General features: G+C 71.2%; 58 protein-coding genes. 25 read left to right on the forward strand and 33 right to left on the reverse strand.

Going from position 1 to position 53,383, the window contains the following annotated elements; all coding sequences use genetic code 11:
* Nucleotides 1-38: 38 nt before the first annotated feature.
* Nucleotides 39-1,640: an AMP-binding protein gene (locus ABZ806_RS29080; protein ID WP_500220597.1), complete on the reverse strand. Its 1,602-nt coding sequence runs from the start codon at nt 1,638-1,640 to the stop codon at nt 39-41.
* Nucleotides 1,641-1,812: 172 nt separating this feature from the next.
* Between ABZ806_RS29080 and ABZ806_RS29085 the strand changes: the two genes are divergently transcribed.
* A complete protein-coding gene (locus ABZ806_RS29085) occupies nt 1,813-2,733 on the forward strand; it encodes an SDR family NAD(P)-dependent oxidoreductase (RefSeq protein WP_500220598.1) in 921 nt (306 codons plus the stop codon).
* A 55-nt stretch (nt 2,734-2,788) separates the two neighbouring features.
* Here ABZ806_RS29085 and ABZ806_RS29090 read toward each other — a convergent pair whose 3' ends face one another.
* From ABZ806_RS29090 to ABZ806_RS29100, 3 genes are read right to left on the reverse strand one after another with little or no spacing between them, the layout of a single operon-like run.
* Nucleotides 2,789-3,565, reverse strand: a complete 777-nt coding sequence (locus ABZ806_RS29090) for an SDR family oxidoreductase (RefSeq protein WP_500220599.1) — start codon at nt 3,563-3,565, stop codon at nt 2,789-2,791.
* Nucleotides 3,566-3,591: 26 nt separating this feature from the next.
* On the reverse strand, nt 3,592-4,341 hold the full coding sequence (locus ABZ806_RS29095) for an SDR family NAD(P)-dependent oxidoreductase (protein WP_500220600.1): 750 nt from the start codon (nt 4,339-4,341) through the stop codon (nt 3,592-3,594).
* A gap of 48 nt (nt 4,342-4,389) precedes the next feature.
* The gene (locus ABZ806_RS29100) at nt 4,390-5,025 is read right to left on the reverse strand and encodes a TetR family transcriptional regulator (protein WP_500220601.1); all 636 of its coding nucleotides are present in this window, start codon (nt 5,023-5,025) and stop codon (nt 4,390-4,392) included.
* Between the two features lie 166 nt (nt 5,026-5,191).
* Between ABZ806_RS29100 and ABZ806_RS29105 the strand changes: the two genes are divergently transcribed.
* Nucleotides 5,192-6,694: an FAD-dependent oxidoreductase gene (locus ABZ806_RS29105; protein ID WP_500220602.1), complete on the forward strand. Its 1,503-nt coding sequence runs from the start codon at nt 5,192-5,194 to the stop codon at nt 6,692-6,694.
* A gap of 5 nt (nt 6,695-6,699) precedes the next feature.
* Nucleotides 6,700-7,881, forward strand: a complete 1,182-nt coding sequence (locus ABZ806_RS29110; protein WP_500220653.1) for an alpha/beta hydrolase family protein — start codon at nt 6,700-6,702, stop codon at nt 7,879-7,881.
* Nucleotides 7,882-7,970: 89 nt separating this feature from the next.
* Here ABZ806_RS29110 and ABZ806_RS29115 read toward each other — a convergent pair whose 3' ends face one another.
* Nucleotides 7,971-9,542, reverse strand: a complete 1,572-nt coding sequence (locus ABZ806_RS29115; protein ID WP_500220603.1) for an MFS transporter — start codon at nt 9,540-9,542, stop codon at nt 7,971-7,973.
* A gap of 116 nt (nt 9,543-9,658) precedes the next feature.
* Here ABZ806_RS29115 and ABZ806_RS29120 point away from each other — a divergent pair, with 116 nt between their 5' ends.
* Nucleotides 9,659-10,408 carry a TetR/AcrR family transcriptional regulator gene (locus ABZ806_RS29120; protein WP_500220604.1) on the forward strand — a complete coding sequence of 250 codons (750 nt, stop codon included), beginning with the start codon at nt 9,659-9,661 and terminating at the stop codon, nt 10,406-10,408.
* Between the two features lie 56 nt (nt 10,409-10,464).
* Here the strand turns inward: ABZ806_RS29120 and ABZ806_RS29125 are convergent, their stop codons facing one another.
* Nucleotides 10,465-11,034, reverse strand: a complete 570-nt coding sequence (locus ABZ806_RS29125) for a dihydrofolate reductase family protein (RefSeq protein ID WP_500220605.1) — start codon at nt 11,032-11,034, stop codon at nt 10,465-10,467.
* 148 nt (nt 11,035-11,182) lie between these two features.
* On the opposite strand from ABZ806_RS29125, the gene ABZ806_RS29130 reads away from it, so the two are divergent.
* On the forward strand, nt 11,183-12,211 hold the full coding sequence (locus ABZ806_RS29130; RefSeq protein WP_500220654.1) for a sigma-70 family RNA polymerase sigma factor: 1,029 nt from the start codon (nt 11,183-11,185) through the stop codon (nt 12,209-12,211).
* Nucleotides 12,212-12,251: 40 nt separating this feature from the next.
* Here the strand turns inward: ABZ806_RS29130 and ABZ806_RS29135 are convergent, their stop codons facing one another.
* Nucleotides 12,252-13,124, reverse strand: coding sequence for a helix-turn-helix transcriptional regulator (locus ABZ806_RS29135; protein WP_500220606.1), 873 nt, complete (start codon nt 13,122-13,124; stop codon nt 12,252-12,254).
* 149 nt (nt 13,125-13,273) lie between these two features.
* Between ABZ806_RS29135 and ABZ806_RS29140 the strand changes: the two genes are divergently transcribed.
* On the forward strand, nt 13,274-14,035 hold the full coding sequence (locus tag ABZ806_RS29140; RefSeq protein WP_500220607.1) for an SDR family oxidoreductase: 762 nt from the start codon (nt 13,274-13,276) through the stop codon (nt 14,033-14,035).
* Nucleotides 14,036-14,049: 14 nt separating this feature from the next.
* Here the strand turns inward: ABZ806_RS29140 and hsaA are convergent, their stop codons facing one another.
* The gene (hsaA, locus tag ABZ806_RS29145) at nt 14,050-15,216 is read right to left on the reverse strand and encodes a 3-hydroxy-9,10-secoandrosta-1,3,5(10)-triene-9,17-dione monooxygenase oxygenase subunit (protein ID WP_500220608.1); all 1,167 of its coding nucleotides are present in this window, start codon (nt 15,214-15,216) and stop codon (nt 14,050-14,052) included.
* 149 nt (nt 15,217-15,365) lie between these two features.
* On the opposite strand from hsaA, the gene ABZ806_RS29150 reads away from it, so the two are divergent.
* From ABZ806_RS29150 to ABZ806_RS29180, 7 genes are all read left to right on the forward strand, one after another.
* Nucleotides 15,366-16,532: a 3-ketosteroid-9-alpha-monooxygenase, oxygenase component gene (locus ABZ806_RS29150; protein WP_500220609.1), complete on the forward strand. Its 1,167-nt coding sequence runs from the start codon at nt 15,366-15,368 to the stop codon at nt 16,530-16,532.
* Nucleotides 16,529-16,768 (forward strand): ferredoxin, encoded by a 240-nt coding sequence (locus tag ABZ806_RS29155; RefSeq protein WP_500220610.1) that lies wholly within the window; start codon nt 16,529-16,531, stop codon nt 16,766-16,768. Before ABZ806_RS29150 ends, ABZ806_RS29155 begins: the two co-directional genes overlap by 4 nt.
* A complete protein-coding gene (locus ABZ806_RS29160; protein ID WP_500220611.1) occupies nt 16,761-17,567 on the forward strand; it encodes an SDR family NAD(P)-dependent oxidoreductase in 807 nt (268 codons plus the stop codon). The genes ABZ806_RS29155 and ABZ806_RS29160 overlap by 8 nt, the downstream gene beginning before the upstream one ends.
* Nucleotides 17,564-18,352 carry an SDR family NAD(P)-dependent oxidoreductase gene (locus ABZ806_RS29165; RefSeq protein ID WP_500220612.1) on the forward strand — a complete coding sequence of 263 codons (789 nt, stop codon included), beginning with the start codon at nt 17,564-17,566 and terminating at the stop codon, nt 18,350-18,352. The genes ABZ806_RS29160 and ABZ806_RS29165 overlap by 4 nt, the downstream gene beginning before the upstream one ends.
* 179 nt (nt 18,353-18,531) lie before the next feature.
* A complete protein-coding gene (locus ABZ806_RS29170; RefSeq protein WP_500220613.1) occupies nt 18,532-19,071 on the forward strand; it encodes an RNA polymerase sigma factor in 540 nt (179 codons plus the stop codon).
* Complete coding sequence (locus ABZ806_RS29175; protein WP_500220614.1) at nt 19,068-19,967, forward strand: hypothetical protein; 900 nt, start codon at nt 19,068-19,070, stop codon at nt 19,965-19,967. The genes ABZ806_RS29170 and ABZ806_RS29175 overlap by 4 nt, the downstream gene beginning before the upstream one ends.
* 104 nt (nt 19,968-20,071) lie before the next feature.
* On the forward strand, nt 20,072-20,983 hold the full coding sequence (locus ABZ806_RS29180; RefSeq protein WP_500220615.1) for an NADP-dependent oxidoreductase: 912 nt from the start codon (nt 20,072-20,074) through the stop codon (nt 20,981-20,983).
* A 227-nt stretch (nt 20,984-21,210) separates the two neighbouring features.
* Here the strand turns inward: ABZ806_RS29180 and ABZ806_RS29185 are convergent, their stop codons facing one another.
* The 6 genes from ABZ806_RS29185 to ABZ806_RS29210 form a co-directional block, all read right to left on the reverse strand.
* Complete coding sequence (locus ABZ806_RS29185; RefSeq protein ID WP_500220616.1) at nt 21,211-21,423, reverse strand: hypothetical protein; 213 nt, start codon at nt 21,421-21,423, stop codon at nt 21,211-21,213.
* A gap of 2 nt (nt 21,424-21,425) precedes the next feature.
* The gene (locus tag ABZ806_RS29190) at nt 21,426-21,959 is read right to left on the reverse strand and encodes an SMI1/KNR4 family protein (protein ID WP_500220617.1); all 534 of its coding nucleotides are present in this window, start codon (nt 21,957-21,959) and stop codon (nt 21,426-21,428) included.
* A 127-nt stretch (nt 21,960-22,086) separates the two neighbouring features.
* Nucleotides 22,087-23,712 (reverse strand): serine/threonine-protein kinase, encoded by a 1,626-nt coding sequence (locus tag ABZ806_RS29195; RefSeq protein WP_500220618.1) that lies wholly within the window; start codon nt 23,710-23,712, stop codon nt 22,087-22,089.
* A 198-nt stretch (nt 23,713-23,910) separates the two neighbouring features.
* Nucleotides 23,911-24,492: a carboxymuconolactone decarboxylase family protein gene (locus tag ABZ806_RS29200; protein ID WP_500220619.1), complete on the reverse strand. Its 582-nt coding sequence runs from the start codon at nt 24,490-24,492 to the stop codon at nt 23,911-23,913.
* Entirely contained in the window at nt 24,482-24,817 is a 336-nt protein-coding gene (locus ABZ806_RS29205) for a carboxymuconolactone decarboxylase family protein (protein ID WP_500220620.1), read from the reverse strand. Before ABZ806_RS29205 ends, ABZ806_RS29200 begins: the two co-directional genes overlap by 11 nt.
* A 342-nt stretch (nt 24,818-25,159) precedes the next feature.
* Nucleotides 25,160-25,708, reverse strand: a complete 549-nt coding sequence (locus ABZ806_RS29210; RefSeq protein WP_500220621.1) for a GNAT family N-acetyltransferase — start codon at nt 25,706-25,708, stop codon at nt 25,160-25,162.
* Between the two features lie 17 nt (nt 25,709-25,725).
* Here ABZ806_RS29210 and ABZ806_RS29215 point away from each other — a divergent pair, with 17 nt between their 5' ends.
* Nucleotides 25,726-26,325, forward strand: a complete 600-nt coding sequence (locus tag ABZ806_RS29215; RefSeq protein WP_500220622.1) for a MarR family winged helix-turn-helix transcriptional regulator — start codon at nt 25,726-25,728, stop codon at nt 26,323-26,325.
* Nucleotides 26,326-26,431: 106 nt separating this feature from the next.
* Here ABZ806_RS29215 and ABZ806_RS29220 read toward each other — a convergent pair whose 3' ends face one another.
* The 4 genes from ABZ806_RS29220 to ABZ806_RS29235 all read right to left on the reverse strand — a co-directional run bounded on the left by ABZ806_RS29220 (nt 26,432) and on the right by ABZ806_RS29235 (nt 29,779).
* On the reverse strand, nt 26,432-27,412 hold the full coding sequence (locus tag ABZ806_RS29220; protein ID WP_500220623.1) for a zinc-binding dehydrogenase: 981 nt from the start codon (nt 27,410-27,412) through the stop codon (nt 26,432-26,434).
* 5 nt (nt 27,413-27,417) lie between these two features.
* Nucleotides 27,418-28,293 (reverse strand): haloalkane dehalogenase, encoded by an 876-nt coding sequence (locus ABZ806_RS29225; RefSeq protein WP_500220624.1) that lies wholly within the window; start codon nt 28,291-28,293, stop codon nt 27,418-27,420.
* Between the two features lie 199 nt (nt 28,294-28,492).
* Nucleotides 28,493-28,942 carry a hypothetical protein gene (locus ABZ806_RS29230; RefSeq protein ID WP_500220625.1) on the reverse strand — a complete coding sequence of 150 codons (450 nt, stop codon included), beginning with the start codon at nt 28,940-28,942 and terminating at the stop codon, nt 28,493-28,495.
* A gap of 75 nt (nt 28,943-29,017) precedes the next feature.
* Complete coding sequence (locus ABZ806_RS29235; protein ID WP_500220626.1) at nt 29,018-29,779, reverse strand: phosphotransferase family protein; 762 nt, start codon at nt 29,777-29,779, stop codon at nt 29,018-29,020.
* A gap of 589 nt (nt 29,780-30,368) precedes the next feature.
* On the opposite strand from ABZ806_RS29235, the gene ABZ806_RS29240 reads away from it, so the two are divergent.
* Nucleotides 30,369-30,920 carry a hypothetical protein gene (locus ABZ806_RS29240; RefSeq protein ID WP_500220627.1) on the forward strand — a complete coding sequence of 184 codons (552 nt, stop codon included), beginning with the start codon at nt 30,369-30,371 and terminating at the stop codon, nt 30,918-30,920.
* A 715-nt stretch (nt 30,921-31,635) separates the two neighbouring features.
* A complete protein-coding gene (locus ABZ806_RS29245; RefSeq protein ID WP_500220628.1) occupies nt 31,636-32,313 on the forward strand; it encodes a hypothetical protein in 678 nt (225 codons plus the stop codon).
* A 24-nt stretch (nt 32,314-32,337) separates the two neighbouring features.
* On the opposite strand, the gene ABZ806_RS29250 is transcribed toward ABZ806_RS29245, so the two are convergent.
* Together ABZ806_RS29250 and ABZ806_RS29255 are read right to left on the reverse strand one after the other, a co-directional pair.
* Nucleotides 32,338-32,544: a DUF397 domain-containing protein gene (locus tag ABZ806_RS29250; RefSeq protein ID WP_500220629.1), complete on the reverse strand. Its 207-nt coding sequence runs from the start codon at nt 32,542-32,544 to the stop codon at nt 32,338-32,340.
* Nucleotides 32,541-33,404 carry a helix-turn-helix domain-containing protein gene (locus ABZ806_RS29255; protein ID WP_500220630.1) on the reverse strand — a complete coding sequence of 288 codons (864 nt, stop codon included), beginning with the start codon at nt 33,402-33,404 and terminating at the stop codon, nt 32,541-32,543. Before ABZ806_RS29255 ends, ABZ806_RS29250 begins: the two co-directional genes overlap by 4 nt.
* A 251-nt stretch (nt 33,405-33,655) precedes the next feature.
* Between ABZ806_RS29255 and ABZ806_RS29260 the strand changes: the two genes are divergently transcribed.
* Genes ABZ806_RS29260 through ABZ806_RS29270 form a run of 3 tightly spaced genes read left to right on the forward strand, consistent with a single transcriptional unit; the run spans nt 33,656 to nt 34,763 of the window.
* Nucleotides 33,656-33,973, forward strand: coding sequence for a hypothetical protein (locus ABZ806_RS29260; protein ID WP_500220631.1), 318 nt, complete (start codon nt 33,656-33,658; stop codon nt 33,971-33,973).
* Entirely contained in the window at nt 33,970-34,386 is a 417-nt protein-coding gene (locus ABZ806_RS29265) for an ATP-binding protein (protein ID WP_500220632.1), read from the forward strand. The genes ABZ806_RS29260 and ABZ806_RS29265 overlap by 4 nt, the downstream gene beginning before the upstream one ends.
* A complete protein-coding gene (locus ABZ806_RS29270) occupies nt 34,383-34,763 on the forward strand; it encodes a hypothetical protein (RefSeq protein WP_500220633.1) in 381 nt (126 codons plus the stop codon). The genes ABZ806_RS29265 and ABZ806_RS29270 overlap by 4 nt, the downstream gene beginning before the upstream one ends.
* A gap of 137 nt (nt 34,764-34,900) precedes the next feature.
* On the opposite strand, the gene ABZ806_RS29275 is transcribed toward ABZ806_RS29270, so the two are convergent.
* From ABZ806_RS29275 to ABZ806_RS29300, 6 genes are read right to left on the reverse strand one after another with little or no spacing between them, the layout of a single operon-like run.
* Nucleotides 34,901-36,481: an AMP-binding protein gene (locus ABZ806_RS29275; protein ID WP_500220634.1), complete on the reverse strand. Its 1,581-nt coding sequence runs from the start codon at nt 36,479-36,481 to the stop codon at nt 34,901-34,903.
* A gap of 9 nt (nt 36,482-36,490) precedes the next feature.
* A complete protein-coding gene (locus tag ABZ806_RS29280; RefSeq protein ID WP_500220635.1) occupies nt 36,491-37,291 on the reverse strand; it encodes an SDR family NAD(P)-dependent oxidoreductase in 801 nt (266 codons plus the stop codon).
* Nucleotides 37,284-37,733, reverse strand: a complete 450-nt coding sequence (locus tag ABZ806_RS29285) for a nuclear transport factor 2 family protein (RefSeq protein WP_500220636.1) — start codon at nt 37,731-37,733, stop codon at nt 37,284-37,286. The genes ABZ806_RS29280 and ABZ806_RS29285 overlap by 8 nt, the downstream gene beginning before the upstream one ends.
* 11 nt (nt 37,734-37,744) lie before the next feature.
* Complete coding sequence (locus tag ABZ806_RS29290; protein WP_500220637.1) at nt 37,745-38,626, reverse strand: LLM class F420-dependent oxidoreductase; 882 nt, start codon at nt 38,624-38,626, stop codon at nt 37,745-37,747.
* A 31-nt stretch (nt 38,627-38,657) separates the two neighbouring features.
* Nucleotides 38,658-40,130 carry an FAD-dependent oxidoreductase gene (locus tag ABZ806_RS29295; RefSeq protein WP_500220638.1) on the reverse strand — a complete coding sequence of 491 codons (1,473 nt, stop codon included), beginning with the start codon at nt 40,128-40,130 and terminating at the stop codon, nt 38,658-38,660.
* A 5-nt stretch (nt 40,131-40,135) separates the two neighbouring features.
* Entirely contained in the window at nt 40,136-41,047 is a 912-nt protein-coding gene (locus ABZ806_RS29300) for a VOC family protein (RefSeq protein WP_500220639.1), read from the reverse strand.
* A gap of 154 nt (nt 41,048-41,201) precedes the next feature.
* Here ABZ806_RS29300 and ABZ806_RS29305 point away from each other — a divergent pair, with 154 nt between their 5' ends.
* Nucleotides 41,202-42,038: an SDR family NAD(P)-dependent oxidoreductase gene (locus ABZ806_RS29305; RefSeq protein WP_500220640.1), complete on the forward strand. Its 837-nt coding sequence runs from the start codon at nt 41,202-41,204 to the stop codon at nt 42,036-42,038.
* Between the two features lie 70 nt (nt 42,039-42,108).
* On the opposite strand, the gene ABZ806_RS29310 is transcribed toward ABZ806_RS29305, so the two are convergent.
* From ABZ806_RS29310 to ABZ806_RS29325, 4 genes are read right to left on the reverse strand one after another with little or no spacing between them, the layout of a single operon-like run.
* Entirely contained in the window at nt 42,109-43,293 is a 1,185-nt protein-coding gene (locus ABZ806_RS29310; RefSeq protein ID WP_500220641.1) for an acyl-CoA dehydrogenase family protein, read from the reverse strand.
* A gap of 22 nt (nt 43,294-43,315) precedes the next feature.
* Nucleotides 43,316-44,326 (reverse strand): 2Fe-2S iron-sulfur cluster-binding protein, encoded by a 1,011-nt coding sequence (locus ABZ806_RS29315; RefSeq protein WP_500220642.1) that lies wholly within the window; start codon nt 44,324-44,326, stop codon nt 43,316-43,318.
* Complete coding sequence (locus ABZ806_RS29320; RefSeq protein ID WP_500220643.1) at nt 44,323-45,999, reverse strand: FAD-binding protein; 1,677 nt, start codon at nt 45,997-45,999, stop codon at nt 44,323-44,325. The genes ABZ806_RS29315 and ABZ806_RS29320 overlap by 4 nt, the downstream gene beginning before the upstream one ends.
* Nucleotides 45,996-46,865: an alpha/beta fold hydrolase gene (locus tag ABZ806_RS29325; protein ID WP_500220644.1), complete on the reverse strand. Its 870-nt coding sequence runs from the start codon at nt 46,863-46,865 to the stop codon at nt 45,996-45,998. The genes ABZ806_RS29320 and ABZ806_RS29325 overlap by 4 nt, the downstream gene beginning before the upstream one ends.
* Before the next feature lie 341 nt (nt 46,866-47,206).
* Between ABZ806_RS29325 and ABZ806_RS29330 the strand changes: the two genes are divergently transcribed.
* On the forward strand, nt 47,207-47,806 hold the full coding sequence (locus tag ABZ806_RS29330) for a flavin reductase family protein (RefSeq protein ID WP_500220645.1): 600 nt from the start codon (nt 47,207-47,209) through the stop codon (nt 47,804-47,806).
* Between the two features lie 23 nt (nt 47,807-47,829).
* On the opposite strand, the gene ABZ806_RS29335 is transcribed toward ABZ806_RS29330, so the two are convergent.
* Nucleotides 47,830-48,783 carry an IclR family transcriptional regulator gene (locus tag ABZ806_RS29335; protein WP_500220646.1) on the reverse strand — a complete coding sequence of 318 codons (954 nt, stop codon included), beginning with the start codon at nt 48,781-48,783 and terminating at the stop codon, nt 47,830-47,832.
* A 178-nt stretch (nt 48,784-48,961) separates the two neighbouring features.
* On the opposite strand from ABZ806_RS29335, the gene ABZ806_RS29340 reads away from it, so the two are divergent.
* Both ABZ806_RS29340 and ABZ806_RS29345 read left to right on the forward strand, forming a co-directional pair.
* Nucleotides 48,962-49,837, forward strand: a complete 876-nt coding sequence (locus ABZ806_RS29340; protein WP_500220647.1) for a TIGR03619 family F420-dependent LLM class oxidoreductase — start codon at nt 48,962-48,964, stop codon at nt 49,835-49,837.
* Nucleotides 49,834-50,325, forward strand: coding sequence for a nuclear transport factor 2 family protein (locus ABZ806_RS29345; protein WP_500220648.1), 492 nt, complete (start codon nt 49,834-49,836; stop codon nt 50,323-50,325). Before ABZ806_RS29340 ends, ABZ806_RS29345 begins: the two co-directional genes overlap by 4 nt.
* A gap of 16 nt (nt 50,326-50,341) precedes the next feature.
* Here ABZ806_RS29345 and ABZ806_RS29350 read toward each other — a convergent pair whose 3' ends face one another.
* A complete protein-coding gene (locus ABZ806_RS29350; protein WP_500220649.1) occupies nt 50,342-51,295 on the reverse strand; it encodes an MHYT domain-containing protein in 954 nt (317 codons plus the stop codon).
* A gap of 93 nt (nt 51,296-51,388) precedes the next feature.
* Nucleotides 51,389-52,186, reverse strand: a complete 798-nt coding sequence (locus tag ABZ806_RS29355; protein WP_500220650.1) for a maleylpyruvate isomerase family mycothiol-dependent enzyme — start codon at nt 52,184-52,186, stop codon at nt 51,389-51,391.
* Between the two features lie 196 nt (nt 52,187-52,382).
* Here ABZ806_RS29355 and ABZ806_RS29360 point away from each other — a divergent pair, with 196 nt between their 5' ends.
* Both ABZ806_RS29360 and ABZ806_RS29365 read left to right on the forward strand, forming a co-directional pair.
* Nucleotides 52,383-52,925: a TlpA family protein disulfide reductase gene (locus ABZ806_RS29360; RefSeq protein WP_500220651.1), complete on the forward strand. Its 543-nt coding sequence runs from the start codon at nt 52,383-52,385 to the stop codon at nt 52,923-52,925.
* A 114-nt stretch (nt 52,926-53,039) separates the two neighbouring features.
* Nucleotides 53,040-53,243: a hypothetical protein gene (locus ABZ806_RS29365; RefSeq protein WP_500220652.1), complete on the forward strand. Its 204-nt coding sequence runs from the start codon at nt 53,040-53,042 to the stop codon at nt 53,241-53,243.
* The last annotated feature ends 140 nt before the right edge of the window (nt 53,244-53,383 follow it).

Raw genomic sequence — 53,383 nt, forward strand, 5'->3', positions numbered from 1 at the left:
GTTGTTATGAGGCGCTCATAACAACAACACGCCGCAGGTCAACGGGGCGGGGGCGTGAGGATGCGTTTGGCCCAGCGGTAGTCGGCCTTGCCGGATGGGGAGCGAACGATCGCTTCGGTGAAGGTCACCGTCGCGGGGAGCTTGTAGCCGGCCAGGTGCTCGCGGCAGTGCGCCCGCAGGTCTTCGGCGGTCGCGGATGTGCCAGGGCGCAGTTCCACGACGGCGGCTACGCGCTCGCCGAACCGGTCGTCGGGGACGCCGGCGACCAGCGCGTCCATCACGGCGGGGTGCGACTTGAGGGCCTGCTCGACCTCCTCGGGGAACACCTTCTCGCCGCCGGTGTTGATGCAGCCGGAGCCGCGTCCGAGGACGACGACCGTGCCGTCGGCCTCGACCCGGGCCATGTCGCCGAGGATCGTCCAGCGCTTGCCGTCGACCACCGGGAACGTCCGCGCGGTCTTCTCCGGGTCGTTGTGGTAGCCGAGCGGGACGTGCCCGGACCGCGCGACGTAGCCGACCTCGTCCGAGCCGGGCGGGATCGGCTTCATGCCCGTGTCGACCACGGTGACGCGGGGGTCGGCGGCGAGCCGCATCAGGCCGTCGTCGCCGACGCTGATGTTGCCGTCGACGCCCGACTCGGACGCGCCGAACCCGTTGTTGATGTGGATGTCGGGGATCAACCCGGCGAAGTCCTCCTGCACGCTGCGGGACAGGATCGCCCCGCCCGAGCCGAGCACCTTGAAGGACGACAGGTCGTACTTGGCGCCGTGCGCGCGGATCGCGTCCGCGAGGGGGCGCGCGATCGCGTCCCCCACCACGGCGACGATCATCGGCTTCTCGCGGTCGATGGTGCGGAGCGCGTCCATCGCCTCGAAGCGCCGCATCAGGATCGTCTTGGACCCGGTGAACAGCGCCATGAGCAGCGTGTAGGACGCGGCGCCGTGCATCAGCGGCATCGTCAGCAGGAAGCTGAGCTCGAACCCGTTCCGCGCGGCGTCGGCCAGCTCGCCGACGCTGAGGCGGGGCTCGCCGTAGGGGTTGCCGCCCTTCACGGCGGCCATGTAGAAGTCCTCGTGCCGCCAGACGACGCCCTTCGGGTTCCCCGTCGTGCCGCCCGTGTACAGGATGTACCGGTCATCGGCGCTGCGCCCCTCGCGCAGGGACGGGTCGGGCTCGCCGGGCTCGGACGTGTAGTCGCTGACGCTGATCCGCGACGGCCACGCGGGCTTCTCGGCCGTCTCCCCCGTCCGGACGACGGTGACGACGCGCAGGTCGGGGCACTCCCCGGCGACGCGGGCGGCGGCCGGGGCGAACGCGTCGTCGATGACCAGGCCCGCGAGCCCGGCGTCGGTGTAGAGGTAGTGCAGCTCCCGGTCGGTGTACCGGTAGTTGATGTTCACCGGCACGGCGCGGATCTTCAGGCAGCCGAGCAGCGTCTCGACGTACTCGGTCCCGTTCAGCATGTGGAGGCCCACGTGCTCGCCCGGTGCGATGCCCGCCGAACGCAGCCGGGCCCCCGCCGCGTCGGCCCGCGCGTCCAGGTCGGCGAAGGTGAGCGCCCGGTCGCCGCAGACCAGGGCCGTGCGGTCGGGGACGGCGGCCGCGACGGCCTCGAAGAGGGTCGCCAGGTTCAGCGTCATACCCGCGAGACTAGAATTCGTTCTTATCCGCGGGCAAGCGCCGTCCCACTCAGCGGTCTTGGCCGCTCGCGCGCCCTGCGGATGACCGCTCAGCGGGACGATGCGACCGGCAGAAGTAGAATTCGTACTAGCCTCCGACGCGGCTAACGAACACACCGACCCGGAGGCTCCGATGAACGCTGACCTCTCCCTGGCGGGCCGCACCGCCATCGTCACCGGCGCGGGCGCCGGGCTGGGCCGCGCCGAGGCCCTCGCGCTGGCCGCGCAGGGCGCCAACGTCGTCGTGAACGACATGGGCCCGGCGGCCGACGACGTCGTCGCCGAGATCAAGAAGGCGGGCGGCGGGGCCGTCGCGGTGAAGGGGGACGTCGGCGACTGGTCGATGGGCGACACGCTGGTGTCGGCCGCGGTCGACACGTTCGGTTCGCTGGACGTCCTGGTGAACAACGCGGGCGTGCTGCGCGACAAGATGCTGTTCAACCTGTCGGAGTCGGACTGGGACGACGTCATTCACGTCCACCTGAAGGGCCACGCGTCGGTGTCGCGCGCCGCCGCCGTGCACTGGCGCGCCGCGAGCAAGGCCGCCGGCGGTCCCGTCTACGGGCGCGTGATCAACACCTCGTCGGAGGCGTTCCTGTTCGGGTCAGCGGGCCAGCCGAACTACTCCGCCGCCAAGGCCGGCATCGTGGCGCTGACGCTGTCGACGTCCGCGGGCCTCGGCCGCTACGGGGTGCGCGCCAACGCGATCTGCCCCCGCGCCCGGACCGCGATGACCGAGGCGACCTTCAACGAGGGCACCGCGCCCGGCGGCCTGGACGTGATGGCGCCCGAGCGGGTCGGCACGTTCGTCGGCTACCTGGCGTCGCCCGCCTCCGAGAAGATCACCGGGCAGGTGTTCGTGGTCTACGGCGACATGGTCGCTCTGATGGCCGCGCCGACCGTCGAGCAGAAGTTCACCGCGTCCGAGGGCGTCTTCTCCGTCGAGGAGTTCGGCGCGCAGGTCACGCCGTACTTCGCGGACCGCGACGCCCACAAGACCTACGCCGCCTACAGCGTCGCCGCGCTCGACGACACCGGCACCAGCAAGTACTGATCACTGACTCACCGGTGGCCGCCCCATGGCGCGAGGGGGCGGCCACCGGTGTCTCTCAGAAGTGGGACGCGTCGCGGAGGGTGGCCTCGGCGCCGCCGTCCACGTAGATGACCTGGCCGGCCATGTGCGTGTTGCCCGGGGAGACCAGCCAGCGCAGCGCCTCCGCGATCACCTCCGGGTCGGCGTAGCCGTTCAGCGGCATCGGGACGGCCTCGTTCATGATCTGGAACATGGCCTCGTCCTCGAACAGCGGCTTGGTCATCGCGGTCTTCACGACGCCCGGCGCGATCGCGTTCAGCGGGATGCCCGCGCCCGCCCACTCGGGGGTGGTGCAGACCCGCCGCATCCACTGCGCGAGGGCCGACTTCGACGACGGGTACAGCCGGCCGCCGGCGCCGCTCTCCTCGACCTTCGTCGCCGCCGCGATCGCGGCCGGCTCGTCCAGGTCCAGGCAGGCGCGGACGACGTCGTCGTCCACCGGGTGGGTCCCGGAGATCGAGGCGACGACGGCGGCGCGCGGCGCCTCGGCCTGCGCGAGGGCGGGGCGCAGCCCGTCCAGCAGCTCGACGACGCCGAAGAAGTTCACCTTGACCGGCATGATCGTGAAGTCGGAGACGCCGGCGCAGGCCACGACCGCGTCGAGCCGCCCGCCCGCCCGCTCCAGGGTCTGCGCGACCGCGTCCGCCCGGCCCTCGGGGACGCTGAGGTCGGCGCAGACGTCGGCGCCGCGCAGGTCGATGCCGATGACGGTGTCGCCCGCGTCCCGCAGCAGGGCCGCGAGGGCCCTGCCGATGCCGGACGCCGAACCGCTGACGGCGATGGTGCGTGCCATGATCATTCTCCTCGGTGGGGAGCGGGCTAGGTGTGCGAGCCGCCGTCGACGCGGAAGTCGGCGCCGGTGTAGTAGGCGGCGTCGGACGAGCCGGCGAACGCGATCGCCGCGGCGATCATCTCCGGCTCGGCCGCGCCGTAGTAGGACCGGATCTTGGAGAAGTAGTCCAGGTCGATGCCGGGCGGGAACATGTGCGGCGACCGGATCAGCGGCGTGTCGACCGACCCCGGCGAGATCGGCACGACCCGGATGCGGCGGCTCGCCAGCTCGGCGGCGAGGCTGAGGGAGAAGCCCAGCACCGCGCCCTTGGACGCCGAGTACGCCGTCATGTAGGGGTTGCCCTGCGTCGCCGACAGCGAGGCGGTGTTGACGATGACGCCCGTCCGGTCCGGGAGGTGCTTCAGCGACTCGCGGCAGAACAGGGCGGTCCCGACGAGGTTGACGGTGAACAGCCGGTTCAGGTCGTCCACGGTCAGGGTCTCGATCGGGGTGGTCTTGTGGATGCCGGCCACGTTCACGAGGACGTCGATGCCGCCGAGCGTCTCGGCCGCGTCCGCGACGGCGGCGATCACCGCGGCCTCGTCGGTCACGTCGGCCGTGCGGGTCGTGAGGGTGCCCGGCCCGGTGATCGCGGCGGCGGTCTCGGCGAGGCCGGGCTCGGAGAGGTCCACACCGTAGACCGCGGCGCCCTCGGCGGTGAGGCGGATCGCGGTGGCCCGCCCGATGCCGGACGCGGCCCCGGTGAGCAGCACTTTCACGCCGTCATAGCGATTCATGGCGGCACGCTAGCCGCGGCTCCGCGGCATCCGCCGGGGCCGTCCCGATCACCGGGAGGGGGTACCGCCGGCCGCGGGCGCGTTCGAGCGGGACGCCAGCAGCAGCTTGCAGGCGAGGCGGATGTCGGTCTCCACGTCCGCCATGGACGCGCGGCCGTTCAGGCTCGACTGGAGCACCCCGTACCAGCACTGCATCAGCAGCCGGACGAGCGTGACGTCCTGCGCGGTGGGGACCTCGATGCCCACCGAGCGCAGCAGGATCTCCCGGAACGTGTTGTCGATGTGGACCGTGTCGGCGACGGTCGCGACGTGCGCGGTGTTCGACGCGTGCAGCATCGACGCCGACAGCACGGGCTGCGCCATCAGGTTCCGGCTGGCCTGCACGAGCATGTCGGCGACGGCGTCCTCGGGCGCGACGCCGGGCGCGGGCTCGGCGACCTGCTCGCGGAGCCGGTCGACCTGCGCCGCCATCACCGCGGTGAACAGGTGGACCTTCGACGGGAAGTACCGGTACAGGGTGCCGATCGCGACCCCGGCCGCCTTCGCCACCTCGTGCATCTGGACGCGTTCGAGGGACTTCTCCGTGCCGATGCGCGCCGCGGCCCGCAGGATGCGCTGCCGCCGGTCGTGCTGCTCGGGTGAGCTGGGCTCGGCGGACATCCTCGCCGCTGCGATCCTCGCCACGGTCCTCCCTCCGGTCCATCGGTGTGCTGACTAGGAACAATATCCAGACTGCGCGCCGTCCCCGCGATCGCCGATACCGGTCAGTGGGACGGGTCACTCCGCCGCGCCGCGCGCCGCGCTTACGTTGTGCCCGCGCCGGGATCGTGCAGGCTGGAGGGGACGTCACGTGGGGAAATGGGACGACGAGTACGACGTGGTGGTGGCCGGTTCGGGCGCCGGCGCGATGGCCGGGGCGCTCGCCGCGGCCTCGTCCGGGCTGCGGACGGCCGTCCTGGAGAAGACGAAGGTGCTCGGCGGGACGTCGGCCTATTCCGGGTCGGCGATCTGGCTGCCGGGCACGCGGGTGCAGGAGCGGGCCGGGCTCGGCGACTCGGCCGAGTCGGCGCGCACCTACCTGCGGGCGCTGCTCGGCGACGCGAACGAGGCGCACCGGGAGGCGTTCCTGGCGACCGCGCCCGAACTGGTGGACTTCCTGGAGAACGACCCGGCGCTGGAGTTCAAGTTCCAGGCGTTCCCCGACTACTTCGACGCACCCGGACGCATGGACATGGGGCGCTCGTTCGTCCCGCTGGAGCTGCCGGCCGAGCAGCTCGGCGACCTCGCCGGGCTGGTGCGCCCGCCGGTCGACCGCGACCGGGCGGGGCGCGGGCACTCGACGTCCAAGCCGATGGCGCAGGGGCGTGCGCTGATCGGGCGGCTGCTGCTGGCGTTCACCGCGACCGGCCACGGCGCCGTCCGCACCGAGACCCCGCTGACCGGCCTGATCGTCGAGGACGGCCGGGTCGCGGGCGTCGAGGCCGGCGGCCTGCGGCTGCGGGCGCGGCGCGGCGTGCTGCTGGCCGCGGGCGGGTTCGAGGCGTCGGCCGAGCTGCGCGCCGCGCGCGGCGTGCCGGGCGCCGCGGACTGGACGATGGCCCCGGACGGCGCGAACACCGGTGACGCGATCGAGGCGGCCGTGCGGATCGGCGCGTCCACCGGCCTGCTCGACCAGGCGTGGTTCTGCCCCGGCCTGCGCACCGCCGACGGGCGGCCCGCGTTCACGCTCGGCTTCCGCGGCGGCCTCATCGTGGACGGCTCCGGGCGCCGCTTCGCCAACGAGTCGCTCCCCTACGACCAGATGGGCCGGAAGATGGCCGCGGCCGAGGGGCCCTTCCACCTGGTCTTCGACGCGCGCTCGGACGGGCTGCCGGCGATCTCCGTCCCGCCGCTGGCGCCGGACGAGCAGCTGGCGTCCGGCCAGTGGGTCCAGGCGGCGACGGTGGAGGAACTCGCCGGGAAGATCGGCCTCTCGCCCGGCGCCCTGGCCGAGACCATCGCCCGCTTCAACGGGTTCGCCGAGAAGGGCGCGGACGGCGACTTCCACCGCGGCGAAGACCCCTACGACCGGTACTTCTCCGGCGGCAGGCCGTGCGTCGTCGCGCTCGACCGGGCCCCGTACTTCGCGGCGGAGGTCGTCCTCAGCGACCTCGGGACGAAGGGCGGGCTGCGCACCGACCCCGACGGCCGCGTCCTCGACGGCTCCGGCGGCCCCGTCCCCGGCCTGTACGCCGCGGGCAACACCTGTGCCTCGTTCACCGGACCCGTCTACCCGGGTCCGGGCGTTCCGATCGGATCGGCGATGGCGTTCGCCTACCGCGCCGTCCAGGACATCAAGAGGAGCAGCACGTGAGATCGATGGGAAGGGTCGCCGTCGCGGCCGTCACCTGCGCGGCGGCGGCCGGGCTCACCGCCGTCCCGGCGCAGGCCGCCCCGGCGCACCCCGGCAAGGCGCATCCCGGCAAGGCGCAGCGCGGAAAGCTGATCGACAGCCGCCCGCTGACGAACGCGGCGGCACTGCCGAGCGCGTCCAAGAACCGGTTCGTCACCTATGTCTCCGAGGGCGCGGGCGGGAAGCGGATCACCGTCACCGGCACCGTCGCCGTCCCGAAGGGCACGCCCCCGCCCGGCGGCTGGCCGGTGCTGAGCTGGGCGCACGGCACCACCGGGACCGCCGACGCCTGCGCCCCGTCCGCCGACACCGCGAACGGCCCCGCGCACGACTACCTGGCGCTCACCGAGCAGTACCTGGACAAGTGGGTCGCGAACGGGTTCGCCGTCGTCCAGACCGACTACGAGGGCCTCGGCACGCCGGGCGGGCACCCGTACATGAACGGCGCCAGCGAGGCGAACACGGTCACCGACATCGTCCGCGCCGCCCGCAAGGCCGACCACCGCATCGGACGCGACTGGTTCGTCGCCGGCCACAGCCAGGGCGGGCAGGCGACCCTCTACACGGCGGCGGCCGCGCAGAAGCCCCGCGACGTCCGCCTCAAGGGCGCCGTCGCGATCGCGCCCGGCTCGAACATGAGCCAGACCGCGCAGTACGTGAAGGCGCAGTACCCCGGCGCCGAGATCGCGCTGCCGTTCCTGTTCGTCCTGCTCAACGGCGCGCACGCCGCCGACCCCACGTTCGTCCCCGAGGACCTCCTGACGGACGACGCCGCCGCCGTCGCCAAGGCCGGCCGGACGGACGCGTGCCTGGCCCAGCTCAAGCAGCTCAGCAAGAACCTGCCGCTGACCAACGTGTTCCGCCCCGACGCCGACCTGACCCGCTTCGAGAACTACTACGACTCGCAGGAGGCGCTCGGCCTGACCGTCAAGGTCCCGACGCTGGTCGCCCAGGGCACCGCCGACCGCGAGGTCTCCCCCGCCGCGACGCAGAACATCGTGAACGACCTCTGCAAGCGCTACGGCACCATCGCCTACCGCACCTTCGACGGTGCCGACCACCGGGCCAGCATCAACGCCTCCTTCGAGGCCGGCCTGGAATTCGCCCAGTCCCTCCGCGACAACGAGACCCCGCCCACCACCTGCTGACGCAGCCCGCGTGGTCTCGTCCTCCGAACGGACGAGACCACGCACCCCCCGCACCAGACGCCAGGCCCGGCCGGGTGCCCGCCGTCGGTTCACTCCTGCGAATCCTCCGGGAACTCGTCCGGCACACCGCGCAGCGCCGCCGCCGCGACCACGGTCAGCACCACGAGGAACACCGCCGTGGTGAAGGTCGCCGCGTGGAGTCCGTGCGCGAAGGCGTCCTTGGCGGATCGCATCACCTGTCCGGCGAGGCCGGCCGGCAGGTCCGCGGCGACGTGCACGGCGCCGCCGATCGAGTCCCGGACGGCGTCGACCGCCGGGGCGGGCAGCCCCGCCGGCACCTTGATCCCGCTGTGGTAGGCGGCGTTGAGCAGCGTGCCGAGGACCGCGATCCCGAGCGCACCGCCGAGTTCCGCGCAGGTCGTGGCGATGGCCGACGCCGCGCCGGACCGCTCCTTCGGCGCGCTGTTGATGATGATGTCGGCTGTGAGGGTGAACGTGGCCGTGGCCCCGATGGCCTGGACGAGCAGCGGGAACATGACGGCGAGGTAGCCGGAGTCGGCGTCCACGAAGCCGTACATGAACATCGACACCGCGATCAGCCCGATGCCCACCGCGATGATCCGCATCCGGCCGAACACCGGGACGAGCAGCGCGACCACCGGGCCGAAGAAGATCGCGAGGGCGATCGGCGGCAGCATCGCCATGCCGGTGCGCAGCGGCGTCCAGTCGTGGCCGAGCTGGAAGTACTGGCTGAGCAGCAGCGTGACGCCGATGAAGGCGAACAGGCCGCCGGTGTTGGCGACGACGGCGCCGGAGAAGTACCGGTCGGCGAAGAGCCGGACGTCGATGAGCGGCTCGGTGAGACGGGTCTGCCGCCAGACGAACAGGGCGAGCGACACGAGCCCGACCGCCGCCGCGGCGATGATGCGCGGTTCGCCTGAACCGTCCCGGACGGACTCCTGGACGGCGTAGACGACGCCGATGATGCCGACGACCGACAGCAGGACGCTCGGCAGGTCGAGCCTGCCCGGCTCGGGGTTGCGCGACTCGGGGACGACGAAGAACCCGACGACGAGGACCAGCAGCATGACCGGCGGGTTGATCAGGAAGACCGAGCCCCACCAGAAGTGCGTGAGCATCGGGCCGGCGACGATCGGGCCGAGCGCCAGGCCGCCGCTGATCAGGCCGGACCAGATCGCGATCGCGGTGGTCCGCTCCTTGGGGTCGGTGAACACGTTCCGGATGATCGACAGCGTCGTCGGGTAGACGGTCGCCCCGGCCACGCCGAGCAGCGCCCTCGCGGCGATGAGCTGTTCGGCGCTCTGCGCGTAGGCGGCGCCGAGGGACGCGGCGCCGAACAGGACGCACCCGGTCAGCAGCAGCTTCTTGCGGCCGACCCGGTCGCCGAGGCCGCCCATGGTGACGAGCAGGCCGGACAGGGCGAACCCGTAGATGTCGACGATCCACAGGATCTGGGAGGACGACGGGTGCAGGTCCCGGATGAGGTTCGGGACGGCGAGCTGCAGGACGGTCGTGTCCAGGCTGAGCACGAGCGCGGCCATGCAGATCACGACCAGCGCGACCCAGCGGCCCGCGCCCGCCGCGGCGGCGCCCCCCGAGGGAGGCTCCCCCGCCTCGGGTCGGGATAACTCGACGCTCATGGCCTCCTCCTCTGCTTATTACTTAAACTGTATAAACCATATACTCAATAGATTCGGTCGTACACTGTTACTGGTCAGGGGGCTCGGCGGGCGATCACGGAAGGGGCGGAGACCGGATGGCGGAAGCGGGAAACGGTGTCTTCGGCGGCCGGGCGCGCAGCGTCGAACTCCTGTGGGGGCGGCGGGAGCCGCCCAAGCGCGGCCCGAAGCCCGGCCTGTCCGTCGAAGTGATCGTCAGGACCGCGATCGCCATCGCCGACGCCGAGGGGCTGCCCGCGTTCTCCATGCAGCGCGTGGCCGGCGAGTTCGGCTTCACCACGATGTCGCTGTACCGCTACGTGCCCGGCAAGACCGAGCTGATCGACCTGATGATCGACACGGCCCTCGGCCCGCCGCCCGACCTCGCGGAGTACCCCGACTGGCGGACCAAGCTGGAGGTCTGGGCCGGCGAACTCCACGAGGTCTACCACCGGCACCTGTGGGTGGCCCGCGCCGTCACCGACGACCGGCTGATGGGCCCGAACGAGCTGGCCTGGGTCGAGGCCGCCGCGCGGGCGCTGCTCGGCACCGGCCTCACCGGCGGCGAGACGACCGACGCCGTCCGGGTCGTCTCCAGCCACGTCCGCAGCTGGGCGCAGTACTCGGCCGACATGGCCGGCGACGCCGGCATGACCGGCCGGCAGTGGGGCGCCGCGATCGCCGCGCTCATCGAGGAGCACAGCGCCGACTACCCGGCGCTGGCGGAGGCGATGCGGTCCGGTGCCTTCGGCCCCGTCGACGGCTCGGGCCCGCAGTTCGGGCTGCGCTGCGTCCTGGACGGCATCGGCGTCCGCATCGCCGAACGCCGCGGCGGGAGCACCGGCTAGAGCGTTGATGGGAAACGCCGGTGCCGTCCAGTGGTCCCTACGGTTGTGTTCGGCGATCAGGCGGACTGGTAGGTGAGGTGGGCGAGGCCGGTGCTGAGGTTGCGTGCGTCGACGAGGCGCATGGGTTTCGCGCCGGCCGTCTCGCCGAAGAGGCGCACGCCCGCTCCGAGCACGACCGGGTACACGGTCAGCCGCAGTTCGTCGACGAGGTCGTGTTCCATGAGCGTGTGGACGAGGGGGGCGCTGGCGTAGACGACGATGTCGCCGTCCACCTCCTGCTTCAGCTTCGCGACCTCGTCGGGCACCTCGCCCTTGAGCACCGTGCCGTTGCTCCACTCGGCCTCCTGGAGCGTCGAGGACACGACGTACTTGGGCAGGGCGTTCAGCCGGTCCGCCCACTCGCCGGGCCGGGACGTCCACCGCTCGGCGAACCAGGCGTCGCTCCGCCGGCCGAGCAGCAGGGCGGACGCCGCGCGCGCCTCGGCGAGTTCGAGTTCGGCCCAGGCCCGGCGGTCCTCGTCCCCGACCCGGTCGAACCAGCCTCCGCGCTTGAAGCCCTCCTCACCGGTCGGGTCCTGGACCACTCCGTCCAGCGACACGTTCTCGCTGATTACGATCTTTCCCATCGGGGTTCTCCTCGGTCCGCGTTGCCTGCCTGCACGGATGTAGACACCGCGACGCCGGAAAGGGGGCGCCCGCCGACCGCCCCCTTTGCCCTCCGGCCGGTGTCTGTACCGGATGGAAGTGCCTTGAGCTGCGGAGGAAGGTGACGTGATGGTGATGACGGGCGACCTGATGTCCCGGGCGCGGGCGGGGGACGGCGAGGCGTTCCGGGAGCTGACCGAGCCGTACCGCCGGGAGTTGCAGGTGCACTGCTACCGGATGCTCGGATCCTTCCAGGACGCCGAGGACACCCTCCAGGAGACGCTGCTGTCCGCCTGGAAGGGCATCGGGGCCTTCCAGGGACGCGCGTCCCTGCGCACCTGGCTCTACCGGATCGCCACCAACCGGTGCCTCAACGCGCGCCGGTCGGTGGGCCGGCGTGCGGCGGCGGAGTGGAACGTGCCCGGTGTCGAACCGCCTGAGCCGACGCGGCTCGGCGAGGTCGTCTGGCTCGAACCGTTCCCCGACTCCCTCTCCGAGGGCGCGCTCGGCGTGCCGTCCGGTGGGCCGCTCGGCCCGCAGGCCCGCTACGAGCAGGCCGAGTCCATCTCGCTGGCGTTCGTGACCGCGCTGCAGGTCCTGCCGCCCCGCCAGGTGGCCGTGCTCGTCCTGCGGGACGTCCTCGGGTTCCACGCCGCCGAGGTGGCCGGGATGCTCGACTGCAGCGTCGAGTCGGTCAAGAGCGCCCTCAAACGGGCGCGGGCCGGTCTGGAGCATCGGCGGCTCGCGTCCGGCGACCGCGAACCGCCGCCCGCACCCGGCTCACCCGCCGAGGAGGCCGTCGCGGCGCGGTTCGCCGGCGCGTGGGAGGCCGCCGACATCGACGCGCTGGTGGCGCTGCTCACCGGCGACGTCTTCATGACGATGCCGCCGATGCCGTTCGAGTACGAGGGACGGGACGTCGTGGCCCGCTTCTGCGCGGGCATCTTCGGCGCGGGCCGCCGGTTCGAACTGGTCCCGACGCGGGCCAACGGCCAGCCGGCGTTCGGCGCCTACCTGCGCGCACCGGACGGCACCCGGCACGGCACCGGCCTCTACGTGCTCACCCTCAGCGGCGACCGGATCCACGGCATGACCCGCTTCGAGAACGGCGTGCTCCCCTCGTTCGGGCTGCCGCGAACGCTCCCGAGCCGTCGCTGAGCCGCGCCGCGAAGTTCGCCGCTGGAGCCGCGCGCGTTCGTCAGGGGGACTTCGGATGCGGGGCGTCCGCCGGACTGTCGTGTGCCGTACCGGCGGGTTCGGTGCGTGAGAGTGCGGCGAGGAGCTGCAGTCTCTCGTCGCTGTCGCTGCCCTTGTCGGGGTAGTAGACGACGAGGATGACGTCGTCGATGGGGAGTTTGTCGCGGTGGAGCCGCAGTTCACCGACGACGGGGTGGTCGACGGCGGCGGTGCCTCCGTCCAGGTTGCGGACGTCGTGCCGGGCCCACAGTGTGCGGAACCGCTGACTGGACAGTGCCAGTTCTCCGACGAGTTCGACGAACCGGGGGTTGTCGATGTCGTCCCCGATGGAGGTGCGAAGAGCGGCGACGAAGTCGGCGGCGGAGTTCGCCCAGTCCTGTTGGAAGGCCTGTTCCTCGGGGTCGAGGAACAGGGAGCGGAGCCGGTTCTCGCCGGGCCGCAGGCGCGGGGAGAACGCGACGGCCATCGGGTTGGAGGCCAGGACGTCGAAGGCGCGACCTTCGACGAACGCGGGGATCTCGAGGTTGGCGAGGAGTTGGTGCACCCGTGCCGGTACGCGCTCGGGGCGCTTGCGGCGCGGCGCCCTCGCGCGGACCGCCGCGAGGCCGAGCAGATACGTCCGCTCGACGTCGTCGAGCTGCAGGACGCGCGCGAGTGATTCGAGCACCTGGAGTGAGGGGTTCCGGTCGCGGCCCCGTTCCAGGCGCAGGTAGTAGTCGGGGCTGATCCCCGCGAGCAGCGCGACCTCCTCACGGCGCAGGCCGGGGACGCGGCGGTTGCCGCCGGGCGGGAGCCCCGCCTGTGCCGGGGAGATCAGCTCGCGTCGTGCGCGCAGGTAGCCGCCGAGCCGGTTGCCGGATTCCTCGTCCTTCATGACACCACCGTAAGCCGGTGCGCGCGCCTCAGCGGGGGCCCTGGCAGGACCAGGGAAGACGGGGGCTCTGCCACCCGCGGCGAATGCCGTCGAGACTTGTGGCAGCACTGTTCGAGAAGGACAGTGAGCTTCGCTGAAGGGAAGACCTCATGGATCTCTCCAACCGCACCGTCCTCATCGTCGGCGGAACCTCCGGCATCGGACGGGAGCTGGCCCGCCGGTTCGCCGCGGCGGGCAGCACCGTGGCCGTCGGCGGCCGCAGCGCGGAGGCACTCGCGGAACTCGCCGGAGAAGGCTTCGGCACCTTCGGCATCGACGTCACCGACGGCGCCTCCGTCGCACGTGCTCGCGACGCCGTGCTCGCCCGGTATCCCGAGCTGGACACCGTGGTGACCATGCCGGGCGTCATGCTCCTGGAGGACCTGCGCGATCCCGCGCACTTCGAGGCGGCGGAGACGACGATCGACACCAACCTGGTAGGCACCATCCGGGTCATCGACGCCTTCACCCCGCACCTGGTCCGGCGGGGCGCGGGCACCTTCATCACCGTCACCTCCGGCATCGCCTTCCTGCCGTTCCCGCCCATGCCCACCTATGCCGCCTCGAAGGCCGCCGTGCACGCCTACTCCGAGGCGCTGCGCGCGCAGCTCGACGGGACGGGGGTCGGCGTCGTGGAACTCGTCCCTCCGGCCGTCGCGACGGCCGGCCAGGAGAAGGTGAACCCGAACGCGCTGCCGCTCGACGACTTCGCCACCGAGGTCATGCAGCTGCTCTCGGCCGAGCCCACCCCGCACGAGATCCTCGTGCAGGGGGTCCGCACGCACCGCTGGGCCGAGCGCGACGGCACCTACGACGACCTCGTCGCGCAGCGCACCAAGGCCCTGGCCATGCTCCCCGGCCGCGGAGCCTGACCCGCGCGGGCGGGTCAGACGAGGTTGTCCTCGACCTTCAGGCCGAAGACGCCGCGGCCCCACATGGACAGGGCGTGTTCGATGTCGTTGGCGACGTGGACGCTGCCGGCGTGGGCGTCGCGCCAGGCGCGCTCGATGACGTTGCCGCGGTGCAGAGAGTTACCGCCGGCGGTCTTGAAGAGGATGTCGATCGCCTGGATGGCGCGTTCGGTGCCGCGGACCTGGTCGCGGCGGGCGCGCAGCCGCAGCTCCATCGGGATCTTCTCGTTGCGGGTCGCGTACTCGTGGATCTCCCGGACGTTCCGGTCCGTCTGCAGGACGGCGGCGTCGATCTCGGACGCGGCGCGGGCGACGGCGACCTGGGCGTGCGGGTCCTCGACGAAGCGGCCGCCGCCGAGGCTGAGCCGGATCCGGTCGCGCATCTTCGCCACGTAGAGGTCGTGGCAGCCGGCCGCCATGCCGATCACGCTGGCGGTGACGGTGCTGGTGAAGATCGTCCCGAACGGCATGCGGTAGAGCGGGCCGGTGTTGACCTTGCGGCCGGGGTTGCGGAGCTGGGCCTGCTCGAAGTTGCGCATGGCGCGGTGGGACGGGATGAACGCCCGGTCGACGACGATGTCGTCGCTCGCGGTGCCGCGCAGGCCCATCGAGTCCCACACTTCGCGGATCTCGTAGTCGCGCTTGGGTACGAGCACCGTCATGAAGTCGACCGGGCGGCCCTCCGCACCGACGACGAGGGCGCCGAGCAGCGCCCAGGAGACGAACTCGACGCCGGAGGAGAACGACCAGTGGCCGCTGAGCTCGTAGCCGCCGTCGACCGGGGTGAGGCGGCCGATGGGCGAGTAGGACGAGGAGATCAGGGTGTCGGGCCCGGCGCCCCACACCTCGCGCTGCGCCTCGTCGGCGAACAGGCCGAGGTGCCAGGAGTGGACGCCGAGGATCGCCGATACCCAGCCGGTGGAGCCGCAGGCGCCGGAGATCGCCCGGACCACCTCGTAGAAGGCGACCGGGTCGTCCTCGGCGCCGCCGTAGCGGGTCGGCTGGAGCATCCGGAACACGCCGGCGGCCGTCAGGTCGCGTATCGTCTCGGCGGGGATCCGGCCCTTCTCGTCCACGGACCGGGCCCGCTCGGCGATGCCCGGCAGCAGCCCGTGCACGGCGTCCAGGACCTCGTTGCTCATCCGTCGACTCCCGTCTTCCCTAGTCCGACCATTGGAGCAGACCACGCCGCGGCACCGTCGAGGGGCCCCGCGTCCCGGCCACCGGGACTCCCGGGTCGGGACGGTGACCTGCGACCTAACGTTCGAATCACGCATCCATCGTTGAAGGGATGATCCACGTGACCGCAACCGAGTCGGACGCCGTCCGCGCCATCGAGGCGGAGGCCGTCTCCTCCCGGTTCGCCCGGGGATGGCACTGCCTCGGGCTGGCCGAGACGTTCAAGGACGGCAAGCCCCACACGGTCCAGGCTTTCGGGCAGAAGCTCGTGGTCTTCACCGGTGCGGACGGGAAGACGAACGTCCTGGACGGGTACTGCCGGCACATGGGCGGCGACCTGTCCCAGGGCACGGTCAAGGGCAACGAGATCGCGTGCCCGTTCCACGACTGGCGCTGGGGCGGCGACGGGCGCTGCAAGCAGATCCCGTACTCGCGCCGCGTCCCGCTGCGCGCCCGGACCTCCGCGTGGCCGACGATGGAGCAGGACAAGCTGCTGTTCGTCTGGAACGACCCGGAGGGCAAGCAGCCGCCGGAGGACGTGCGGATCCCGGTGATCGCGGGCGCCACGCGCGACGACTGGACCGACTGGCGCTGGACGGAGCAGATCGTCCACACCAACGCCCGCGAGGTCATCGACAACGTGGTCGACATGGCCCACTTCTTCTACATCCACCAGTCGTTCCCGACGTACTTCAAGAACATCTTCGAGGGCCAGACCGCCACGCAGATCATGAAGGGCGTGACCCGGGAGGACTCCCGCCGCAGGCGCGAGGGCTCCGGCGGCGGCGGGCCGCGGATGCTCGGCAACACCTCGGTCGCGTCCTACCACGGCCCCTCGTTCATGATCGACGAGCTGACGTACCACTACGAGGGGTACGACCTGACCTCCGTCCTGATCAACTGCCACTACCCGATCGACGAGAACTCGTTCTCGCTGCACTCGGGGATCATCGTGCAGCACAGCGACAAGCTGCCGCCGGAGGCGGCCGAGGCGACCGCGCAGAAGCTGTCGGAGTTCATCCTGGTCGGCTTCCAGCAGGACGTCGAGATCTGGAAGAACAAGACCCGCATCGACAACCCGCTGCTGTGCGAGGAGGACGGCCCCGTCTACCAGCTGCGCCGCTGGTACGAGCAGTTCTACGTGGACGCCGCCGAGGTCAAGCCGGAGATGACCGACCGGTTCGAGTTCGAGATCGACACGACCCGTCCGGTGGAGTCCTGGAAGAAGGAGGTCGAGGCGAACCTCGCGCGCCTGGACGCCGAGGGGGCCTCGGCGTGACGTCCCGCCAGGACGAGCGGCTGCTGGACGGCCCGCTGGTCCCGGTCGCCTGCCGCCGCTGCGCCGCGCAGGTGCTGGTGCGCAAGTCGACCTGGGAGCAGACGAGCATCCAGTGGAACGCCGCCGCGCGGGCCGCGTGCGTGGGCATCGAGGATCCGCACGACACCTGCCCGGCGCTGCGCTCGGCGATCCAGGAGGCGGCGCTCACCGGCTCCGTCAAGGTCGTCGATGGGTGAGTCGACCGGACGGCGCGGTGAGCTGGCCGGCCGCGTCGCGGTCGTGACGGGCGCGGGCGACGGCATCGGACGCGGCGTCGCCCGCCGCTTCGCCGCCGAGGGCGCCCGCGTCCTGGTGGCGGAGCTGAACGAGGAGACCGGCGCCGCGGTGGCCGCCGAGATCGGGGAGAACGCCCGGTTCGTCCGGACGGACGTGACCGACCGGGCCCAGGTCGAGGCCATGGTCGCCGCGGCGGTCGACACGTGGGGCTCGGTGGACGTCCTGGTGAACAACGCCTGGGGCGCCGGGACCGTCGGCCGCGTCGAGAACAAGACCGGCGAGCAGCTCGCCCGCGGTTTCGCGATGGGCTACTACGGCCCGCTGTGGGCGATGCAGGCCGCGTTCCCCCACATGAAGGCGCGCGGGTGGGGACGCGTCATCAACATGTGCTCCCTCAACGGGGTCAACGCCCACATGGGCACCCTGGAGTACAACTCGGCGAAGGAGGCCCTCCGGACGCTGACCCGCACGGCCGCCCGCGAATGGGCGCCGACCGGGGTCGTCGTGAACGCGATCTGCCCGGGCGCCAAGAGCGCGGCGTTCCGGCGGATGGCGTCCGAGCATCCGGAGATCGAGGCCGCCGCCGACCGCGCCAACCCGATGGGCCGCCTCGGCGACCCGGAGACCGACATCGCACCGGTGGCGGTGTTCCTCGCGTCCGAGGGCGCCCGCTACCTGACCGGAAACACCCTGTTCGCGGACGGCGGCTCGCACATCAACGGCGTCGCCTGGACCCCGGACCTGGACGGAGAGCAATGATCGACGAATATGGCCCGTGGGCCGTCATCGCGGGCGGCTCGGAGGGGGTCGGCGCCGCGTTCGCACACCGCCTCGCCGACGCGGGCCTGAACCTGGTGCTGATCGCCCGCAAGCCCGGCCCGCTGGCGGAGACCGCCGAGGCCGTCCGGGCGAAGGGGGTGGAGGTCCGCACGGTGGAGCTGGACCTCATCTCCCCGGACCCGCTGAAGAAGGTCCGCGAGGTCACCGACGGCCTGGACGTCGGGCTGATGATCTTCAACGCGGGCGCGAACAGCTACGGGCACGAGTTCGTCACCGGCGACCTGGAGCGCTTCCAGGGCGTCATCGACCTCAACATCACCGCGCAGCTCGCCTTCACGCACCACTTCGGCGCGCTGATGAAGGAGCGCGGACGGGGCGGTCTGCTGCTGGTCGGCTCGCTCGCCGGTTACATGGGGCAGGCGCAGATCAGCATCTACTCGGCGGTGAAGTCGTTCGGCCGCGTGTTCGCCGAGGGCCTGTGGCTGGAGATGCGCGAGCAAGGGGTGGACGTCCTGGAACTCGTCCTCGGCGTGACGCGGACCCCGGCGATGGAACGCGCCGGCCTCAACATGGACATGCCGGGCCTGAACGTCGCCGAGCCCGACGACATCGCCCGCGAGGGGCTGGAGCACCTGAAGGACGGGCCCATCTGGGTCGCGGGCGGCAACTACGAGGCGGCGCAGAAGCGGGCGGGCTTCCCGCGCGACCGGAAGGTCCTCGGCGCCCACGAGGCCATGAAGCGGATGCTGCCCGACCCGTCCTGACCTTCGTCTTCGACGTGCTGATCGCGGCCCAGGGGTTTCAGGAAGTCCTCCTGCCCCTGGGCCGCTCTGTGCGCGGGGTCCCGGAGATCGATTTCCTCGCGGGGTGAAAGATCCGGGCGGCGTCCCGACATGTGCAGGTGACCACCGACCACAGGAGGCCACATTGCCGGGGACGCCCCATGGATGAGGACGACTTCGCGGCCGTCTACGCCGCGACCTACCAACCGCTGCTCGGCTACGCGCTGCGCCGCTGCGACTCCCCCGAGGACGCGGCCGACGTCGTCGCCGAGACGTTCACGATCGCCTGGCGCCGCGCGGCCGACATGCCGGCGGGCGGCGAGGCCCGGCTGTGGCTGTACGGGGTGGCGCGCCGCGTCCTCGCCAACCACCGCCGCGGCGTCGTCCGCCACTCGCTCAAGACGGCGGCGCTGCGCGCCGAACTGCCGCCGGCCGCGCCCGCACGCGACGGCTCGGCCGTGGCCGACGTCTTCCGCGCCCTGCCGGGCCGCGACCGGGAGGTCCTCGCCCTCCTCGGCTGGGAGGGCCTGTCCATCACCGAGATCGCCACGGTGCTCGGCTGCTCCCGCAACGCGGTGAGCGTCCGCCTGCACCGCGCCCGCCGGCGCTTCGCGCGCGCCCTGCGCGCCGCGGGCGTCGACCACCCGGGACCGCCCACGCCGCCGTCCCGGTCCGTTCTGCATGGGAGTGAGCTGGCATGACGTCTTCGATCGACGACCTCGTGGCGGGTCTGAACCCCGTGCGCGACGGCGACATCACCAGCGACCCGTCCGGTGCGGGCGCCCGGGCCCTGCTCGCCGCCATCACCACCGCGGAGGACCCGGCACCGCGACGCCGCCGCCTCCCCCGCCTCCCCCGGTTCGCCCGTCCCGCCATCGGCGTGGCGGTGGCCGGTGCCGCGGCCGCGTCGGTCCTCGTCCTGTCCGCGCAGGACTCGGGCCCGCTGTACGCCTACGCCAACGCCGCCGTGCGGATCGACGTGGCCGACGGCGCGTACGAGGTGGAGGTCAAGGACGCCTTCGCCGACCAGCAGGAGTTCCAGGAGGCGTTCGCCAAGGTCGGGCTGCGCGTCAAGCTCAGCATCGTGCCGGTGTCGCCGGCGCACGAGCGCGACGTCATCAGCGTCGGCTCCCTGCCTGCGCCGCCCGGGACGCACTTTCCGGCCGACAGCGGGAAAGGGTCGTTCACGACGGTCCTGAAGTGCCCGCCCGGCCAGGACGCCTGCCCGCTCAAGGTCCGGCTCAGCGGGCCCCTGTTCCGGACCTCGGGCGGCGAGATCGTCATCGGCCGCAAGGCCCGGCCCGGCGAGGTCTACGGGGACGCCCGGCCGGCGCAGGGCGATCACCCGGAGAGCCTCCGCCTCACCGGCCTGACCACCGGCCGGGCGCTCGCGGACCTGCGCACGCGCGGGCTCACCGCGGCCTTCTCCATCGGCGCCTTCAAGGCGGACGGCTCCGGCTCCATGTACGACCCGCCCGCGGGCTGGCGCCCCGGTGACGAGCGCCGGATCACCGGGGCGTGGGTGCGCAGCTCGGACTCGGTCGGCCTGCTGGTCGCCCCGGCCGAGGGCGACCCGGAGCCCCAGCCGACCGGCTGACCCCGTCCGGCCGGCCGGCTCGCCCGCCTTGCCCGGCTTGACCTCAAGTTTGGTCGAGGTCTTAGCGTCTCCCTTGATCGACAATGCCGATGATGGGGGACGACATGCGGATCGTGGGATTCACCGAGCCGGGCGGGCCGGACGTGCTGCAGGTGCTGGAGGTGTCGGCGCCGGAGACCGGTCCCGGCGAAGTGCGGGTCCGGGTGGTGGCGGCCGGGGTGCAGCCGTACGACGTGGCCATCCGGGAGGGGTGGTCGCCGCCGGGGACGCCGGAGGGCTTTCCGCGCGTCCCCGGCAACGAGTACGCGGGCGTCGTGGACGAGGTCGGCGCGGGCGTCACCACCGTCCGGCCGGGGGACGAGGTGCTGGGCTACTGCCGTCTCACCGCCTACGCCGAGTACGTCGTCGTCCCGGCGGACGCGGTGACGGCCAAGCCCGCGAGCATGCCGTGGGACGTGGCGGGCGGCTTCCCCGCCGCCGTCATGACCCCGCACATCGCGCTGGAGGAGATGGCGGTCGGGGAGGGTGACACCCTCCTCGTCCACGCGGCGGCGGGCGGTGTCGGGACGGTCGCCGTCCAGCTGGCCCGCATCGCCGGTGCAACGGTCATCGGCACCGCGCGCGAGGCCAACCACGACTACCTCCGGTCGCTCGGCGCGATCCCGGTCGTCTACGGGGACGGGCTGGAGGAGCGCGTGCGCGCCCTGGCACCGGACGGCGCGGACGCCGCCCTGGACGGCGCCGGCGGCCACGCGCTGGACGTGTCGCTCAACCTGGTCAAGGACCCGACCCGCATCTTCACGCTGGTCGACCACGCCCGCGCCGCCGACCTCGGCGTCCGGACGATCCCGCCCACGAAGCGGTCGGTGGCCCGCATTGCCGAGGCCGCGCGCCTCTACGACGAGGGCCGCCTGCGCATCCACGTGCGCGCGGCGTTCCCGCTGGAGCGCGCCGCCGACGCCCACCGCGAGGTGGCCACCGGCCACGGCCGCGGCAAGGTCGTCCTCCTGACCTGACGGGCACGTCAACGCGGCGCTGCGCGAGCTGCGCTCGCGGTCGCAGACCGCCGACACCGCGATCGACCCGGACGTCCTCGCCGAGCGGCTGCGCGAGGCCCAGGACCAGGGCCTCCGCCAGATGGCCGCGTTCACCCAGAGCCTGGACGACCTGATGACCCGCATCGGCACCCGCTCCACCGGCGGCCGGCCTCCGCGTTAGACCGCGCGGTGCGGGCATGCGGCCGTCACGCCTCGACCAGGGTCACCTCGATCCGCGGGTTGACCTGGTCGGGCGTGAAGGGTTCGGCGGCGGCCTCCAGGACGAAATACTCGGCATGGGCGGGCTCGGGCGTGCTGAAGCGTGGCGGGGCGGGCGGACGGCCCTCGCCGGTCACCCCGTCGAACGAGTCGCGGACGCCGGCGGCCTTCAGGTCGGCGGTGACGACGTTGCCTTCCATGGTCAGCCGTCGTCCTCGACACGGGTCATGCTGAACCGGCCGGACGCCTCCAGGTCGCGGTAGGTGGCCACCTCGCGGCGACGCATGTTCTCCAGCGAGACCAGGAACTCGCGGAACGTGGGGAACGCCTCGGACGGCTCCTCGCCTTCCACGTACGTCCACACCGGCGGGTCGGCCGGGGCGGTCGAGGCGCGCGGGATGTAGTACAGGACGTATCCCTGGTGCATCGCGATGACGAGCGCGTCGTCCAGCATGGACGGATCGAGGTCGTTCTCTTCGAGCAGTTCGGCCGCGTCCTGCCGCAGTTCGAGGAGGTCGCGGTAGGCCCAGTCGGTGCCCTGCATCAGCGGGTAGGGGCGCTTGCCCAGCACCGCGAGGAAGTCCCGGTAGAGCGCGGGCAGCGCGACGACCCGCTGCGCCCGCATCACGGCGGCGATCTCCTCGTCGGAGCAGCCGGCGAAGTCGCCGGGGCCCGCGAGGCCCTCGGCCAGCAGCCGGTCCCGGAACCGCACGACCGAGAACGCGTCATGATTCATTGGATCTCCACCGCATGGCCGGCGCCGTCCAGAATGGACAGCAGGAATTCACGGAATGTCGCATGGAGCCGCACGCGGTCGGTTCCGTCGCTGGCCGTCCATACCGGCGGATCGCCCGGCGCGGTGCTCAGACGATGCGGGTGCAGAGGGTGCGGCCGCGGATATCGAAGCGGACCCGTTTGCCACCGGACGGGCATGCGCCGGTGGTGTACGCGGTGATGCGGAGGACGAACTCGTAGTCCCCCGGAGCGGAGCCGTCCCCGCAGGGCCACGAGGTCATCAGGTCGGCTTCGCTGACGGAGACCGTGTCCTTCTCCGCACCGTTGTGGGCCAGGAAGCACTGGCCCGCGCGGAACTGGCGCCGCACGCAGAGGACGATCTCGTTCCCCTCCTCGCCATGGCTCCACCGCGACTGCCCTTCCAGCTCGCTGCTGCCGCGGCAGGCGGCTGGGTCGTCGGCCACCTTGAAGACCTTCACGTAGGCGTCCGCGCGGCCGCAGCCGATCGCGCGCGGCTTGCTCCTGCTCCACTTGTCGAAGTCGTGGGCGTCCCGGTGGGCGTCCAGGCAGTCGCCGACGGAGATCTTCTCGAACGCCGCGCGGGTGGAGTCGGGGAGGACGGCGCTGTCAGGCGTGCTCGCGCCGGACGCCCGGGGGCTGGGCGTCGTAGGAGTCGAGGACGGGCGGGCCGTGCCGGCGGTGGTCGCCGCGGCAGCGGGTGCGGCCGGTTCCTCCCCGCCGTTCCCGATGGCCCAGACGGCGAAGGCGATCACGAGGACGCCCAGCACCGCCGCCGCGGCCGCGATCAGCGGGGGCTTCGGCCGGCCGAGCGGCGGGATCCGCGGCGCGCCCCCGGCCGGGGGCGCCAGCACGTCCGTCTCCGCCACGCGCGTGGCGATCATCGTGGCGACGGGCTTCGGCAGCGTAAGGTCCCCGTCCTGCACGAGCTCGGAGCAGCGGTCGAGGAACTCCGCCGGGGCGGGACGGTCGGCGGGGTCCTTCGCCAGGCCGGCCTCGATCAGCGGGAGCAGCGGCTCCGGCACGCCGTCCAGGTCGGGGTCCTCGTTGACGACGCGGTAGCCGAGGGCGTCGATCGGGCCGTCCCCGAACGGCCGCCGTCCGGTGGCGGCGAAGGCCAGCACGGCGGCCAGGCAGAACACGTCGCTGGCCCGCCCTACCTCGCCGCCCCGGAGCTGCTCGGGCGACATGAACCCGGGCGTGCCGGCCACGCTGGTGCTGGACTGCGAGGTGGCGTCGAGGGCCCGTGCGATGCCGAAGTCGATGATGCGGGGCCCGTCCTGGGCGAGCAGCACGTTGCCGGGCTTGAGGTCCCGGTGGACGACGCCCCGCTCGTGGATCGCCATCAGCCCTTCGGCGAGCCCCGCCCCCAGCCCCGCGACCGCCTCCTCGGAGAACGCGCCGTGCGCGGCGACGGCCTCGTGCAACGACGGGCCGGCGATGTAGTCGGTCACGAGCCAGGGCGGATCGGAGCCGGTGTCGGCGTCCACCACATGCACGGTGTGGATGCCCCCGACCCGCCGCGCCGCCGCGACCTCGTGCTCGAAGCGCCGCCGGAACTGCGGATCCTCGGCGAGGTACGGGTGGATCACCTTGACCGCGACCGGCCGTCCGCCCTTCGAGCGGCCCAGGTAGACCCGGCCCATCCCGCCCGCCCCGAGCCGCGCCAGCAGCCGGTACTGCCCGACCTTTTTCGGATCGCCCGCCTGGAGCGGCTTTACCTTCTCACCCGACACCCCGCACGTCCTCCCCGCGTCCGCCGCTGATCAGAAACGACCTTTTCACGGGAACGAGGCAACTGTCCGCCGCGCCGCGTCACCAACCTTTCGCCGCGCCGATGCCGGGCATCCGCCGCCGACGACGATGCCCGGAACCAAGTCCGATCACAAGAGCATCATCCGGAAAGCCGGTATCGATGCCATCCGACCGCAGGTCTAGTGGTAACCGCGTTTGAGCAGGTACTTGGCTCCGGCGTCGAAACCCTCCTGGCTGAGCAGTTCGAAGCCGAAGGCGTCGGCGAGGCGGTCGGTGACGGTGAAGGCGGCACAGACGGCCAGCGCGTCCTCGGCCTGCCTCGGCGAGACCCCGGCGGCCAGCACGTCCCGCATGTCGTCGGCGCCGACTGTCCCCTCCCTCGTCAGCTTGCCGAGCATCCGCAGCGTCGCCCGCAGCGGCTCCTCGATGGGCGCCGATTCCAGGTCGTCCAGCGCCGCCGCGACACGCGTCCCGTCCTGATACGCCAGACGCGCGCAGGCGGCGTGCGCGCCAATGCAGAAAGCGGTGCCATTCACCTTGGAGACGTAAGCGGCCATCAACTCCCGGTCCCCCACCGACCAGTCGGACGGCCCGCGCATCGCCTCGTGGGTGAACTCCTTGGCGCGGGCACCGTAGAAGTCGGGCCGATAGAAGACCAGCTTGGCGGCGTCCGGTAGCGGGCGCCCGGAGAACAACCGGATGGCCCCGAACAGGACCTTGTCTTTCCGGCTGTAACCGCGATTGAGAATGTCAAGACGCATGACCCGGCCCCTCCTCCGCGGTCGCTTCGGCCAAAGCCGCCAGCCCGGCGGCGTACAACCGCTCGGACTGCCCCACCGCCGCGCACACGACCAGCTCGAAGACCTGGTCCTCGCTGTATCCCGCCGCCTTCACCGCCGCCAGATCCGCCTCGGCCACCTGCGCGGGCCGGTCGACGACCTTGCCGACCAGCGCGTCCAGCGGCGGGGAGAGGCCCTCATTCCCGAAGGCACGCGCCCGCTGCTCCGCAGACGCCGTCCCGTCCCCGCTCAGTACCCGCTCCACCAGCGCCCGGTGCGCGGCTCGCTTGCTGTCCTCGTCCGGCATGGCACCCTCGCCTCCTCCGCGGCCGACAATCGTCCTCACCAACAAGACGATTGCCGCACCCCCGAACACGACACATCCCCGAAAAGTCTCAGCGCCCCCGACGTACCCGCAGGTGAAGCCGCGGCCCCAGTCGAGGGCGGCGTCCACGTCCGGTCCGTAATAGACCGGTTCACAGACCTCGGTGATGGCGATGTCCGCGAGCCGGCAGTTTCCAAGAGCCCGCGCACGGTCGACGGATCGGAGAGCGAGAACATTGCCGAATCGGCTCATCGCCAGGTCGAAGCGTTCCTGCGGGAAGCCGTCCCGGGTTACTGACTGCCATGCCTCGTGGCGCCACGCGGCTTAGACCTCGGGGAGCGTCGGGTCGGGCGTCCAAGGTTTCGGTGCGGTGATGGCCCAGCGTTCGTGGTCCCGCCAGTCTCCATCGATGTAGAGGTAGGCGGGCGAAAGCCCTTCATGATGAAAGCCGAGCCGCTGGACCATCGCCAAGGAGGCGGTGTTCGCCGGCTGAATGTTGGCTTCCAGCCGGTGCAGCCGCAGTTCCGTGAAGGCGTGCTGCAGGGCGGTGGCGAGCCCTTCGGTCATGTAGCCGCGTCCGGCGGACGGGGCGAAGGCCGCGTAGCCGAGGGACGCGCCCTGGTAGCGGCCCCGGATGATCGAGTTGATGTTGACCATGCCGGCGGCTGCGCCGGTCTCCCGGACACGGACCAGAAAGCCCCGGTTGGTGCCGTCGTCGAAGCGGCGCATCCAAGCCTGGAACTCCTCCGCGGTCGCGGGCAGTCGCATCCACGGACGGTGCAATTCGGTGCTGGCCCGCACAAGCGAGCAGAACTCGTCCTGGTCGGAGCGGGTGAGCGGGCGCAGTTCGACCCGTGACGGCGTCTTGAGCATGCGCCAACGTTAGGACGGTGACCGTCGCCGAAGCACAGTGGCCGCTCGGCGCAATGCGGCTTCTTGATCGCGGCGGGCTGGACAGGAACCCGACCGCTGTGGAAGCTGGACAGGTGGCTGTCGATACGTACGGAGACCCTTCGGAGAAGCGACCGCGGATGTCGCTTCTGCTACGTCTGCTTCATCGCGAGTACACCGCCGGCATCGAGACGGCGCTGGCAGAGGCGGGCTTCGGTGACATCCGGTCCGGGGACGCGAAGGTGTTCCCCTTCGTCCCCCCCGAGGGGATCACAGTGCGGGACCTGGCCGTGCGCGCCGGCGTCCGCAAGCAGACCATGGCGCAGTCGGTCGACCAGCTCGAGCGGGACGGCTATCTGGAACGCCGTCCCAATCCCCGCGACGGCAGGTCCCGGTTGGTCATGCTCACCGAACGCGGACGAGACGTCCAGCCGCAGGCGGCGGGCGCGGGGCGCCGGATCGAGGAACGGTGGACCGAACTGACCAGTCCTGAGGAGTTCGAGACTCTCCGCACTCTCCTGCACCGCCTGCTGGATCGCATCGGCGAAGCGGACCCGGACGCCGCCGATCGCCTGACCTCGATCGATGGGGCCGACTAGCCGAATGTGACCGCGACGGTGGAACCCACCGGACCGGTCGGCCCCGGTCGAGCGGGACGGGACGGTGACGTCCGGCAACGCAGCGCAGCGCAGCGGACAGGGCGGGTCATGGGCGCAGGACCGTCTTTCCGGTGGTCGCGCGCGATTGCAGGGCGGTGTGGGCGGCCGGGGCCTCCGCGAGGTCGAACCGCCGGCCGATCAGCGGGATGAGACGCTTGCCGTTGAGCGCCTCGAGGGCGTCGCGCTCCAGCGTCCGGGTTCCGCCTGGACGCTGGATGATGCGCGCGCCGACGGCGGAGGCCGCGCTGATGCCCCGGCCGAACAGGTCGGCGGCCGACAGTTCGGTCAGGGACCCCGAGGACGAACCGAACATGACCAGGCGTCCGGTGACGCCGAGCAGTTCCAGGGCGCTGCGGCCGATCCGGCCGCCGACGCCGTCGAGGGCGAGCGTCACCGGCCGGCCCTCCACCGCCCGCCGCACCTCGTCGGGCCAGTCGGGGCGGGTGTAGTCGATCGCGTGGTCGGCACCGATCGCACGGGCGACCGCGACCTTGCCGGATCCGCCCGCGACGCCGACGACCGTCGCGCCGGCCGCGCGGCACGCCTGCACCAGCAGGGTTCCGATCCCGCCGGCGGCCGCGGTGACCAGGACGACGTCGTCGGCGGCCGGTGCCGCGAGTTCGAGGATCGCCATGCTCGTCCGGCCGGTGCCGACCATGGCCACGGCCGAGTCGGCGTCGACGCCGTCCGGCAGGATGTGGACGGCCGCCTCGGATGCCAGCGCCAGTTCGGCGTACCCGCCGCCGGCCGGACCGAGGTCGGCCACGACGCGCCGACCGGTGAGGGCGGTGTCGGCGCCGGCGCCGACCTCGTCGATCACGCCGGCGACCTCGCGGCCCGGCGTCATGGGCAGCCGGGGCACGACGCGGGGCGCGCCTCCTCCCTCGCGGATGACCGTGTCCAGTAGGTGAACGCCTGCCGACTCGACGCGGATCCGCACCTGGCCAGCGGCCGGACGGGGGTCGGGCACGTCCTGCAGCCGCAGTTCCTCCGGGCCGCCGAACGCATGCTGTCGGATCGCTCGCATCGTGCTCAGCCCTCCCCGCCGGTGAGCAGGCCGTGCCCGTCCAGCCAGGCGACGAGCGATTCGGCGATGGCCTCGGGCCGGTCCTCGGGGGTGTGGTGCCCGGCCGTCCCGTGCGTCTCGATCCGCAGGGCGGACATGTGGGCGGCGCACCAGTCGATGATCTGCTTGTTCATCATCGTGCTCTCGCCGGGCTCGAAGGCGATCAGGAGCTTCGGGACGTCCGCACTGTCGGCCAGCCATCGGCCGTAGGCGTCGATCCTGGCGACGACGTCGGCGGGTTCGCCGTCCAGCGGCATCGACCGCGGCCATTGCAGCAGCGGCACCCTGCTCCGCCGAGTGGGATACGGACGGGCGTAGACCGCCAAGTCCTCCTCGCTCAGCCCGGGGACGGTGCGCGGCAGCGCCTGCTCGATGAGGGCGTTCTCGTCCAGGATCATCGCCTCGCCCACGTCGGGCGTACGCATCGCTTCGAACAGCGGCCGCGCGCCCGCGGGAAACTCCTCCCACGACATCGGTTTCACGATCGTCTCGGTGAAGGCGATGCCAGCCACCCGTCCCGGATGGCGGGCGGCCCAGTCGAAGGCCAAGGCGCCGCCCCAGTCATGACCGACCAGCACGACCCGGTCGAGCGCCAGAGCGTCGAACCATGCGTCGAGGTACCGGGCATGGTCGTCGAAGCTGTAGTCGATGTCGGGCTTGCCCGACTCGCCCATGCCGATCAGGTCGGGCGCCAGGCACCGCGAGGACACCCCGGCGACAGGCAGGATGTGCCGCCACAGATAGGACGACGTGGGGTTGCCGTGCAGGAAGACCAGCGGAATCGCCCCCGAACCGACCTCCCGATAGAAGATCGTCGAGTCCAGAACACGCGCAGTGGGCATGGCGTTCTCCTTGAGCCGGAAGACACATTAGACAGGTACCTGGCTAAATCTAGAAAATAGACAGGCACCTGTCAATACACTGAAGGCACCCCTGCAGCCGCCCGCGGCCTCGCCCCGGCCGCGCATGCACATGTTGTGGTGTTGGGAGGCTGGTCTGCGGTGGTGCGGACGGCGTCCGCGCTCTCTGCGGACGATCAGTTCATGGCGGTAGCCAGTCGTCGGTGCGGCGGTGACGGCCGAGGCCGACGGCGTCGAACTCGTCGACGTGATCGCCCTTAGCGGCCCCGAGTCGTCGGAGTGCCTGGGAGATCGGGCTACCCCCGGCCGCGGACGTTTCCCGCTCGCCTTTGTGCAGGGGGCCGAGAACCACCTTCCCCGCGTGCCAGACCTGCGCGGCCTGCGTCCCTGTCCCGCCGAAGTAGTCAGCCTCAACGTAGGCCGCCGGTCCTGTCGCCGAGCATGCGGCCAGCAGGCGCCCGAGACCTGCGGGCGCCTTCCAGAACCCATCAAGTTCGGGTGCTCCGGCCACCGTGACCGCGTCGAACAGAGCGTTGGTCATCGGCAGGAGCGAGAGATGTTGGCCGAGGAGAACGACACGCGCCTCAGGAACACCGGCGGCCAGTTCGCGGAGCACGGCTTCGGTGGCCACGACCGCCTCAAGGCAATACATACCCCCATCCTCGCGCGGCCCCCGGAGATGGCAGAACGCGACGGTAGGGCTCCGTCACTTTGTCCGGTGAGTGACCCAGGCTCGGCCCGCTTGCGCTGCACTGGCCCGGGAGGCATGCATGCCCTCTTGCCCGTGCATGGCCTTGTACTCGCGGAACATCGTCCACAGCGCGCCGAGGCCGGTGACCGCATCGGCCGGAGCCGCGTTCCAACCGGGATGTGCTGCAACGAGCGCTTCGGCTTGCGCGGGGCTGTGCCCGGCCTCAACCAGCCGAGGGACGAGCAGCGCGGCATCAATCCACGCTTGCCCCCGGCATGCGAAGGACCAGTCGATGACGTGGACGTTCTCACCGGCCGTGAGGAGATTTCCGCTGTGCAGGTCATAGTGCAGCAGCGTCTCCCCTTTCAGTGACTCCGCCGACAGTCCTTCGAGCGCCTCGGCATACATCCCCCACCACGACTTCCGCGGCTCCATTCCCAACAACTCAGCCGCGACCCTATGAAGCAAATCCAGGTTGACCGTGACGCACGGCAGCGCGTCGCCCGTCGCTCCAAGCCGTGCCAGGGTGTCGATCACGCCGGGCAGGTCCGGAGACCCGGGCGACAGGTCGGCGCTCCGCGCGCCATCGATGTGCTCGAACACCAGCAGGTGCCAACCGCCGACGTCGGCGCACCACAGCATTCGAGGCGCCGGGGCGGATGGGGCAAGGGCAAGGTTCGCCGCTCGCTCACGCAGGTAGAGGCGAGCGGCGGGATCGTCGGCCGGAACGCCCTTGAGGAAGACGTTTCCGCCTTCCACACGAAGCTTCGCCGCCACCCCCGGCATGATGCCCCGCTCCGCGGCCTCAGCCTTGAGTACCGTCCCACAACGGGCCTCCACGGCTGCCCGAACCACGCCAGGAAGGTCCTCCCACCGCCGTTTGCTCACGCTATATCGCCTTCGGGGAGTCGTGGCAGCCCTGGTAGCACTGGCTGCAGTCACCAGCCGATTCCCAGAGGACTGGGTCGACGGGCAACCCAGCCTGCTCCATGGCGGCCACGGTAGCCCGAATGCCGCCCCCTCGGGTGCGGTTGTCGCCCGAGGCCCAGCGGTCAAGCGTCCGGCAGACGGCGCAGCTAAGCGCTCACCACAATGGGACGGGAGAGTCAGCTACAAGACCGGTGCTCGCTCGCATGCTTTTCGTCCTCGCCCAGACCGCACCGCGATCTTCCTGGTGGCCGGGGACGAGGCGACCACCGGGCGAAGCCCGGTGCGCCGAGTAGCGGGCCGTGAGGGACAAGGTGGCCGCACGATGAGCAGCGGACACCGCCGACAGGACAAAACGGCGACGAGCGCGCGTTCGCTTCGGATCTTGGTGACCTGCGTCTACCTGCGGCTTTGGCGCCTGAGTTAGCATCGTCGCCTGATGCATCATCGTTCCCGCGCCTGGGTTCGGCGGCGGCTGCGGTCGCTCGCTGGGCTGGAGTTGTTCAACGTGCCGTTGCAGGCCGTGGTCTGGTTCGGTGTTGTCGGATTGCCGATGACGGCGGCGAACGTGGTGGGTTTCGCGCTGTTCGCGGTCCTGCTCGTGGTGGGAGCCGGGTACTGGCTGGCCAAGCTCCAGCAGATCTCGGGTCCTGGCGCGTCCTTGCCGGGTGCCGGGGTCTTCGTGGTCGCCCGCATTGCCATTGCTCTGCTTCTCGCGGTCGGGGTGTTGGCTCTCGTCGGGTGGATGGTCGCCGTTCCGGGGACGGGCAGCTGGCCGGGGCTGGGCTTCGGGCTGTTCGCAGTCCTGGAGTACGTGAACTACTTCCACGTCCAGCTCATGTACGACACGGCCGAGGACGTCCGCTACCTGCGCTCACACGGCCTACGCCGCGCGCACCTGGCCCGCGACCTCGCCGTCCATCAAAGGTCACGTCAGCGCGGTCCCGAGACGGCGTTCGACGCCGCAGCAGAAACGTCTATCCGTCGCTGACATGCGGGAGGAGCGACAGTACGCGCTCTCCGCAGACACGCCACTTCCTAGCTCCAAGCGGGCCCGGCACGGTTGCCTCGGCCGCTCCACGTGCGGCCGCACCCACCGCCGCGACCAAGGAAGCGAATGCGGTGAGGCGATGGTCAGGCGCTGCCGTGTCGGCGTCCGAGTCGTAGCGACCGACCTTCACAGTACTTCAACCTCGGCGCGCTGCTCGTAGCCGCTGCCGGCAACTGTCTCTGAGCCGGACGGCGAAGGGGCGGCCAATCATCGGCCGAGCGAACGACTCAAAGGCCGGCGGCGACCGATGTCACTGACTACGCACCCAAGCCTCCGGGCAGGCTCGGGGCTCCCCAGCCCGGCCTGGCTTCGCCGCAAAGTCGCGTGCCCCAATAGCTCGTAATGTCCGACTTCCCGGAAAGCTGATACCGAGCGGTGTTCTTTCACGCCTCTTTTTGGGCCGACTTCGATGTGTCATGAGCCGCTCCGTATCTACCGCGAGGGACGTTGACCTGCAAATTTACCGCTTTTAGTAGATGAATTTCGGTTTTGCTGGAATGGGAGAGATGAGGGCGCCTCCTATGGCAACATGAGCGTGCACCATTGATCATCAAGACTACGGAAACGAGTGAGAACGATCGAATCGCCATCAAACGATCCTCGTACAAGGGGCAGGTCCAACCAGCCGGTTGCGGCGCCACCGCAGTACCGGGCCATGGTCGCATTCGATATCTGTGGCTTCGGCAGCAGCACCGACCCCAATGTGCTGCGTCTCATGCGCACCTCGATGTACCAGATCATCCAGGAGGCCGCGGCGACCGCACAGATATCTTGGGGAGACTGCGAGTACGAAGATCGCGGTGATGGGATGTTCCTGCTGGCTCCGCCCGGCTATAGCGTCCACAGCCTGGTGGATCCACTGGCGCCCTTAATCCGCACGGGGCTCGCTCAGATCAACACAGCAGTTCCGTCGGGCCATCGGCTGCGACTGCGGATGGCCGTCCATCACGGAGAACTCGTCCGCGACGAGCACGGCGTAATCAGCCCCGACCTGAATCTGCTATTTCGGCTTCTCAACGCCCCCGTCCTGAAAGCGCGTTTCGAGCACGGCAATCTGGCTCTGATCGTGTCTGAGGACGTCTATCAGCGCGTGGTCACCTGGGGCATGGGGTTAATCGACCGTAGAGACTTTCAGCCGCTCCTGGTCGAGAACAAAGAGGCCTGCTGCGTGGCTTGGGCCATGCTGCCGCCCCAGCCGGCCGTGCCCCAGCCCGCTGGGCCCCAGCCCGCCACACACTCCGCTCTGGATCCTGACACCCTCGCCCGACTCGAACGCCTCATGGACGGGATCCACGGGCTCTTACGACAGGACGACCAGCCTATGGACGGATGATGCCCTGTTCCACGTCTTGGAGAGTCACCGGTCGTGCTGACCGGCCTTCGCCTCGGCCATCAGGGAGGCCCAGGTCGCGCGGGTGAATGTGAGGTGCCCGGCGTCCGGTGCTTTGCTGTCCCGGACACCGATGTTCACTCCGATGCCGGCGATCTCAACACACTGGCCGTTGCCGCTGCTGCGGCTGCTCTTGCGCCATTGGATGCGTGACGAGTCATGCGATGTGGTCATCGTGCTGCTCCTCCATGGCCGTCCATCGCCACCGACGCGATCAACGAAGCGGATGCGCTCGGGCTGAGCGCTCCGGCGCGAAGGTGCGTGAACACGAGATTATACCTAGATATGTCCGCTTCTTCCTCTAGGAAGAGGTCTCCCGCCTGGCTGTCGATGTACACGATGTCGGGCCCAATCGCCTCTTCGAAGGTCATGACAACGAAGGAACCGGTCATACCTGGGTGGGCGCCCGCGTCGAATGGGATCACCTGAAGATGCACGGTCGGGAGTTCGGCGATGCGCAGCAGGTGGTCAAGCTGCTCTCGCATGACCTCACGTCCGCCGACGACACGGCGGATGGCGGCTTCGTCCACGATTGCCCAGAGCTTCAGCGGATGATCTTTTGTCAGGGCCGACTGCCTCTGCATCCTGGCGTCGACTCGGCTTTCGATTTCCTCGCGGGATGACTCAGGCAGGTCACCGCTGATGGCGGCTCTCGCGTAGCGCTCGGTTTGGAGGAGGCCGGGGATGAACAGGCACTCGTAGTTCAGCACCTCGCGCGCCTCGGACTCGAACTCGATGTAGGAGGCGTAGCGCTCTGGGAGGTCCGAGGCGAAGGTGTGCAGCCAGCCACGGGTCGCGGACTGCTTGAGCAACGTTCTCAGCTCGGAGCGCTTCGGCTCGACCACTCGGTACGCGTCCAAGAGGCTGGTCAGAGTACGTGCCTGGGGACGGACGCGGGCGGTCTCGATGCGGTAGAGCGTGGCCACGTTGATGCCAGTCTGCTCGTTGACCTGCTCGCGAGTGAGTTCAGCGATCTTGCGCAGCTGGCGAAGCTCCGCCGCGAGGCGACGAAGACGCACCGTTGGCGCTCCCACTGCGGCTCCTTTCCGTGTGACGGCTGCGGATGCCGGCCGGTCCCGTCCCCCTCAGCGCCTCCTGAACGATCACGGATGCAAGCAATGTTAATGCAACCCTTGCATACGTACTCTGTGTGATGCATCCTTTGCAGAGCGTTCCATAGGACGCCGGTCGACCGCAGGCAATCAGCAAGAAATGGAGCGGCCCCGGGGCGGTGCTTTCACCACCGGTCCCGGGGCCTTGACCCGACTGACAAGGAGTCGGACCCATGGTGAACCTACCCAACTGCTCGCCTTCCGGCGGGCGTGGGGACGTGATGTCGGTGCCGCTGGAGACACGCCAGCGGCTGGAACTGCTGGTCAGGCTCATGGTGGGCCTGCGCAGCCTCGGGCGTGGCTCGGTGCTTTACCTCGACGGGCGAGCTGAGCCGGTGCTGTCGGTACCGGTGTTGTCGCGACGGCGGTCGATGGCGGTGCTCGTCGTCCAAGACCGTGACGGGTGGTCCTTTCTCTGGGACGCCGTCCACCGGACTCCCGCTGGAGCGGTTCGTGTCGCGGCCGAGCAGATCGCGGGGGTCGCGCGGTGACCGTCTGGGACGAGAAGCACGCGGAGCGGGTGTGCTCGGACGGCGTCCTGGACGTCCGGGAAGTTCGGGCGCGGGTGCGGCGGACGGTGACCTTGACCCGATGCGCCGACGGGTTCGATCTGGGTGACGTGGACCTGCTCGTCTGCGAGATCGCGACCAACGCCGTCCAGCACAGCGCGAGCGGCCGACCCGGAGGCGGGCTGTGGGTGACCGTGCTCGTGTCGGCCGAGCGGCTCCGGGTGGAGATCCAGGACGATGGCGGCTCGGCAGGGTGCCCGATGATCCCGGTGAAGGGGTCGGCGTGGGACGAAGGCGGGCGCGGGCTCCTCATGGTGAGCCAACTGGCCGATCGTTGGGGTGCCCTACGCGGGGAGAACGGACACCACACGGTCTGGTTCGAGGTCGTCTCGTGATGGTCGTGCACTGGCTGCACCGTGCGCGGTCTGCGTGGCGGCGCGGGTCATGCCGGGACGAGCGTGGGCCCGTCCGCGACCTGCCTCCGGAGCCGCGGCCGGAGGTGGTGTTCCTCTTCGCGGGTGTCGGCCCTGAGGCGCGCAAGGCGTTCGAGATGCTGCCTGGCGAGGCACGGGCGTGGCGGGCGCTTGCGGAGATGGAGGCCGCACGGTCCCAGGACTGGTCGCAGGACGGCCGGGTGTGGGACGCGGGCGTTTCCGCCGGACGGGCGGAGGCGTACCGGGCGGCGGCCGAGCAACTCGACGACGTGCTGATCGATGCGCTCGACCTCTGGGACGAGTACGAGCGGCAGGTCGGCGAGGATACCTTCGGCTAATGCTCCTGCGTTGACTTGCGGCGTGTTGTTGTTATGGCGAGGCCGATAACAACAACACGCCGCAGGTCAACGTGGCCGACGTTCCGTCCATCCGGGGTCGGGACGTGCCGGAGGAGGGTCGGCAGCATCCGCTGGCGTCAGGAGGGACGGACTTCGTAGGTGTCGTTGCGGTGCTCGTAGATCGGGTCTGGGGTGTTGCGGGCCGTTTCGCGGAGGGGGCGCTTGATGACCTTGTTGGTCGGGGTGCGCGGCAGGGCGTCCACTATGCGGATGTAGCGGGGCGTCCACTTCGTACCCAAGTCGGGTTGGGCCTGGAGGAAGGCCGTGAAGGACTCCGGGTCGAAGGGGTGGTCTGGAGCCAGGGCTACGGCGGCCATCACCTGGTCGCCTACGGCGTCGTCCGGGACGGCGTAGACGGCTACCTCTGCGAAAGCGTCGTAGCGGGACAGGAGGCGTTCGACGGGGGCTGCGGCGAAGTTCTCGCCGTCCACGCGTAGCCAGTCGTCGTTGCGGCCGGCGAAGTACCAGTAGCCGTCGGCGTCGCGGTAGGCGAGGTCGCCTGACCACGTCCAGCCGTTGCGGACGCGTTTCGCCGTCGCCTCGGGGTTGTTGTAGTAGCCCTCGAACTTGCCTGCCCCGTTCGTGTCGACGATTTCGCCGATCGCTTCCTCCGCGTTGAGGAGCGTGCCGTGGGCGTCGAACTTGGCGGGTGGGCATTCCCGCAGGGTGTCCGGGTCGATGACCAGGGTGCCCGGCTCGGCCACGCCCAGGGAGCCCGGCGGTGTACCAGGGACGCGGTTCAGGCGGATCTCGCCTTCGCTGGAGCCGTACGAGTCGATGACCGTGCAGCCGAAGCGGCGGGCGAAGTCGGCGATGTCGCGTTCGTTCGCCTCGTTGCCGAACGCTATGCGGAGAGTGTTGTCGGCGTCGTCCGGCTTCTCGGGGGTGGCCAGGATGTAGTTCAGCGGCTTGCCGACGTAGTTGAAGAACGTGACGCCGTAGCGGCGAACGTCCGGGAGGAAGCCCGAGGCCGAGAACTTGCGGCGCAGGGCTATGCGACCGCCCGTTGCCACCGCCGGGGCGATGCCCGCCATCAGGGCATTCGAGTGGAACATCGGCATGACCACGTAGAACACGTCGTCGCGGGTCAGTGAACGGCGGTCGCGTTGCTGGACGGCAATGCGCCCCAGCCTGCCCTGAGTGCAGATCACCGCCTTGGGGGCCGACGTCGTCCCCGAGGTGAAGACCAGGGAGAAGATCGTCTCGGGTGTGACCGGGAGGACGTCCGCCAGCGGGGTCGTTGCCAGACGGTCGGTGTACGCAACGGTGTCGATCGTCAGGGACGGGACGTCCGCCAGACCGTCCAGCAACGGCTCCCGGGACGTCTCCGTGATCAGGACCGCGCAATCGGTATGAGCAATGTCGCGAGCCAGCTCAACACCACGCCGGGTCGGGTTCAGTTCGACGACCGGGATGCCCGCCAACGCCGAGCCCAGAAGCCAGAACAAATGCTCCGGGCCGTTCTCCAGGAAGAGACCGACATGGCCACCCGCCGCATGGGCCAGCGTCGCGCGGCGACGAGCCTCCTTGATGACCTCGCGCCACGTCCAGGACGCGTCCTCGAAGTTCAGCGCCGGACGGTCGTCGTCCGCGCGGGCCGCCATCAGTTCGGCGAACGTGACCTCATGGCTCGGGCGGTCGTCCTGCAGCGCGGGCATCGGCACTCCCTAGGCGCGATGGGGGCGGTTCGTCCAGCCCTGGTCGTCGGCGCGCACGAACCAGCCGGACGCGGCGAGGGTTCCGCCGTCCACCGGGATCGTGTGGCCGGTGACGAAACGGGCGTCATCAGAAGCCAGGAATGCGACCACTGCGGCATAGTCGTCCGGCTCCCCGAAGCGGGCCAGCGGCACCCAGGTGTGTTCCAATCCCTCGTCGTAGCCGCGCCGCATCCACTCGACCGGGGTCTGTTCCGTATTGGCGAGATCAGGGGCGATGGCGTTGACGCGCACCCCATGTCGTCCGACCGCTACGGCAAGGCTCCGCGTGAACGCAGACACGCCCGCGTTGAACGCCGAGTACACCGGGTGCTGCGGGATCCCGCGGAACGCCTCGACCGTCGAGTTGTTGACGATGCTGCCAGCACCCTGCTCGATCATGGACGGCAGCAACGCGTGGGTCAGTTTGAAGACGTGCAGCAGATTCAGTTCATAGAGCCGCTGCCACTGATCGGCCGTGCTGTCCTGGAAGGACGAGGCAGCCGGACGGAAGTCGCCCACATTGTTGATCAGCACGTCCACCCGGCCGGGAATCGCCGCCGCGACCCGTTCGACCGTCTCGTCCTCAACGATGTCGCCGACGACAATGACGCACCGGCCACCGGCGGCCTCAATGTCGGCCTGAGCCCGGCCGGCGGCATCCGCGTCGATGTCGTTCAGGATCACCAGGTCACCGCCGGCGGCCAGCCGCCGGGAGATCGCCCCGCCGATGCCGAGCGCGCCGCCCGTGACGACGCTCACGCGCTCACTCACCCCGCCACCTCCGGACGGGACGGGTCTCGATCGAGTCGATGCGCTGCTCGCGCCGGGCGATCCGCCAGGTCTGGCCGTCCAGCCGGTAGAGGTCGCTGTACCGGCAGTGCCACACAAGATCGGACACCTTGCCGTCCTCACGTGCGGTCATATGGTGGGCAACGCAGGCGATCTCCCCCGTGGCCGTGCCAGGCTCGGAGCCGACGTCGAACACCTGCCCGGCGAGGGCGTGGAAGGTCACCGGGATCTGATCCAGAACCGACAGCGTGGCGGCGATCTCCGAACGCCCGGCAAAGGTGCGCACCGGGTCGAGTACGGCGGGGGCGTCCGGCAGGACGAGTACGGCGTCCTCCGTGAAAAGCTCCCCCATCGCGTCGATCTCGCGCCGGTCGGCGTACAGCGCGTACCGGGCGACCAGATCGCCGAGGGCGATCTGGTCCACGACTCCCAGCGTCATGAAAGGCCCAGGCGCTCGGCGCAGGCCGACAGCTCGTCCTTCGCCTCGTTCAGGTCCGTGGTCGGCGCACCGCGCAGGACGAGGCGGTCCGCGCCCTTGGCCGCGAGCTTCTCCGACTTCTCCTGAGTGATCCCGGCGAAGGTGTGGCCGAGCGTCAGTTCGAGGGCGTCCGGGTCGCGGTCGCTCTTCTCGGCTTCTTCCCGCATCAGCGCGACCAGCGAACGAAGCTCGTCCCCCGCCACGCCCAGCGGCTGCAGCCCGTCCCCGTACCGGCCGGCCCGCCGCGCGGCGGCCTTCGTGTGCCCGCCCACGTGAATGGGCACGCCACCTGCCTGGACGGGCTTCGGGTAGCTCATCGCACCCTTGAACTGGAAGAACTCCCCGTCGTGCGAAGCCCCCGAAGGCGCCGTGTCGGCCCACAGCTTCCGCAGCACCTCGAGCTGCTCGTTGCCGCGACGCCCCCGCGAGTCGAAGTCGACGCCGCAGGCCTCGACCTCCTCGCGCATCCAGCCCATGCCGACGACGAGCCGCAACCGTCCGCCCGACAGGGCGTCGATCGTGGACAGCCGCTTGGCCAGCACCACCGGGTGGTGGTTCGGGAGGACGAGCACGCCGGTGGCGAGCCCGATCCGCGACGTCTGCCCCGCCAGAAACGCGAGCAAATCCAACGGATCCGGAATGTCCAGGTCATCGGCCAGCTCCATGCGCCCCGACGCGTCGTACGGGTAGACGCTCGAATAGGAGCTCGCCACCACCGCGTGCTCGACCGCGCCGACCGACTCGAAGCCGCAGGCTTCGGCGTGCCGGACGTAGGCGCCGATCCACGCGGGATCGGCGGTCACGCCCGCCGCCACGGGGAGCAGGACGGCGTACTTCATGCACATGCCTCTCAGTTCGAATCAGTTCGAATCAGTTCGAAGATACGGCGGCGGCCCGCCCGGCGCGGCGGCCGAAGAACGTGCCGTCGCCCAGCGACGTCCCGCTGATGTAGCCCTCGCCGTGGATGCCGGACGCCGTGCGCCCCGCCGCGTACAAACCAGGGATCGGCTCGCCGGAGTTGTTGCGGACCTCGCCGTCCACGGTCGTGTCCAGGCCGCCGAGCGTGAACCCGCCCGCGCCCGTCCCGGCGCCGTGCTTGCCCGCGCCGAAGAACCCGTCGCGCGGGTCGATCGCCGCGAACGGCCCCTTCAGCGGACGCACCCACTTGGCGTCCTTGTGGAAGTAGGGGTCCTCGCCCTTCTCCGCGTACCGGTTGTAGGTCTCGACGGTCGCCTCCAGCGAACCGGACGGCAGGCCGAGGGACTCCTCCAGCTCCGCGAGCGTCTCCGCCGCGTGCGTGGGCCGGACGCCCCACATGTCGGCCTCGGCGATCTCGTCGTGCCCGGCCTCGTCGATGATCGCCCAGTAGGGACCGGGCTGGTGCTGGACGGCCTGGTGGCTGAACAGGCCCGGGTAGACGTCCTCGTTGATGAAGCGGCGGCCGAGGCCGTCCACGAGCATGCCCCGGCAGATGACGGCGGGGTTGGCGGTGAGCGCGATCTCGACCGTCGCCATGCGGCGGGTCGCGGCGCCGGCCGCGGTCGCCATCCGGATGCCGGAGCCGTCGCTCGTCCCGTCGCTGACCTTGTCGTGCCCGAGCAGCACCGGGGCGTGGTCGGCGAGCATCTCCTCGTTGTCGACGAACCCGCCGGAGGTCAGGATGACGCCCCGCCGCGCCCGGTAGGTCACCGTCTCGGAGAACTTGCGCGCGACGACGCCGACGGCACGGCCGCCGCCGTCCACGACGAGGTTCGTGGCGTAGGTGTCCGGATGGACGGCAGCCCCCACCTCGGCGGCGGCCTCGATCAGCTTCTCCATCAGGATCTTGCCGGCGAACATCGGCGTTTCCGGGCGGTGCCCGCGCGGAGCGGGGCGAGCGATCTCGTTGTACGGCCAGGCGTTCTCACCGAGCCACATCAGGCCGTCCTCGGTGTACGGCATCCAGCCCGGCGCGTCGAACAGCGTCTCCTTGAACGGGACGCCGCGCGCGCGGAACCACTCGAAGTGCTCCACGCTCCCGTCGCAGTACAGCCGCAGCTTCTCCTCGTTGACGTGCGGGCCGAGCGCCGCCTTGAGGAAGGCGAACATGTCGTCCGGCGTGTCGTCGAAGCCGCACGCCTTCTGCACCTGCGTGCCGCCGCCGAGGTACAGCTCCCCGCCCGACTGCGCGGACGTCCCGCCGGGGCCGCTCGACCGCTCCAGGACGAGCACGTCCGCGCCCGCCGCCGCGGCCTCGTACGCCGCGGCGGCACCGGCCGCCCCGTAGCCGACCACCAGTACGTCGCACTCGTGGTCGAACTCCGCGTCAGCGGCGGCGACCGGTTCCACCGAAGGCTTCGCCACCGGCGTCAGCCCTTCTTCTGCGGGGTGAACGCGGCCAGCGGCTCCGAGCCCGACCAGTCGTGGCCCCAGTAGCTGTCCTTGGTGATCTCTTCGGCGGTGTAGTACGTCTCGTCGACGAGCAGGCCCTCGCAGCCGTACTCGATGTCCCAGCCGCCGGGGGCCCGGACGTAGAACGACACCATCTTGTCGTTGGTGTGCCGGCCCAGCGTGGACGAGATCGAGAAGCCCTTCGCCTTGACGCTGTCGAGCGCGATGCCGACCGCGTCCAGGCTGTCGACCTCGACCATCAGGTGGACGAGGCCCGGGTCGCCGTCGTGCGGGGCCGGGCAGACCGCGAGGCTGTGGTGCCGCTGGTTGACGCCCATGAAGCGGATCCGGACGGCGCCGCCGCCGACCTTCATCGCGCCGCGCGGCAGGAACCCGAGGACCTCGTTGTAGAACGTGACGTTCTCGGCGAAGTTCGGGGTCGGCAGGACGACGTGGCCCATGCCCATCGCGCCGGTGACGAACTTCTGCGCGAAGCCGGTGCGCAGGGGGCTGTGGTCGAGCACCGGGCCGAAGAACACCTCGACGGGGGTGCCGCCCGGGTCGGTGAACGCGATGACCTCTTCGGCGTCGCGCTCGGCGGCCTCCTTGGCGGACAGCGCCGTGACGGCCGTCCCGGACTTCTCCACGGCCTCGCGGACGGCGGCCAGCGCGAACTGGTCGCGGACCTCCCAGCCGACGGCGAGCACCCGGTCGCTGTCGCCCGGCAGCAGCTGCAGGCGGGACCGGCGCTCGTCCATGCGCAGGTAGAGGCCGTCGGGGTCCGGGCCGCTGCCCTCGGCGAACCCGAGCCCTTCGAGGGCGAACTCGCGCCAGCGGTCGATGTGGCGGGTCTGGACCTTCAGATAACCCAGCCCTCGGATCTGCGTCACTGTCCTCGATCCCTTCGGTGTCGCGGCCCGCGCGGCGGCGGTCCACGCGCGGTCCATGCTCAACCTGCCAAACCGCGTGGTGCCCCGCCGGGACCTTCCCGCTCAGTGAGAGTCGCGCGGCGGTCCCGGGCGGACGTCCGGCGAGGATCGTGGGATGACAGCAATGAGGCCGGTCGCGCTGGTGACCGGGGCGAGCCGGGGAATCGGCCGGCGGACGGCGCTCGCGCTGGCCGCCGCGGGGCACGACGTCGCGTTCACCGCGCGGACCGTCGCGGAGGGCGAGGGCCGGATCCCGCCGCGGCACGGCACGGCGGCGGCGATCCCCGTCCCGGGCAGCCTGGCGCGGACGACGGCGGAGATCGAGGCGCTCGGCGTGCGGGCACTGCCCGTCCAGATGGACCTGCTCGACCGGGCGAGCGTGCGGGCCGCCGCGCACACCGTCCTGGACGCGTGGGGCCGGGTGGACGTCCTGGTCAACAACGCGGTCGCGCACATCGCGGGCACCCATGAACGCTTCCTCGACCTGGACGTGGACGTCGCCGGGCAACTGGCCGCCGGCAACTACCTCAACCAGATCGTCCTGCTCCAGGCCGTCGTCCCGGCGATGGTGGCGCAGGGCGGCGGGACGATCGTGAACCTGTGCTCCGGGTCGGCCACCAGTGACCCGCCGGGACCGCCCGGCGAGGGCGGCTGGGGCGTCGCGTACTCGGCGTCCAAGGCGGCCTTCGGACGGCTCGCCGGCGCGATCAACGCCGAGTACCGCGAACACGGGATCCGCGCGTTCAATCTCGACCCCGGCTTCGTGGTCACGGACGCGGGCGCCGCGCGCGGCGGCCTCGACTCCCTGAAGGAGAAGGGCTTCGAGCCGACCCCTGAGGAGGCCCCGGGAGCAGCCGTGGTCTGGCTGGTCACCCACCCGGAGGCGGAGAAGTTCCTAGGCCGCGTGATCTGGACGCCCAAACTCGTCCAAGACCTGTCCCTACTCCGTTGATCTGCGGCGTGTTGTTGTTATGGAGGCGCTCATAACAACAACACGCCGCAGGTCAACGGGAAGGTGGGGGTTAGATCATGGAGCGCATTGGGCCCTGGGGGGGCTCTATGTCCAGGTCTGTCAGGGCGCTCACGTGGTAGACCGAGCCTGGGACGTGGATCGCGTGGGCCAGGCCGACGTGCGCGTCGCGCCAGAAGCGCTGGATCGGGTTGTCGTTGCGCATCGCGTTGCCGCCCGACCGGACCACGATCTCGTTCATCGCCTGCGCGGCCCGCCACGCGGCGCGCACCTGGGTGCGGCGGCCGGCGGCGCGCTCGGCGAACGTCGGGACGTGTCCGGCGGCGACCATGTCGTACATGCGCGAGCAGTTGTCGAGCAGCGCCGTCCGGGACGCCTTGATCTCCTCGGCGGCCTCGCTGATCGCGTACAGCACGTACGGGTCGTCCTTGATCTTGGTGCCGGTGATCTGGACGCGGTTGCGCTGGTAGGCGAGGTGGTGGTGCAGGGCGCCCTCGGCGATGCCGATCACCGCGGAGGTGATGCCGAGCGGGAACACGCAGGAGAACGGCATCAGGTAGGACGGGTTGGTCAGCCCGGCCTCGCGGGGCGCGGAGCCGTCCACGACCTTGGAGTACTCCAGCGTCCGGTACGTCGGGACGAAGGCGTCCTTGACGATGATGTCCTTGCTGCCGGTGCCCTTGAGCCCGGCGACGTCCCACGAGTCCTCGACGATCTCGTAGTCGGAGCGCGGCAGGATGAGGTGCAGCGACCGCGGCGGCATCGCCATCTTGCCGTCCTCGTCGCCGAGCATCCCGCCGAGGAAGATCCAGTCGCAGTGGTCGGTGCCGGAGGAGAACTGCCAGCGGCCGTTGAAGATGTAGCCGCCGTCGACCGGGCGGGCGATGCCCATCGGCGCGTACGGGGAGGCGATCCACGTGTCGGGGTCCTCGCCCCAGATCTCCTGGCGCACCTTCGGGTCGGCGTAGGCCATCTCCCACGGGTGGACGCCGACGATCCCGGCGATCCAGCCGGTGGAGCCGTCCAGGGACGCGACGCCCATCACCGTCTCGGCGAACTCGCGGGGGTGGACCTCCAGGCCGCCGTACTCCTTCGGCTGGAGCAGCCGGATCGCGCCGGACTCCCGCAGGATCGACGCGGCCTTGTCGTCCAGCCGGCCGAGCGCCTCGTTGGACGGCCCCAGCTCGCGGATCTGCTCCGCCCTCTCCATGATCGTGTCAAGCACGCGGTTCGCCATCGCCTGTCTCCCGTGATGTGGTTCAGCCGTCGTAGGTGATCTTCAGCCGGTCGGTGACCGGCCTCGCCTGACAGGCGAGGATGAGGCCGTCGGCGAGATCCTGCTCGTCGAGGACCGTGTTGGCGTCCAGGGTGACCTCGCCCTCCAGCCGGATGCAGGCGCAGGCCGAGCAGTTGCCCTCCCGGCAGGAGAACGGGGCGTCGACGCCGGCGCGCAGCAGCGCGTCGAGGAGCCGGTCGGACTTCGGCCAGGGGACGGTCCGCGTCTCGCCGTCCATCTCGACCTCGATCTCGCCCGCGTCGCCGGTGTCCTCGACGGCCTCCGGCTCCTCGAACGGGTCGCCCTCCAGCGAGAAGAAGCGCTCGACGTGGACGCGCATGCCGAGGCCGGTGAAGGTGTCGGTGACGAGGTCCATGAAGACCTCCGGCCCGCACACGAACGCCTGCCGCCCGGTGTAGGGCCCGGCCAGGGAGCGGAGCGTCGCCGGGGTCGGCAGCCCCTGCACCGACTCCAGGACGTGCACGACCGTGAGCCGGTCGGGGTGCGCCTCGGTCAGCGCCCGCAGCTCGTCGGCGAAGATCACCGACTTCTCGTCCCGGTTCGCGTAGAGCAGCGTCACCTTGCCGCTCCCGCCCGCCAGGCACGACTTCAGGATCGACATCACCGGGGTGATGCCGCTGCCGCCCGCGACGAGCAGCAGGTCGTCGTCCAGCGACGACGGCGTGAACGTGCCCGCCGGGCGCAGCACCTCCAGCACGTCGCCGGACGTGATGTTGTCGCAGATCCAGTTGGATCCGAGACCGCCCGCGACCCGCTTGACCGTGACCTTCAGCCGGTCGTCGGTGAGCGGCGAGCTGCACAGCGAGTAGCAGCGCGCCGCCCAGCCGTCCCCGGCCGGGACCCGGACGGTGAGGAACTGCCCGGGGCGGTAGCCGAACCGGTCCCGGTCGCCCTCGGCGGGTTCGAGGACGAGCGTGTGCGCGTCGGCCGTCTCCCGGACGACCTCCACCACCCGCGCCTTCAGAGCCGTCATGACCGCTCCGCGGCCTTCCCGGCGGCGTGCCGCGCCGCGATGTAGCCGAACACGATGGACGGGCCGATCGTCGCGCCGGGGCCGGCGTACTCGTTGCCCATCACCGAGGACGAGGAGTTGCCCGTCACGTACAGGCCGTCGATGGCCGTGCCGTCCTCGCGCAGGACCCGGGCGTGCTCGTCCGCCACGAGGCCGCCCTTGGTGCCGAGGTCGCCGACCTCCAGCCGGAACGCGTAGTACGGCGCCGTCTCCAGCGGGTCCAGGTTCGGGTTCTTCAGGTTGGGGTCGCCGTAGTAGCGGTCGTAGGCGGAGTCGCCGCGGCCGAACTCGGGGTCCTTGCCCGCGCGGGCGTACCCGTTGAACGTCTCGACGGTCTCGGCCAGCGCGTCCGCCGGGACGCCGATCTTGCCGGCCAGCTCGGCGAGCGAGTCCGCCTTGAACACGATGCCCTGGTCGTAGAACGCCTTCGGGATCGGCGCTCCCGGCAGGATCTGCGCGAACGGGTACCGGGCGCGGGACTTCGCGTCCATCACGAACCAGGCCGGGACGTGCCCGCCCTCCAGCTGGTCGTGGACGAAGTTGACGTAGGGGGCGGCCTCGTTGGTGAACCGCTTCCCCTCCTGCGACACGATGACCTGCCGCGGGATGGCCCGCTCGGACACCAGCGGGATCGTCGCCCCGGCCGGGTGCCGGACGGCGGGCATCCACCAGGCGTCGTCCATGAAGTCCAGGCCGGCGCCGAGGGCCTCGCCGGCGCGGATGCCGTCGCCGGTGTTCTCGCGGGCGCCCATCGCGAAGTCCTCCTGCCCTCCCTCGGGCAGGTACTTGTCGCGCATCTCCTGGTTGTGGTCGAAACCGCCCGTCGCGAGCAGGACGCCCTTGCGGGCGCGGATCCGCAGGGTGCCGCCGTCGCGCCGCGCGGCGACGATGCCGACGACGCGGCCGTCCTCGTCGGTGACCAGCTCGGCCATGGCGGTCTTCAGCCAGAGCGGGACCCCGGCGTCCTTCAGCGCCATCCGCAGCCGGGCGACGAGCGCCCGGCCGCCGGTCGACATGTGCCGGCGGCGGATCATGTTGGACGACACCCGCCACGCCGCGACGAGCGACGCGCGGCGGCCCGCCCAGGTGCGCTTGGCCATCGCGAGGTCGTGGTAGTCCTTCGCGGTGATCCACAGGCCCAGCGGGCCCTTCATGTTGTTCGGCCGCTGGTACTGCTCGTCCTCGCCGAGCTTGCGGGTGTCGAACGGCACGGCCTCGATGGAGCGGCCGAGCGGCCGGCCGCCCTCCAGTTCGGGGTGGTAGTCGGCGTAGCCCTTCGTCCAGAAGAACTTCACCCACTTGCTGCGGCCGATGAGCTCCATGGCGGCGGGGCCGTTGTCGACGTAGGCGTCGAGCCGCGCGGCGGGGACGCGTCCCTCGGTGAGCAGGTCGAGGTAGCGGCGGATCGACTCGCGGCTGTCGTCGTGGCCGCGCGCCTTCAGCGTCGGGTTGTTCGGGATCCAGATGCCGCCGCCGGACAGCGCCGTGGAGCCGCCGAACTTCTTGCCCTTCTCCACGATCAGCGCGGACAGGCCGGCGTCGTGCGCGGCCAGCCCGGCCGTCATCCCGCCGCCGCCGCTGCCGACGATGACGAGGTCGTACTCGTGGTCCCACTCCTGCGCGGCGTCGCTCATCCCTGCTCCTTGGTGGTCAGGAAGGCGAGGACGGCGCTCTCCCACGCGGCCTTCTGCTCGATCATCACCCAGTGCCCGCAGTTCGGGAAGATGTTCACCTGGACGTCCGGGATCGTCCGCATCGGGACGAGCGCCATGTCGACGGGGCTGACCCGGTCGTCCCGCCCCCAGGTGATGAGGGTCTTGGCCTTGAGCTTGTGGAGCATCGCCCAGTAGGGCGGCTCGTCGGACGCGGCCATCGCCTTCGCGCGGGCCGCCATCGCCTTCGACCCGTACATGCGGCGGGCGGCGGCGAGCGTGTCGGGGTCGGTGGCCTGCTGCCAGCGCTCCTCGATCAGCTCCTCCGTCACGACCTTGGGGTTGTAGACCATGGAGTTCAGCCACCGGACCAGGCGCTCGCGCGTCGGGTCGTCGGTGAACTCGGCCAGCAGCTTGATGCCCTCGCCGGGCGCCGGGCTGAACACGTTCCGGCCGATGCCGCCGATCGTGACGAGGCGGCCGATGCGGTCGGGATGCCGCAGCGCCACCTGGGTGGCGATGATGCCGCCCATCGAGTTCCCGATCACGTCGACCCGGTTCAGGTTCAGGCCGTCCAGGAAGCGGATGACGGCGCCGCCGGCGGCCATCATCGGGTGCTCGTCGGTCGGGTCGCTGACCCCGAACCCGGGGAACTCCAGGACCAGGCACCGGAAGTGCTCGGCGAACCGGGCGAGGTTGCCGCGGTAGTTGCGCCAGCCGGTGACGCCGGGACCGGACCCGTGCAGCAGCAGCAGGGGCGGGCCCTCGCCGGCCTCGTGGTAGCGCAGGACGCCCTGGTCGGTGGCGAGCTCCCGCAGCGTCGACTCGTAAGTCAGCTCGGCAGGCATGATCTCCCAGTCCTTCGACGGTGGCTTGACCGGAACGTAGATCCGGCCGGGGCAAGGTCACCCGGCGGATCCCGATCAGCGGGACGCGCGTGCCGGCCGTGCTCCGCGGAGCCGGTTCGGCGGGCGCTTCCACTCAACGGGACCGGTGCGCGCCGCCCGGCCGGGGCCTGCCTACGTTTCAGGCTCACCGGTGACTTGACCGGCGACGCGTCCGCACTGCTTATTGGACAGTGCCGCTTATTGGGCATTGTTGATGGACATGTTGTTGTTAGACAGGACGTTGCCCGACAGGGAGCTGCCCACGAGGGACGGCGTCCCGTACTGAGCCCCGAGGTGAACAGATGCCAGCCGAGCCCGCGCTCACCGCCGCCGACGGCCGCGCGCCCTCCGACGCCGCCGCCCCCGACCCGGCGGAGTTCCGCAGGGCGATGGCCGAGTTCGCCACCGGAGTCACCGTGATCACCGCCGCCGACGGCGGTGAGCCGGTCGGGTTCGCCTGCCAGTCGTTCGCGTCGGTGTCGCTGGAGCCGCCGCTGATCCTGTTCTGCGCGGACAAGCGCGGCCGGTCCTGGCCGCGGATCCGCTCCGCCGGGCACTTCTGCGTGAACGTCCTCGGCGAGGAGCAGCGGGAGCTGTGCGAGCGCTTCGGCTCCAGCCGGGGCGCCAAGTTCGAGGGGCTCGACTGGGGCGTCTCCACGTGGGGGGCGCCCGTGCTGCCGGACGTCCTGCTCGCCGTGCACGCGGTCGTCCACGACGTCCACGAAGCCGGCGACCACGAGGTCGTGATCGGGCGGGTCCTGGACGTGGAGCGGCACGACAGCCGGAACGGCGTGTGGCGCCGTCCGATGGTGTTCTTCCGCAGCCGGTTCGGCGTCGGCGAGCCGGACGCGCCCATCGCCCCGGACCCGTGGGGGCTCGGGGACCGGTGGGGCTGGGGCTGACCCGCCCCCGGCGGGGCGCGGCGTCACATCCAGGTGCCGCGTCCGTCGACGGCGAGCAGCCGGTTCATCGTCTCGGACGACCATGTCGACTCCTCGCTCGTCCGGCGGACGCCGCCGCGGCGGCGCGGGCGCCCGGTGCCGGGCGCCGACCCGGGGAAGAGGATCTGCGCGGTCTCGCGGGCCGCGGTGACGACCAGCGGCGCGACGTTCTCCAGCGGCGTGCGGATGTCGCCGACCAGTGAGATGCCGGCGACGGGCCCCTCGGCGCTGCGGATCGCGGCGGCCACGCAGGCGATGCCGGCGAACGACTCGCCGCGCTCGAACGCCAGGCCGCGGCGCTGCCGGATGCGGTGCAGCTCCTGGTGCAGCGTGCCCAGCTCGCCGATGGTGCGGCTGGTGAACCGGCTGATGTTCTCGCCGAGCAGCGCGTCGACCTGCTCGGGCTCCAGCCACGCCAGCATCGCCTTGCCGAGCGCGGTGCAGTGCGCGGGGGCCCGCCCGCCGACCCGCGACGGCACGGACGCGGCGAGCCGCCCGCCGAGCTTGTCCAGGTAGAAGACCTCGGCGCCGTCCAGGACGGCCAGGTGCGCGACGAGCCCGGTGGTGACCTGCAGCTCGTGCAGCAGCGGGGCCGCGGCCTCGCGGATCTTGCCGTGCCCGCCGTCCTGCCCGCCGAGGCCGAGGGCCCGCTGGCCGAGCCCGTAGCCGAACGAGTGGTGCGCCAGCCAGCGCTGCCGGACCAGCTGGTCCAGGATGCGGTGCGCGGTCGAGCGCGGCAGCCTCGTGCGGCGCGCGACGTCCTCCAGCGTGAGCCGGGCGGTCGGCCCGTTGAACGCGTCCAGGATCAGCGTCATCCGCTCGATCATCGACGGCGGCGACTCCTGCCGCGCCGTCCCCGGCGCCAGTGCGTCCGCCGTCAGCGCATCGGTCGTCACGGCCTCCGGCGCCGCTGCCCCGCGCACCATCGCCTCGGTCATCGCACCTCCCAGAATCCGACTGAAATGAATTCTTGTTACCTGGAATGTAGCAACCGCTTGCTGTCCTGTGAAGAGGGGCTGTATCTCCAGGTCAGCGGAGTCTAGGACGCTGGAACCGGTGCTCGGGGCGTCGCAGCGGTCGTGATAGAACGTTTTCCTGCCGACGAGGGGAGCAACGATGCGCATCGGGATCGTCACGCCGGTGGTGGCGCAGCCGCCGCCCGGCAACGCCGCCTGGGAGCGGGACGCGGGGATCGAGGAGATCGCGGCGATCGCCGAGACCGCCGACCGGCTCGGCTACCACCACGTCACCTGCAGCGAGCACGTCGCCGTGCCCGCCGAGGCCGCCGAGCAGCGCGGCGGCGTCTACTGGGACCCGCTCGCCACGTTCGGCTACCTCGCCGCCCGGACGTCCCGCGTCCGGCTCGCCACGCAGGTCCTCGTGCTCGGCTACCACCACCCCCTCGCGATCGCCAAGCGGTACGGGACGCTCGACCGGGTCAGCGGCGGCCGGCTGGTGCTCGGGCTCGGCGTCGGCAGCCTGGAGGAGGAGTTCGACCTGCTCGGCGCCCCGTTCGCCGGGCGCGGCGCCCGCGCCGACGACGCCCTGGCCGCCCTCCGGGCCTCGCTGGGGCGGCGGCTGCCCGAGTACCACGGCCCGCACTACGACTTCTCCGGCCTGGTGGTGGAGCCGCACGCCGTCCAGGAGCACGTCCCGCTGTGGATCGGCGGCCGCTCGGGACGGTCCCTGCGCCGCGCCCTGGCCGCCGACGGCTGGGTGCCGTTCGGCCTTCCGCTGAAGACCCTCGCCGAGATGCTGCGGGAGGCCGACGTTCCGGCGGGCTTCGACGTGGTCCTGGCGCCGTCGCGTCCGCTGGACCCGCTGGCCGACCCCGAGGCCGCAGGCACGGCCCTCACCAGGCTCCGCGACGCGGGCGCCACGATCGCCGGCGTGAAGTTCGCGTCCGCGTCCCCGGCGCACTACCGCGAGCAGTTGGCGGCCCTGCGCGACCTGGCCGGCGACTACGGCCTGACCTTCGAGGAGAAGCTGTGACCGTCGAATCCCGCCTCGCCGCCCTGGAAGAGCGCCTCCGCGCCCTGGAGGACGAGCGGGAGATCACCCGGCTGATCCTGTCCTACGGGCCCCTCGTCGACAGCGGCTGCGTCGGTGACGTCGCCGCTCTCTGGGAGCCCGACGGCGTCTACGACGTGGACGAGATCATGATGACCGGGCGGCCCGAGATCGAGGCGATGGTGCGCTCGTCCAACCACCAGCGCTGGATCGCCGGAGGCTGCGCCCACTTCGTCGGCCCGCCGCACGTCACCCTCGACGGCGACGAGGCCACCGCCGTCGGCTACACCCTCATGATCGTCAACCGGGACGGCTTCACCCTGCGCCGCGCCACCGCCAACCACTGGCACCTGCGCCGCACGGAGACCGGCTGGCGCGCCGTCAACCGCACCAACCGGGTCCTGGACGGCCGCGAGGAGTCCCCCGACCTCCTCGCCTCCCACTTCCCCGAGGCCACCCGCCACCGCTGACGGCGGGGCAGGCGGGTCAGGGGGTGGGGCCCCCGCCGGCGGGGCCGCTGCCCGCGGGGCCGCCGCCGGGGTGGCCGCCGCCGGGGTGGCCCCCGCCGGGGTGGCCGCCGCCGGGGTGGCCGCCGCCGAACCATTCGCCGGCGTGCGGGCGGGAGTCGGACGGGGCCATCGGGTGCGGCGCGGACGGCCGGGGCTCGTTGCGGCGGGCCTCCAGGCGCTCCTGGAGCGCGGCCTCGACGCGCAGCTCGTCCTCGTTCGGGGCCATCGCGATGATGATGAGCAGGATGGTCGCGACCGCGCCGACGCCGCCGACGAGGGGCAGGATGAAGTCGACGGCCTTGGCGCCGGTGGGCGCCATGTCGTGCGCGTGCAGGTGGACGCGCATGGCGGCCATGCCGGTGTAGTGCATGCCGGTCACCGCGACGCCCATGATCAGCGCGGCGCCGGCCGTCGCCCACATGCCGCGCACCGTCAGCGCGAACCAGAGCGCGGCGGTGGCCGCGACCACGGCGATCGCCACCGAGAGCACCACGAGGCCGGACTGGTAGCTCATGTCGGCGGCCATGTTCATGGCGGCCATGCCCATGTAGTGCATGCTCGCGACGCCCACGCCGGTGATCACTCCGCCGATGACGATCACCGGGGTGCCGCTGCCGGCGAAGCCGACGATGAACAGCCCGACCGCGACGACCGCGATCGCGATGAGGCAGCTCAGCAGGGTGAGCGGCACGTCGTAGCGGATCTCGGCGTGCGGGACGCTGAAGCCGAGCATCGCGATGAAGTGCATCACCCAGATGCCGGTGCCGCCGATGGCCAGCGCCGCGAGGCCCAGCCAGGAGGCCCGGGAGCGACCGGTCGAGGCCCGCGCCCGCGCCGTGCACATCAGCCCGAGCAGCGAGCCGATGAAGGACATGAGGTACGCGGCGACCGGAGTCACCAGGCCGTAGGAGAAGTGGTGGACTTCCGTCATAGTCGCCCCCGGAACGGTCCAAGTGTGATCGCCGCATCCTATCCCTGCTGATCAGCACGATTTGAACGCGGTTCTACTCTTTGGGCGAAAGATTCAGGGGGTGACGGCCATGGCGGCGAGGATCCGGGCGGCGAGGGCGCCGTCGCCGGTGACCTGGACGGTGACCGCGCCGGGGGCGCAGCGGCCCGCGGTCAGCCGGACGTAGGTCTCCCACTCCATGGCGAGTTCGGTGGTCGTGCCGCCGGGGGCCGCCGGGGCGCCGCGGCCGTCCGCGTCCACCTGGACGGCCGTGCGGAAGTCGGGCGGGCCGCTGATCGTGAAGGTCGCGGAGTCGCCGGGGGCGGCCTTGGCGCGGCGGGCGACGATCAGCGGCAGGGCGGGGCCGAACAGCTCCCAGAAGCAGTGCGCGGCCGGGGCGTCGAGGTTGCCGGGGCGGCCGGTCGCGCGGCGGACGTCCTGCTCGTGCGTCCAGCAGTCCATGGCGCGGACCATCATCAGGCGGGAGTAGGGGCCGTCCCGGCCGTCCGGCATCGTGACGACGCGGTCGGGGTCCAGGGCCGGGAGCTGGACGAGGCGGCGCTCCAGGGCGTCCGCGAGTTCCGCGGCGACCGCCGGCCCCGGGACGGGGCGGCGCACGTGCACCGCCGCCTCCAGCGACCGGCCGAAGTCGTTGCGGACGTGGTCGAAGTCGGGGACGTCGATCTCCGGCGCGGGATCGCCGAGGAGATCGAGCTCGATGCCCACCAGGTGGGACAGCTGGTCCTTGACCGTCCAGCCGGGGCACTCGGTGGGCCGGTCCCAGTCGTCGCCGGTGAGCGTGGCCGCGAGGGCGAGGGTCGACCGGACCGTCTGCTCGTAGGCGGCGGTGTTGGCGCGCATCGCGTCGTTCATATCGGCCCTCCATCTGCCGCCCGAGCCGCGCGGCCGGGCGTCGAACGCGTGGTGACGATGATGGCACAGCGGGCGTTTATCGCCGCCGCGGCGGCGCGCACCGAAATCGGGTATTGCCTATTGATCATTCCTAGGTGATCATGGGCAGGTGGCCGCGGCCGACCGGTAACCCAGGTTCTGGGAAAGGACGCCTGTCGTGATATTCGCTTCAGCAGGGCTCGTACTGGTCGGCGTCATCAGCGTGCTCAACCTGGCGATGCTCCTGATCATGCTCAGGCGGTGGCGGGAACTGGCGGAGGCGGCCGGCCCGCCCGCCGGCCGGGCCGCCGCCGTCCGGATGATCGACCGCATCCCGGCCTTCTCCGCCCGCGCCGTGGACGGCACCGCGGTGACCGAGCGGACCCTGCTCGGCCGGGAGACCCTGGTCGGCTTCTTCTCCCTGACCTGCAGGGCCTGCGCCGACTCCGTGCCGCTGTTCGCCGGGCACGCCGAGCGGCTGCGCGCCGGCGGGGGGATCTCGCTGGCGATCGTCCACGGGGACGGCGCGGCCGGCAGCGACCTGGCCGCGGCGCTGGGCGAGGTCATGGACCTCGTGATCGCCGAGGACGCGAATGCCGAACTGTCGCGCCGGTACGGCGCCAAGAATTATCCGACTTATGCCTGGTACGGAGCCGATGGAATGGTGACCTCGGCGGGCGCGGGCGTCGCAGCACTGCGTACCGAACTGGTCACTTCTTAGCGCGCTGGAAAAGCCGCTACCGAATGCCCCACGGGCACTCTCCGCCGCGATCCACCCATTCTCGGCGGTACCCGCCCGTGCGCGGAATCAGTCACCCCACCCCAAGGAGGAACCATGCTCCAAAGCGTGACCCGGCGCGTCACCCGCGCCATCGAGGTGATGCTCCCCACCACCACCGCCGACGCCATCTGCCCACCCGACTCCTGGCAGCAGTACAAGACCATCGGCGGTGTCTGCTTCGTGCGCACCTGCTCGACCAACGGCGCCTGCAAGGTCTACTGCGGCCTCTGGGGCAGCACCAACAAGAACAACTGCTGATGCCCCGCCGGCGGGCGTGACGCCCGCCCGACACCGGGGGGGGGGGGGCGGTCCCCGGGCCCGCCGCGGCCCGGGCGCCACGCGGCCCCCGCCCCCCCCCCCCCCCCCCCCCCCGGGGGGGGGGGGGGGGGGGGGGGCCG

The organism is Spirillospora sp. NPDC047418 (assembly GCF_040643275.1).
In the GTDB taxonomy this organism is placed as follows: Bacteria; Actinomycetota; Actinomycetes; order Streptosporangiales; family Streptosporangiaceae; genus Spirillospora.

Bases quoted from the DNA above. Each gene is read 5' to 3' on its own strand.
- ABZ806_RS29080 (WP_500220597.1), bottom strand. From the start codon at position 1,640: ATGACGCTGAACCTGGCGACCCTCTTCGAGGCCGTCGCGGCCGCCGTC.
- ABZ806_RS29110 (WP_500220653.1), top strand. From the start codon at position 6,700: ATGGGAAGGGTCGCCGTCGCGGCCGTCACCTGCGCGGCGGCGGCCGGG.
- ABZ806_RS29095 (WP_500220600.1), bottom strand. From the start codon at position 4,341: ATGAATCGCTATGACGGCGTGAAAGTGCTGCTCACCGGGGCCGCGTCC.
- ABZ806_RS29135 (WP_500220606.1), bottom strand. From the start codon at position 13,124: ATGAAGGACGAGGAATCCGGCAACCGGCTCGGCGGCTACCTGCGCGCA.
- ABZ806_RS29170 (WP_500220613.1), top strand. From the start codon at position 18,532: ATGGATGAGGACGACTTCGCGGCCGTCTACGCCGCGACCTACCAACCG.
- ABZ806_RS29350 (WP_500220649.1), bottom strand. From the start codon at position 51,295: ATGACGGAAGTCCACCACTTCTCCTACGGCCTGGTGACTCCGGTCGCC.
- ABZ806_RS29245 (WP_500220628.1), top strand. From the start codon at position 31,636: ATGGTCGCATTCGATATCTGTGGCTTCGGCAGCAGCACCGACCCCAAT.
- ABZ806_RS29225 (WP_500220624.1), bottom strand. From the start codon at position 28,293: ATGCCCACTGCGCGTGTTCTGGACTCGACGATCTTCTATCGGGAGGTC.
- ABZ806_RS29210 (WP_500220621.1), bottom strand. From the start codon at position 25,708: ATGCTCAAGACGCCGTCACGGGTCGAACTGCGCCCGCTCACCCGCTCC.
- ABZ806_RS29240 (WP_500220627.1), top strand. From the start codon at position 30,369: ATGCATCATCGTTCCCGCGCCTGGGTTCGGCGGCGGCTGCGGTCGCTC.
- ABZ806_RS29250 (WP_500220629.1), bottom strand. From the start codon at position 32,544: ATGACCACATCGCATGACTCGTCACGCATCCAATGGCGCAAGAGCAGC.
- ABZ806_RS29305 (WP_500220640.1), top strand. From the start codon at position 41,202: ATGACAGCAATGAGGCCGGTCGCGCTGGTGACCGGGGCGAGCCGGGGA.
- ABZ806_RS29185 (WP_500220616.1), bottom strand. From the start codon at position 21,423: ATGGAAGGCAACGTCGTCACCGCCGACCTGAAGGCCGCCGGCGTCCGC.
- ABZ806_RS29085 (WP_500220598.1), top strand. From the start codon at position 1,813: ATGAACGCTGACCTCTCCCTGGCGGGCCGCACCGCCATCGTCACCGGC.
- ABZ806_RS29205 (WP_500220620.1), bottom strand. From the start codon at position 24,817: ATGCCGGACGAGGACAGCAAGCGAGCCGCGCACCGGGCGCTGGTGGAG.
- ABZ806_RS29090 (WP_500220599.1), bottom strand. From the start codon at position 3,565: ATGGCACGCACCATCGCCGTCAGCGGTTCGGCGTCCGGCATCGGCAGG.
- hsaA (WP_500220608.1), bottom strand. From the start codon at position 15,216: ATGAGCAACGAGGTCCTGGACGCCGTGCACGGGCTGCTGCCGGGCATC.
- ABZ806_RS29130 (WP_500220654.1), top strand. From the start codon at position 11,183: ATGGTGATGACGGGCGACCTGATGTCCCGGGCGCGGGCGGGGGACGGC.
- ABZ806_RS29315 (WP_500220642.1), bottom strand. From the start codon at position 44,326: ATGACGGCTCTGAAGGCGCGGGTGGTGGAGGTCGTCCGGGAGACGGCC.
- ABZ806_RS29200 (WP_500220619.1), bottom strand. From the start codon at position 24,492: ATGCGTCTTGACATTCTCAATCGCGGTTACAGCCGGAAAGACAAGGTC.
- ABZ806_RS29325 (WP_500220644.1), bottom strand. From the start codon at position 46,865: ATGCCTGCCGAGCTGACTTACGAGTCGACGCTGCGGGAGCTCGCCACC.
- ABZ806_RS29310 (WP_500220641.1), bottom strand. From the start codon at position 43,293: ATGGCGAACCGCGTGCTTGACACGATCATGGAGAGGGCGGAGCAGATC.
- ABZ806_RS29320 (WP_500220643.1), bottom strand. From the start codon at position 45,999: ATGAGCGACGCCGCGCAGGAGTGGGACCACGAGTACGACCTCGTCATC.
- ABZ806_RS29140 (WP_500220607.1), top strand. From the start codon at position 13,274: ATGGATCTCTCCAACCGCACCGTCCTCATCGTCGGCGGAACCTCCGGC.
- ABZ806_RS29115 (WP_500220603.1), bottom strand. From the start codon at position 9,542: ATGAGCGTCGAGTTATCCCGACCCGAGGCGGGGGAGCCTCCCTCGGGG.
- ABZ806_RS29260 (WP_500220631.1), top strand. From the start codon at position 33,656: ATGGTGAACCTACCCAACTGCTCGCCTTCCGGCGGGCGTGGGGACGTG.
- ABZ806_RS29190 (WP_500220617.1), bottom strand. From the start codon at position 21,959: ATGAATCATGACGCGTTCTCGGTCGTGCGGTTCCGGGACCGGCTGCTG.
- ABZ806_RS29220 (WP_500220623.1), bottom strand. From the start codon at position 27,412: ATGCGAGCGATCCGACAGCATGCGTTCGGCGGCCCGGAGGAACTGCGG.
- ABZ806_RS29160 (WP_500220611.1), top strand. From the start codon at position 16,761: ATGGGTGAGTCGACCGGACGGCGCGGTGAGCTGGCCGGCCGCGTCGCG.
- ABZ806_RS29355 (WP_500220650.1), bottom strand. From the start codon at position 52,186: ATGAACGACGCGATGCGCGCCAACACCGCCGCCTACGAGCAGACGGTC.
- ABZ806_RS29150 (WP_500220609.1), top strand. From the start codon at position 15,366: ATGATCCACGTGACCGCAACCGAGTCGGACGCCGTCCGCGCCATCGAG.
- ABZ806_RS29120 (WP_500220604.1), top strand. From the start codon at position 9,659: ATGGCGGAAGCGGGAAACGGTGTCTTCGGCGGCCGGGCGCGCAGCGTC.
- ABZ806_RS29165 (WP_500220612.1), top strand. From the start codon at position 17,564: ATGATCGACGAATATGGCCCGTGGGCCGTCATCGCGGGCGGCTCGGAG.
- ABZ806_RS29125 (WP_500220605.1), bottom strand. From the start codon at position 11,034: ATGGGAAAGATCGTAATCAGCGAGAACGTGTCGCTGGACGGAGTGGTC.
- ABZ806_RS29275 (WP_500220634.1), bottom strand. From the start codon at position 36,481: ATGCCCGCGCTGCAGGACGACCGCCCGAGCCATGAGGTCACGTTCGCC.
- ABZ806_RS29330 (WP_500220645.1), top strand. From the start codon at position 47,207: ATGCCAGCCGAGCCCGCGCTCACCGCCGCCGACGGCCGCGCGCCCTCC.
- ABZ806_RS29290 (WP_500220637.1), bottom strand. From the start codon at position 38,626: ATGAAGTACGCCGTCCTGCTCCCCGTGGCGGCGGGCGTGACCGCCGAT.
- ABZ806_RS29340 (WP_500220647.1), top strand. From the start codon at position 48,962: ATGCGCATCGGGATCGTCACGCCGGTGGTGGCGCAGCCGCCGCCCGGC.
- ABZ806_RS29335 (WP_500220646.1), bottom strand. From the start codon at position 48,783: ATGACCGAGGCGATGGTGCGCGGGGCAGCGGCGCCGGAGGCCGTGACG.
- ABZ806_RS29175 (WP_500220614.1), top strand. From the start codon at position 19,068: ATGACGTCTTCGATCGACGACCTCGTGGCGGGTCTGAACCCCGTGCGC.
- ABZ806_RS29365 (WP_500220652.1), top strand. From the start codon at position 53,040: ATGCTCCAAAGCGTGACCCGGCGCGTCACCCGCGCCATCGAGGTGATG.
- ABZ806_RS29180 (WP_500220615.1), top strand. From the start codon at position 20,072: ATGCGGATCGTGGGATTCACCGAGCCGGGCGGGCCGGACGTGCTGCAG.